Origin of the sequence: Mesorhizobium metallidurans STM 2683, assembly GCF_000350085.1 — a bacterium.
Lineage (GTDB): Bacteria > Pseudomonadota > Alphaproteobacteria > Rhizobiales > Rhizobiaceae > Mesorhizobium > Mesorhizobium metallidurans.
In genome coordinates, this window is the sequence record NZ_CAUM01000130.1 from 1 (window position 1) to 56,768 (window position 56,768).

The following is a 56,768-nucleotide window of genomic DNA, read 5'->3' on the forward strand; positions in this document are numbered from 1 at the left end:
AAGGTAGGCGATAGCCGAGAACGGCGGATCGAAGCCGTCCATATTGTAGCGCTGCTCGATCGACGAGAACCACAGATGCGGCCACCAGCCCGGATGCTGCGCCCAGTGCGAGATGGCGAAATAGGCGACGAGCGAGGCGGCAAAGCCAGCCAGCGCGCCCCACGCCTTCTGCCGGAAGACCAATAGCAACACGGCAAAAATAGCAAGGAAAACAATATTGTCGGGCCGCGCCATGAAAGCGAGGAAGAGCAGGATCGCGGTGGCCAGTTCACGGCCGCGCGTGTAGGCAAAGAGCCCGCCGAGGAACAGCGCCGAGCACAGGAGATCAGGCGTCGATGCCCGCGCAGCGTCGCCGAAATCGGCCATGATCAGCACCGCGCCGAGAACCGGCGCCAGCGCCAACGCGCCTTCGGAGCGCAACCAGAGCAGTGCGATCGCACCGAACAGCAGAACCGAGAACACCTGTAACAACCGCATCGCCTCGACCGGTGACATCACCGAGTTCATCGTCGACAGGATCTCGGCATAGAGGAACTTGATCCGGTACATGCCGAGCAGGGAATGGAAATCGGCGGCGTTCCCGGCCATATGGCTGCGGAAGCCGCCGCTATCGTCGGTCAGTGTCTTGTAGTCGCCCGCCGACAATTCGGCCTTGACGGTGCCATAGGCATAATCATGCAGTGCCTGCGCATCGGGATAGGTGCTCTCCTCGGCGATCGCGAGATAAGGCAGCATGTCCCAATTGGCGTCGGGCATGAACCACGCCGTCACCGCCGTCAAAAGGATGTAGAAAGCGAAGGCCGCCGCACCGATCGGCGCGGCCAAGCGCGCATAGGCCCCCTCACCCCACGCCAGACCGGCCCCGGTGGGCCGGTCGAGCAGGTTTGTCGGAGCGGGAGACCTGGTCAGCATGGGTTTCGCTCGGCGGACATTCGTTCAGCGAACCTGGCTTTTGACGAAGTCCTTCACGATCGACACGATGCCCCGCGACAACAGTCTGTCGAGCGCCTCGATGAAGCGGTCGACATGTTCGCGCTGGCAGATCAGCGGCGGTTCGAGGCGGATGACGTTGCGGTTGTATTCGGTAAAGGCGACGAGCACGTCATAGTCGCGCAGCAGCAGCGCACCGACGAAGCCGGACAGCGAGCCCTTCAGCTTATCGTCGAGCACGCTGACGACGGGGCGCAGCACCATCGGCAAGGTCTGCGAAAAGTCGTGGAACTCCAGCCCGACCATCAGACCCTTGCCGCGCACGTCCTTGATCATCTTCGGGTATTTTTCCCTGAGCGCCTGCAGGCGCTGCAGCAGGTAATCGCCGGTGACGGCGGCATTGTCGATCAGCCCCTCGTCATAGAGCACGTTGAGCGCCTCGATCGATGTGACGCAGGCCTCGCCCATGCCGCCGAAGGTGGCCATGGCATGGATCATCGCCGTCTTCGGCGTGCCGTAGGCCTTCATGTAGATCTCGCGCCGGGCGATCATGGCGCCGACAGCCGCCTTGCCGCCACCGAGCGACTTGGCCAGCGCCGTCACATCGGGAATGACGCCGTAATGCTCGAAAGCATAGAAGCGGCCGGAGCGGCCATAGCCGCACTGTACTTCGTCGGCCACCCACAGCACGCCATACTGGTCGCACAGCGCACGCAGCTTCTGCCAGTACTCGGCCGGCGCCTGGATGATGCCGCCACCGCCCTGGATGGTTTCGAGCACGATGACGCCGATCTCGGGGTCAGTGCGGAAGGCGCGCTCGACCGCCTCGATATCGGCGAACGGAATGCGCACCACATTTTCGGCAACCTTGAAGTCGGCGCGGTAGAGCTGACCGTCGGTGATCGCCAGCACGCCCTTGGTCTTGCCGTGGAAGGAATTCTCGGCATAGACGACCTTCGGCCGCTTCGGGCCGGCGGCGCGCTCGGCGAGCTTCACCGCGGCTTCCATGGCCTCCGAGCCGGACGAGCCGAGGAACACCATATCGAGTTCGCCGGGCGAGCATTTGGCGATGTTGTGGGCCAGGGCCGCCGCATATTGCGACATGAAAGCGATGGCGATCTCCTGCCGCTTCTCCTCCTGGAATTTGCGGCGTGCCTCGAGAATGCGAGGATGGTTGTGACCGAAGGCCAGCGAGCCGAAGCCGCCGAAGAAATCCAGGATCTTGCGGCCGTTCTGGTCGATGTAGAACATGCCTTCGGCGCGCTCGATCTTGATCTTGTGGAAGCCGAGCAGCTTCATGAAATGCAACTGACCCGGGTTGAGATGCGCCTTGAACAGGTCGGTCATCCGCGCCACGTCCATGGCCTTCGCCTGTTCGACGCTGATCAGGTCTGGCTTCTGGGTAGTATCCGGCGACAGCGCCGGTGCGCTGACCACGGTGCGCGCTTTTGTGTGTTCCGGCTTGGCCATCACGGTCATCTCAAGAAATCCTTTGTTCGGCAGGCGCCATTATTCGGCGGGCACATGTTTGGTGGCGACGGCGTGGCCGTCCTTCTTGGCGCGGTATTCGCTGTAGGCTGCGATCAGCATATCCTCGTCGCGATATTGCGGCACCCAGCCGAGCTGGCGCTCGGCCTTGGATACGTCCAGCACGCATTCCTCGTCGGCGATCAGATATTGTTCCGGATCCATGATCGGCATGTTCATGAGGTCGAGCAGGTCGAGCGTGCGCTTGACCGCCCAGCCCGGTGTCGGAATCAGGATCGACTTCGAGCCGGCATGCTTGATCAGGTCGCCGAGCAATTTCTTCACCGGCGGCGGGTTGAGGGAGCCCAGATTGTAGGCCTCATCAGGCACACCGGCCTTCCAGGCGGCACGCGCCGCCTCGGCGCAGTCGAACACCGAGATGAACTGATAGGGATTCCTGCCCGAGCCGATCATCGGTACCGGAAAATTCCAGTCGATCAGCTTGAACAGTTTTTCCAGAATGCCGAGGCGGCCGGGACCGATGATGAGGCGCGGCCGAAACAGCGAGATCGACATGCCGCGCTTGCGCCATTCGGCGGCCAGTTCCTCGGTCTTCTGCTTCGACCAGCCATATTCGCCAAGGGGCGCGACCGGGTGCTCCTCGGTCATCGGGAATGTGACCGTGTGGCCGTAGATCATGTCGGTCGTGTAGTGGACGAGCCTCGGAGCGCTGGCCTTGTCCATCGCCTGCATAATGTGCTCGGTGCCATGGAAATTCACCGGGAAGAAGAATTCGTGCCGCTTGGCCCGCACCTGGATCGGCGACAGCATCTTGGCCGACAGATTATAGACCATGTCGTCGGCCTTCAGCACGACCGAAGCGACCGAGGCCGGATCGGTGACATCGCATCTGACATAGCGGACCGAGCGGTAGTGCGGCAGATCGCTTTTGGCGATGTCGGCGACGACCACATCCTCGCCATCGGCGAGAAGCTTTGGGGCCAGATGGCGGCCGACGAAACCGTCGCCGCCGAAAATCACATGTCTCATCGAACGATCTCGTTTGCGTGAATCTTGTCAGGGGCGATGGAGGCGGTCTGGTCCTCATGCCCTCGCCCACCCAAATCTCGCCCACTTTGCGCGATCAGCACCGTGCCGACGCAAATGAAGGCGATGCCGGCGATGCGCCAGGCATTGAGATCTTCGCGGAAGATGAAATAGGCGAAGATCGCGACCGCGACATAGGCAAGGCTGAGGAACGGATAGGCGAAACTGAGCTCTACCTTGGACAGCACATAGAGGTGCGAGGCCATCGAGATGACGAAGGTGCAAAGGCCTAGGAACACCCACGGGCTGAACACGATCTGCAACAGCTTGAGCAGCGGATTGACGCCCTCGAAGGAAACCGGACCGAGCGACATCATGCCTTGCTTCAGCATGAGCTGCGCGGCGGCATTGGTCATGACCGTGAACAGAATGAAGGCGATATATTTCATGTTCTTCCCACCAACCCCTTCAGCCGTCCTATTACAAATCCACAAATATTTCGTGAAGTAATAAGAGCGTTTCCGGTAAATCTTTGAGTTATCGATTCGTTAACCATGAATTATTCGAATTTTATCTACTCCGCGGCTTGGGTGGCGTCTCCTTGCTCTTCGAGCTGTTTCGCCGTTCGGGCCCAGAAACTCGACATGAAGGCAGGGTCGCGGATTGCTTCGAGGCGGTGCCATTTCGGAAACGAGGCGGCGAAGATGTCGGCGCCCATACGGGCGTCCTTGTAGGGATTGACCGCGCCGCCGGCTTCGACAGTGATGCGGTCCAGTTCCTTGAGCAGCGCCAGCGTCGCCTGGCCACGGTTGGGAAAATCCAGCGTCAGCGTGAAACCCGGCCGCGGGAACGACAGCAGCGCCGGTGAGCGGACCGTGCCGAAGCGCTTCAGGACCGTGAGGAACGAGCCCTGCCCGGTCCGCTTGGCGGCCGCCAGCAGCGCCGGCACGACCTGTCGCGCAACATTTTCCGGCACCACGCTCTGATGCTGGAAAAGCCCGTTCGGTCCGTAGAGGCGGTTCCAATTGCCAACGCCGTCGAGCGGAAAGAAGAAACCCTGATAGCCGACATGCCGCGGCGCCGTGGACCGACCTTTCTTCCACCGGTAGACGGCGTTGAAAACGGTCAGGAACGGCCGGTTGAGCACGTTGAACGGCGGCTGGAAGGGCACCGAAAACCGGCCGCCAGCCTGCCAGGCCGCATGCGAGCCATGCTCGGCATGATTGCCGGTGAACAGCAGCCCGCGGCCGCTGCGATGGCCGCCGGCAAGCTGGTCGATCCAGGCGACGGCATATTCGTTGGCCATATCGGCCGCTTCGGCAAGCTCGAAGAATTCGCCGAGGTTGCGGAAAGGCGTCGCCGTCTCGACGATGTCGAGCGATGGCACCCGCATCAGCCGGATCGATGCGGACACGATCAGGCCGGTCAGCCCCATGCCGCCGATCGTCGCTCCAAACAGCCATGCATTGTCGGTGGCCGAGCAATGATAGGTTTGCCCGTCGGATCTGAGCAGGGTCAAGGATTCGACATGGCAGCCGAAGGTGCCGCGCCGGTGATGGTTCTTGCCATGGACGTCATTGGCAATGGCGCCGCCGAGCGTGACGAACTGGGTGCCTGGAACGACTGCCGGAAAGAAGCCATAGGGCGCCGCATGGGCGATGATGTCGGACAGAAGTGCGCCGGACTCGGCTTCGATCACGCCGGTTTCCGCATTGAAGGCGCGGATGCGGGCCAGCGGCCGCATGTCGACAAGCGTGCCCGCCTCATTCTGGCACGAATCGCCATAGGAACGGCCATTGCCATAGGCGAGCAAGGCGCCTTTCTTGGCTTTGCGCTGCTTCAGCAGCGCGATGCCGTCACCCGCCGAAATCACATTGGGTGCCGGCGGCGTCGCGAGGCCAAAGCTCTGAAACGGCTCCCCGGCCATGTCTACAGGCTTCCAGCGACCAGCAGCGCGGCGCCGATGAGCACGACGATCTGGCTACGCCAGTCGCGGATGATGAAGACGACCGGATCGTCATGCATCTCGTCGCGGCGGGCGAGTATCCAGACGCGAATGGTCAGGTAGAGCACGATCGGCGCCAGCGGCCAGACCAGCCAGGGGTTCGGATAGAGTTCGCGCACCGCGGCGCTGTCCATATAGAGCGCCAGCACCAGTGCCGAGGAGAAGGCCGAGGCCATTCCCGCCTGGGCGACGATCTCCTGGTCCTCGGTGCGGTAGCCGCGGCCGGCAATACGCTCACCGGCCGGAATGGCGGTGGTGCGCAGCTCGACGAAGCGCTTCACCAGCGCCAGCGACAGGAAGAAGAAGATCGAGAAGGCGAGCAGCCAGAACGAAACATCGACGCCGGTCGCCGCCGCGCCCGCCAGGACGCGGATCGTGTAGAGGCCGGCCAGCGTCAGCACGTCGACCAGGAGCATGCGCTTGAACGACAGCGAATAGGCCGTGGTGACGACCATGTAGCCGAAAAGCACCCCGAGGAATTCCCACCGCAGAAAGCATGCGGCACCGATGCCGATTGCCAGCAGCAGCGCCATCGAACCGAGGCCGAACGGGATCGACAGCGCGCCGCTGGCGAATGGCCGGTTGCGCTTGGTCGGGTGTTTGCGATCGAGCGCGAGATCGAAGAAATCGTTGAGGATGTAGATGGCCGAGGCCACCGCGCTGAACGAGACGAAGGCCAGCAGGCATTCCCAGATCATGTCGGAGTTGAAGTACTCGTGCGACAGCACCATCGGCACGGCGATCAATGAGTTTTTCAACCACTGATGAACGCGCAGCATCTTGACGATGGTTCTGAATGTCGGCTTCGGCGCCGGCATCATTTCGGCGCTGTGCATGGCCTGCCAGCGCGCGGCCTGGCGGTCGGGGGCGACGACGATCGCCGTGCGCGCGGCGTCGAACACCTGGAGGTCGTGCCGGCTGTTGCCGGCATAGTCGAAGCCGCCATCGCCATAGGCGGCGACAAGCGAGGCGCGCTTTCTGCCTGAAGTCATGTTGTGCGGACCATCGGTCGCCAGCACGCGATCGAAAATCCCCAGATGCGCGGCGATCGCCTCGGCGAATTTTCGCGGCGTGCCGGTCGCCAGCACAACCTGGCGGCCCTCGCCATGTTCGGTGCGAAGGCGCTGCAGCAGCACCTCGCGATAAGGCAGCGATGCGGGATCGATGTCGATGCGTTGGGCGATGGCCTGCTTCAACCGCGCCGGGCCGCCGGCGAGCCAGAACGGCAAGAGAAAAATATAGAGGGGGTTCCTCTTGAGTAGGATGAACAGCCCTTCCCACAACAGGTCCGTCGCGATCAGCGTGCCGTCGAGATCGACCGCAAGCGGAATTGCGTTCCTGTCAGACCGCGCGTCCATTTCTCGTTGCCCTGCCTACCCCGTCGCGCCGCTTTTCAGCGTCTTCGCATCTGGTATAGCGGGGAACGGCGTAGTGAACGTTAAAACGCCCGGTTGCAGCATGCAGGCCGGGCGGTATTTCCAGCGTCATTGTTAAACAATTGCTACCGGAAACAATAAAAGGCCGGGCAATTGCCCGGCCTTTGCAAGAGATACGGCCCAAGTTTACTTGATGCGGGCGACGCCGCCCGAGATTTCGACCGTTTCCGAGCCGGTCAGCGCCTCGAGGTCGCCATTCGGCAAGGTCACGAAACAGCCATTCGGGCAAAATTCCACGGTTTCGCCGGCGGCCAGCGCCAGCTCAGTCTTGCCGCCGCCTTCGGTCACGATCAGCGTGCGGGTCTCGGCGTCCTTGTTGACCGCGCTCGCTGCAAAAGCCGAGCCGCCCACGGCAAGAAAAGCGACGGCGGCAACGACAGACTTCCACATTTTACAATATCGGTGTTTCCACCGCCTCTGTTGCATTTCGCAAGGCATTCTCGCCCTTTGCATGTGAGCTTATATGACATGCAAGCTGAACAGCAACTGAATGCCGCATTCATGCCGCAATTGCTTTCGCTGGCGTGGAGCCTGGCTCAACGCCGTTCGCAGACTCTAACCGGGATCCGGCTTGCGGGCCTTGCGCCCGGCTTTGGCCAGTCGCTGTGCTTCGGCCGCGGCTTCGGCCTTCGCCCGCTCCTGTGCGGCGAATTCGACCTCGATCTTGTCGTCGTCGATCGGCCATGCCTCATGCTTCTTCGGCTCGACGACGGCGCGCGGCTGCGACGGAATCTCGATATGCTCGCGGTCGAATCTATCGAGGACGGTGAAGCGGATGTCGTTCTGTACGGTGGCGCCGTTCAGCACATCGGCGAGAAATACGCGGATCTCGAACTCAAGCGCGGCCAGCCCGAAATTGGTAAACAGCACGAAGGGTTCGGGGTTCTTCAGCACCAATGGATGGCCGCGTGCGATCTCCAGCAGGATGTCATGAACCTGCTTGACGTCGCTGCCATAGGCGACGCCCACCCTGATGTCGACGCGGCCGAGCTTGTTGCGATGCGTCCAGTTGCCGACCGCATTGTTGATCAGGTTCGAATTGGGCAGGATCACCGACTGGCGCTGGAACGTCTCGATCTCGGTGGCGCGCACGCTGATCTTCTTGACCGTGCCGCTGATATCGCCGGCGACGATCCAGTCGCCGACCTTGAACGGCCGCTCTGCCAGCAGGATCAGGCCCGAGACGAAGTTGGAGACGACGTTCTGCAGGCCAAAGCCGATGCCCAGCGAAAGGGCGCCGGCGACGAGCGCGAGATTGGACAGATCGATACCCGCCGCCGAGATGCCAACGAGTGCCGCCAGCGCCACGCCGGCATAGCCGACCGCCAGCCGGATCGAGTTGCGCACGCCGGTGTCGACCTTGCCGCGCGCCATGACCGAGCCGTCGAGCCAGCCCTGGAACCAGCGCGTCAGGAAATAGCCGATGATGAAGACGACGATGCCGGTCAGGATGCCGAGGAACGAGATGGTCACCGAGCCGATGGTGATGCCAGTGGCCAGCTTGTAGGCCCAGGCCTGGATGTCACCGGGCTGGAAGCCCCACATCAAAAGGATCAGCGGCAGGAACACCAGCACGATCATGACATTGATGGCGATGCTGACGACGAGGCCGAGCTGGTCGAGGGCTGCATCCTCATAGCTGGAATTGGCCGACAGCCAGCGCCCGATCGACGTGCCTGCGAAACCGCCTTCCTCGCCGATCTCTCGTGCCGAAAGGAAGCCTATGTAGGCAGTGACCAGGACCGTGCCGGTGACCACGACCTGCAGCGAGACGAAAATGGCAAGGCCGATATAGCCGAACAGCGCCGCTGCGATGGTGAAAAGGCCGAGCGCGATAGCCGTGTAGCGCAGCCACGCCGGCCAGGGGCGCCAGCTTCCATCGGGCGCCTTGAACGGTCTCAGCAACGCCATCAGGATCAGGATGACGCCGACGATGATGGTGGCGACAAAGCTTCTGGCGATGGTCAGCGACAGCGGCGATCCCATCTTGTCGTTGACGACCGACAGGAAATTGTTGAAGCCGATGACCACCGCCATGGCGGTCGTCAATCGCACCAGCCAGCGCGCCGGGCCCGTTTCGACAGGTATCAGACGCCAGTTCGGCAGCCTCGGCTCCAGCGCCGCATTGGTCATCCGGTTGACGCAGAACACCACCGCGATGACGGCAGCCAGGGCATTCAGGAAGACGCCAATGTCGCCACGCAACACATTGTAATAGTTGAAAAAGAAAACCGTCGAAGCCAGGAAGGCGCCAACCGCCAGCGTCGGCAGCAATGTCGACCAGAACGCCACCGACAGCCGGCTGAGATAGGACGGGTCCTCGACGGAGGGATCCGCTTCGAAGACACGTCCAAACAGCCGCCGGCCACCGACAAAAAGCACCGCGGCGAGTGCAAGCGCCATCAAGGTCGCCGCCAGCATCGCCTGGAACTTGAACTTCAGGGCGAAGCCCAGCCAGGACGACACTGCTTTGTAAAGATTGGCGTATTCGTCCTGGGCGTCTGAGAACACCTGAGGGCTCAGCGCGTCGGACAGTTCATATCGTTTGGTCAGCACATTGCGGAAAAGCTCGCTACGCGTAGTGCCGATCTTCTCGATCAGTCCATTGATGCGGATCGACAGATTCTGCGCGCCGGCGATGACGGCGTTGATCTCGGCCTTTTCGGACGCCAGGGCCCCGCGCTCGCTGCTGACGATCTCGGGTTCTGGCGGCTGACCCTCGGCCGGCGGGGCGCCCAGCGCCTCGACACGGTTGTTGATGTCGGAAAGACGCGAGCGAAACGCCAGCGCACTGGTCAGTGCAGCCCGCGACATCTCCTCCAGTTGCAGGCGGATATCGACGAGGCCGGCGTCGTCCGAGGCCTCTTGCGATGTTTTCTTCTCGAGATCATCGGTCTTCGCCGTCAGATCCTGGATCGCCTTCTGCTGCTCTGCAATCAGCGCAGCGGAGCCCTGGCCGATCGCCTGCGCCATCGCGTCGAACGACGGCGCCGCCGACACGACGACCAGCGCAAGGATCAGAACCAGGCGGAGCAATCTGAAGAACATGATCTGTTGGCGACTCGCGAACGGCAATGCAGCCCTGAAAACGCATCCTTGATAAAGACGCTCATATCACGGGGCAAGCCATGACGCCCGCCGCGTTTTCGGAGTCGGCCAGTCGAAAAGCGATGGCGCAATATTGGCTTTGCGCTGGTGGCCTGCTCTATAGTCTGCCGCATCGCCCACGAAGGATGACAAAAAGAATGGCGGAATATTCGGCGTTTTCGCTTCTCAAAAACGCACTGACCGGCAACAAGGACTGGAAGCCGGCCTGGCGCAAGCCGGACCCGAAGGCATCCTATGACGTGATCGTCATCGGCGGCGGCGGCCATGGCCTGTCGACCGCCTATTATCTCGCCAAGGAGCACGGCATCACCAATGTCGCGGTGCTGGAGAAGGGCTGGCTTGGGTCGGGCAATGTCGGCCGCAACACGACGGCTGTGCGCTCCAACTATTTGCTGCCCGCCAATACGCGCTTTTACGAACATTCGATGAAACTGTGGGAGAACCTCTCGCACGATCTCAACTACAACGTCATGTTCTCGCAGCGCGGCTGCCTGAATCTAGCCCATACGCCCGGCCAGTTCGATGATCTTGCCCGGCGCGGCAACGCCATGCGTCATCTCGGCGTCGACGCCGAACTGATGACGACGGCCGAGATCGCGCGCCTTGTCCCGGCGATCGACGTCTCCGGTTCGGCGCGCTTCCCGATTGTCGGCGGCCTGATGCAGCGGCGCGCCGGCACGGCCCGCCACGATGCGGTTGCCTGGGGCTACGCCCGCGGCGCCGACCGTCGCGGCGTCGACATCGTCGAGAATTGCGAGGTCACCGGTTTCCTGCGCGATGGCGACCGCATCACAGGCGTCACGACCACGCGCGGCGAGATCCGCGCCAAGAAGGTGGCGCTTGCGGTTGCTGGCAGCACCGGCCGCGTCATGCAGCTCGCCGGCATCGACCATATGCCGATCGAGAGCCATGTGCTGCAGGCCTTCGTGTCTGAATCGCTGAAGCCGATCATCGACACGATCCTGACCTTCGGCATGGGTCACTTCTACATCTCGCAGTCGGACAAGGGCGGCCTGGTCTATGGCGGCGACCTTGACGGCTACAACAGCTATGCCCAGCGTGGCAGCCTGCCGATCGTCGACGAGGTGATGAGCGAGATGCTGGCGCTGTTCCCCGGCCTCGCTCGCGTCCGCATGCTGCGCTCCTGGGGCGGCGTCTGCGACATGTCGATGGACGGCTCACCGATCATCACCACCGGCCCGCTGCCGGGCATGTATCTCAATTGCGGCTGGTGCTATGGCGGCTTCAAGGCAACGCCGGCATCCGGCTGGTGCTTTGCCTGGACCATCGCCAAGGACGAACCACACGAGTTCAACGCCCCCTTCATGCTCGACCGTTTCTATCGCGGCCTAGTGATCGACGACAAAGGCCAGGGCGCAACGCCTAGGCTGCATTAGACCATGATCCCGAACCGAAGGACCGCGCTAGCGAAAAGTGGAAACCGGTTTTCGGAAAAGATCATGGTCAAACAAGAAGATAGAATGAAATGCTGATCAACTGTCCTTATTGCGGCCCGCGCGACGTCATCGAGTTCACCTATCAGGGCGACGGCAACCGCGAGCGCCCCCAAGCCGCCTCGCAGAATCTCGACGCCTGGAACGCCTATGTCTACGACCGGCTGAACCCGGCCGGTGACCACAACGAGATCTGGCAGCATTCCGGCGGCTGCCGCGCTCATCTGAGGGTGGTGCGCAACACGCTGACGCACGAGATCTCCAGCACTGCCTTTGCGCACGGCGGCCACAAATCCGCTGCGCGGCACAAGGCGGAGGGCAAATCATGAGCCCGCGCCGCACCGATACCGGCGGCCGGATCGACCGGCTGCGCACCATACGCTTCACCTTCGACGGCGCGTCCTACACCGGCCATGCCGGCGACACGCTCGCTTCGGCGCTGCTGGCCAATGGCGTCAGCCTGTTCGGACGGTCGTTCAAATATCACCGTCCGCGTGGCGTGCTGAGCGCTGGCGTCGAAGAGCCGAACGCCCTGGTGACGGTGCTGCGCGGCGAGGTTCGCGAGCCCAACATCGCCGCGACCATGATCGAGATCTATGACGGGCTGACGGCCGTCAGCCAGAACCGCTTCCCGTCGCTTTCCTGGGATATCGGCGCCATCAACCAGCTTGGCGGCAAGCTCCTGTCGGCCGGTTTCTACTACAAGACCTTCATGGGACCGGTGGTCGGCCCGCTGAAGGGCACGCGCTTCTGGATGTTCTGCGAGCATTTCATCCGCCGCGCCGCCGGCCTCGGTCGCGCTGGCACTGCTCCCGACACCGCGCGCTACGAGCGCATGAACGCCTTCTGCGACGTGCTGGTGGTCGGCTCCGGCCCGGCCGGGCTGATGGCCGCCAAGGCCGCGACCGATCAGGGGGCACGCGTCATCCTCGCCGAGCTCGAGCCGCATTTCGGCGGTTCGGCCAACTGGTCGGGCGAGGTGATCGACGACATGCCGGCTGCCGATTGGGCGGCGCGGGCCGCCGGCCAGTTCGAAGGCCATGACAATGTCCGCCTGCTGCCGCGCACCACGGTGTGGGGCTATTACGACGGCAACACGCTGGCCGCACTCGAACGGGTCACCGACCACAAGGAAAATCCCGGCAAGGGTGAGCCGCGCCATCGCTACTGGACGATCCGCGCCAAAACGGTGGTGCTGGCCACCGGCTCCTTCGAGCGGCCCCTGGTGTTTCCGGGCAACGATCGGCCGGGCGTGATGCTGGCGCATGCGGCAGAGCGCTATGCCAATGAATATGGCGTGCTGCCGGGCGACAGGATCGCGCTGTTCACCAACAATGACAGCGCCTATGGCACAGCCCTTGCGCTGAAGAAGGCAGGTGCCGCGATCGTCGCCATTGTCGACGTGCGCCCGGAGCTTTCAAGCGAAATGCGTAAGCTCGCCAGCGAAGCGGAAGCCGAGATCCTTTCCGGCCACGCCGTGGTCGCCACCGAGGGCGGCAAGGCGCTGTCCGGCCTCAAGGTGCAGCGCTTCGACATGGTGAGCGGTGCGCTGAGCGGCGACGCGCGCAGCATCCATGCCGATTGCCTGCTGATGTCGGGCGGCTGGTCGCCGACCATACATCTCGCCAGCCAGGCCGGCGCCAGGGCGGAATGGAACGAAGCCTTGCAAGCTTTCCTGCCACCAAAGCCGACACAGAAATGGATCGGCGCCGGTGCCTTCAACGGCCATTTCAAGACCCTCGAAGCAATACTGGACGGCCGCAACGCAGGCCTTTCGGCGGTCGGCGCAACAGGCACGCCGATGGCGTACCCGAGTGTCGAATCCTTACCTGGAGACTCCCAGCCCGCGCCAGTGTTCGAGATCAAGGCCAAGGGAAAAAGCTTTGTCGATTTCCAGCACGACGTGACGGCGGAGGATGTGCGGCTGGCGCATCGCGAAGGCTTCGTCTCGGTCGAGCACCTGAAGCGCTACACCACGCTCGGCATGGCGACCGACCAAGGCAAGAACTCCAACATACCCGGCCTCGCCATCATGGCCGAGGCACTGGGCAAGCCGATCCCGGAGGTCGGCACGACACGCTTTCGCCCGCCCTATTCTGCGGTGTCGATCGGCTCGCTGGCCGCGGAACGCTTCGGCGATCTCAAGCCCGAGCGGCTGACGCCTATGCATGATTGGCACATCGCCAACGGCGCGACCATGTATGCGGCCGGCCTCTGGTATCGCCCGATGATCTATGGGCTTTCAGGCGAGACGATCGAGCAGGCCTATGTGCGCGAAGCCAAGGCGACGCGCGAGAGCGCCGGCATCGTCGATGTCTCGACGCTGGGCAAGATCGCCGTGCAGGGTCCCGACGCGGCCGAGTTCCTCGACCGTGTCTATACCAACATGTTCTCGACGCTGGCGGTCGGCAAGGCGCGCTATGGGCTGATGCTGCGTGAGGACGGCCTTGCCTTCGACGACGGCACCACCTGGCGGCTCGGCGAACAGGACTTCCTGATGACCACCACCACCGCCAATGCCGGCAAGGTGATGCAGCACCTGGAATATTTCCTCGACGTGATCTGGCCTGAGTTGAAGGTCCATGTCACCTCGGTGACCGACGAATGGGCGGGTGCTGCCGTTGGCGGCCCCAAGGCGCGGGCAATTCTTGCCGCTTGCGTCACCGGCACCGCCGTCGACAACGCCACCTTGCCGTTCATGGGCATCGTGCGTGGCAAGATATCGGGCGTGCCTGTGATGATCTGCCGGCTCTCCTTCTCCGGCGAAATGGCCTTCGAGGTCTATTGCGGCGCCGGTTACGGCACCCATGTCTGGGAAGCGCTGATCGAGGCCGGCAAGCCGTTCGGGCTGGTCACCTACGGGCTTGAGGCACTGGGCACGATGCGCATCGAAAAGGGCCATGTCACCGGCGCCGAGATCGACGGCCGCACCACGGCGCGTGATCTGCATCTCGACTGGATGCTGTCCAAGAAGAAGCCGTTCATCGGCTCGGCGATGATGGATCGCGAGGGCCTGATCGCCCCCGACCGCCTGGAACTCGTCGGCCTGATTGCGCTCGACAACCGGCCGCTCAATGGCGGCGCCCATGTCGTGGAAGTGCTTGACGAAGCCAATCCGCACGATTCCATCGGCCACATCACGGCCTGCTGTTATTCGCCGGCGCTCGGCAAGCACATTGCACTGGCGCTGATCAAGGGCGGCAAGGCAAGGCACGGTTCGCGAGCCTTTGTCTCCGATCCACTGCGCAACCGGTTCGGGCCGATCGAGATCGTCTCCAACCACTTCTACGATCCGGACGGGAGCCGCATGCATGGTTGAGCGCCAATCACCGCTTGAGCCGGTGCTGCATGCCGGTTCGCACGGCAATTTCGAGCATGGCGTGGACATTATCCTGTCCGAAACGCAGCCGGGATCGATCGTGCAACTCGCCGCCTGGCCGGGCGAGGAGAAGAAGCTGATATCGTGCATTCGCACGGTCACCGGCCTTGCCCTGCCGGATGGCGCGGGCGGCGGCAGCACCGACGGCGTGCGGTCGGTATTCGGCTTTGCGTCGGGAAAATTCACTGTCGTCGACGAAGCCGAGGGCCTGGCTTCGGCCTTTGCAGGTGTCGTCACTCCGGCCATCGGCACGGTGACCGACCTGTCGCATGGCCGCACCGCGATCCGCATCGCCGGGCCGAAGGCCGAATGGGTGCTGGCGAAGTTCTTCGCCATCGACTTCGCGCTGCCGGCCTTCCCGGTCGGCGCCGGCCGTTCGACCGTGCACCATGATATCTTCGCGCAGATCCAGCGCACCGGCGCCGACCAGTTCGACATCTATGTGTTCCGCTCCTTCGCCCGTTCATTCTGGAAGGCGCTCTGCCATGCCAGCGAGGAAGTCGGCTACGAGGTGCAATGACAGGCTGGCCGCTTGGCACTATGGACTGACACAACTGCTGCTTGAGCCCCGGACCAGCAGGAGGATAGGTAGGAATCACGGGCGCTTGTCGGGGCAAGCGCTCGTTCAGGCAACCGGTTCGACAATATCCTTCCATGACCGCGGAGACTTCGGCGACAGCCACAACCCGCTTTGCCCCGGTGGGCGAGGCGTCGATGCTTTTGCCGGCGACGGTCGCCTGCGGCGTCTTCATGACCAGCCTCGACCAGAATGTCGTGGTGACCGCGCTGCCCGGCATCGGCGAAAGCCTGGCCCGGCCACCCAGCCAGCTTGGCCTGCTGATCACCGTCTATGTCGCCAGCCTGATCATTTCGATGCCGGTTGGCGGCTGGGCCGCCGACCGCTTCGGCCTGCGCAACGTCTATTGCTTCGCCCTGCTCGTCTTCGCCGTGGCCTCCGCGCTGTGCGGCCTGTCCAGCGACCTCTGGACGCTGGTCGCCTCGCGCGCCTTGCAAGGCTTCGGCGGCGCGCTGATGGAAACGCTCGGCCAGGTTGTCATCCTCTCGAGCTTTCCGCGCGACCGTACGCTTAGGATCAACATGTACATTTCGCTGGCCGGCCAGTCGGGGCCACTGGTCGGACCGCTGGTCGGCGGCGCGCTCACCACCTATGTTTCCTGGCGCTGGATCTTCTTCATCAACGTGCCGTTCGCACTGACGGCCGCGCTGCTTGCGGCCTCGCTGTTCCCAACCACAACCAAGCCGGTTCGCACCTCATTCGACATTCCGGGTTTCCTGCTCGTCGGTATTGGCATGGCGCTGCTCGTCTTCGGCATGGATTCGCTTGCCGCCAGGGATGCCTCCGGCGGCATCATCGCCGGCGAACTCGGGCTCGCCATCGCCATCCTTGCGGTGGCCGCCTTCTATTGCCTGCGCGCCCGCAATCCGCTGCTCGACCTCAATCTGCTGCGCATCCGCATGTTCCGCATCAGCTTCCTGACCGATGGCGGTCTCGACACGATCGGCCTCAGCTCGGTCGTCTTCCTGCTGCCGCTGATGTTCCAGCTCGGTTTCGGCATGAGCGCCGTGCAGGCGGGGTTGCTGACCTTTGTTGCCGCGATCGACGGAGCTCACGTCAGCGGCCATGGCTCGCTGACGACCTCCGACTAATTCAGGCGAGCTCGTCGACTACGGATGACTTGAAAAGACCCTTTTGAAACTGGATCAATCCAACTCTTGCCGCGGCACTTCAATCCATTCATGCTCGAATGAATGCGAGTGGGGATTGAACATGAACATTCTAGACCGGGTGACTTGGAATGAAGTGATCGAGCACTACAGTGATCGGCTCGAAATTCACCACAACTTGGAACGCCTTTTTGTGTCGGGTTCAGTCGATCGATTTGTACGATTGGCACTCGGGATTTCTGACAAGAATGGAAACTACAGTGCGCATGAACATGGATTAGGCCCAAGAGTTCTTTCGTCAAACCCAAAGGCTATTGAGCGCGTTTTCCGGATCATCGGGCAATTCCGTGCATTGTCAGATGGAAAAATGGTGCCTGACTTGGTTCAGGGGGCGCAATTATCCTATTTTAAGATCGGAGTTGGCTCTGAAGCTTCCTGCATGATCAATCCGCGTCACTGCTGGGTTACCAATACGCGATCACTTTGGACATTCCTTTTGGACAAACATGACGGTAATTTTTCCAAAGCAAATGAAGAATTAAAACTATATAGAGACAACGACGATCGATCTGAAATGCATTACAAAATTTGGAAGACTTTGCATCTTCCACTGAAGAATTTCCTCTCTAATCTGTGCGACCGCAGCGAGGATGCAGCAAAGCAAAATGGAGTGTCACGAGGCGAGATAAGATATCTGTGGGCGGACTGCGTGGCCAATTGGCTGTATGCCGCACATCACGAGTAGGTGCTACTTCGCGAACGTCACCCACTCCTCGAGCGGCGCGCGGTCGGTGCGGAACTCGTTTTCGGGCTTGGACGTGTCCTCATGACCGAGCGCCATGCCGCAGACGACTATCTCCTCGTCGGGAATGTTGAGCACCGGCCTGATCTGCCGGTGATAGGGCGCGAAAGCTGCCTGCGGGCAGGTGTGCAGACCCCTGCCCCGCGCCGCCACCATGATGTTCTGCAGGAACATGCCGTAGTCGATCCACGACCCCTTGTTCAGCCGCCGGTCGACGGTGAAGATCATGCCCACCGGCGCGTCGAAGAAGACGAAGTTGCGGTCGTGCTGAGCGCGCATCCTGTCGACCTCGCGCCGGCCGATGCCAAGCACGCCGTAGAGGCCGAAACCGTTCGCCCGCCGCCGTGTGAGATAGGGTTCGAAGAACTGGTCGGGATAGTAGCGGTACTCGTCCCAGTCAGCCTTCTCGGCGCGGATGCCGGAATTGAGAATGGCGTCTGTGATCCGCTGCTTGACCTCGCCCTTGGTCACATAGACCCGCCAGGGCTGCATATTGGTGCCCGAAGGCGCACGCGCCGCAACGGCCAGAATGGCGCGGATCGTGTCGTCGTCGACCATGTCGGGCAGGAATGCCCGTACCGAACGGCGCGAGGTGATCGCCTCGTCGACGATCGCCGTCGCAATCCGCGTGTTGTCTTCCAGCATGGGCCGTCCCTTAACCCCTAGGTACCGACGGACGCCCCCACTCGCCGTTCGCGGCCGAGCCTTTGCATGAACCGTCAAAATGGCGCAAGCAATTCTTGTGCTCCCATGAAAATCCTCTTGATTTTTTCACGGACTTGACCTCTCATGAAATTTGCCACGCATTTTTCACCAAGAGCAGTTTTCACCGAGAACCTGGCTTTGCCCTCAACCGCTATCCGACCGGAACAGGAAACCGCCGAACGGCTGCTGGCCGGCGACATCCGTGCGCTGCGCAAAGCGCGTGGATTGACGCTGGCCGAGATCGGCCTGAGACTCGGCCGCTCCGTCGGTTGGGTCAGCCAGGTCGAGCGCGGCCTGTCGATGCCGTCGCTCAGCGATCTCAGGGCCTTCGCCGAATTGTTCGGCGTGCCGGTCAGCCTGTTCTTCAGCCATGATGTGCCTGTCGAGAGCGAGCGCGGCGTGGTCGTGCGTGCCGGCAGCCGACGCTCGCTTGGCACAAGCGAATCCGGCCTGGTGGAGGAGCTTCTGTCGCCCGATCTCGGCGGTAGCTTCGAGATGCTGCGCTCGGTCTTTGCGCCGGGCGCGGAACTGAAGACCGAGGCGCGCCGGCCGACGGAGGAAGCCGGTTATGTGGCGTCGGGCACCTTCGAGATCGAGATTGCTGGCGTCTGGCACAGACTTGGCGAGGGAGACTCCTTTCGCTTCGACGGCAAGCCGTTTCGCTGGCGCAATCCGGGTGTTCAGCCGGCAGTGGTCATCTGGGTGATTTCGCCACCCGTCTATTGAATGCATGTCGCCCAAAAGTATGCAGCGGCATCAAAACAAAAATCAAAGCGCAACGCGCTTAGGCTTTGGAGAAGAAACATGGCCGGTTTGCCGACCGCGGCACGCGTGGTGATCATCGGAGGCGGTGTCGTCGGCGCCTCCTCGCTCTATCACCTCGCCAAGGCGGGCTGGACCGATTGCGTGCTTCTGGAAAAGAACGAGCTGACATCGGGCTCGACCTGGCATGCCGCGGGGAACGTGCCGACCTTCTCCTCGTCCTGGTCGCTGATGAACATGCAGCGCTATTCGACCGAGCTCTATCGCGGGCTGGCCGACGCGGTCGACTATCCCATGAACTACCACGTCACCGGTTCGCTCAGATTGGCCCACACCAACGAACGGATGCAGGAATTCCAGCGCGCCAAGGGCATGGGCCGCTATCAGGGCATGGACATCGACGTGGTCGGCCTCGACGAGATCAAGCGCCGCTACCCCTTCATCGAAACCCATGAGCTGAAGGGCGCGCTCTACGATCCGAGTGACGGCGACATCGACCCGGCGCAATTGACCCAGGCGCTGGCCAAGGGCGCGCGCGACATGGGCGCCAGGATCATCCGCTTCTGCCCGGTCACCGGCGTTCGCCGGGAGAACGATGAATGGGTGGTCGAGACGGCCCAGGGCGAAATCCGCTGCGAGATCGTCGTCAACGCCGCCGGCTACCGCGCCGCCGAGATCGGCCGGATTTTCGGCCGCGAGGTGCCGATGATGGTGATGAGCCATCAGTACATACTGTTCGAGGAAATCCCCGAACTGGCTGCCTGGTCGAAGGAGCAAGGCAAAAAACTGCCGCTGCTGCGCGACGTCGACACCTCCTACTATCTGCGCCAGGAAAAGAACGGCATGAATCTCGGCCCCTATGAGCGCAATTGCCGCGCCCATTGGGCGACACACAACGATCCGATGCCGGAGGATTTTTCCTTCCAGCTGTTCCCCGACGATCTCGACCGCCTCGAGCACTATCTGGCCGATGCCGTCGCCCGGGTGCCGATCCTCGGCACGGCCGGCCTGTCCAAGGTCATCAACGGTCCGATCCCTTACGCACCGGACGGCAACCCGCTGATCGGGCCGATGCCCGGTGTGCCGAACGCCTTCGAGGCCTGCGTCTTCACCTTCGGCATCGCGCAAGGCGGTGGCGCCGGCAAGGTGCTGGCCGAATGGGTGACAGAGGGCCAGACCGAATGGGACATGTGGTCCTGCGACCCGCGCCGCTTTACCAGCTTTGCTTCCGCACCCGATTATTGTGTCGCCAAGGGCATGGAGATCTACGGCAACGAATACGCCATCCAGTTTCCGCGCCATGCCTGGCCGGCGGGGCGCGACCGCAAACTGTCGCCGATCCATGACCGCATCAAGGCGCGCGGCGCCCGCTTCGACGCCTATAATGGTTGGGAACGCGCCACCTGGTACGCTCAGCCGGGCGACGACATTTCGGAAGAAGCCACTTTGACCTTCCGCCGTGATGGTCCTTGGCAGCAGCGCGTGCGCGAAGAGTGCCTCGCCGTGCGCGACGCCGCCGGCATTCTCGACCTGCCCGGCTTTTCGCGGTTCAACCTCGAAGGTCCCGGCGCCGCCGAATGGCTGAGCCTCCAGGTCACCGGCCTGGTGCCGAAGCCCGGCCGCATCGGCCTCGTTTACTTTTCCGACGACAAGGGCCGCATCGTCACCGAAATGTCCGTGGTGCGCCATGGCGAGGACCAGATGACGCTGATCACCGCGGCCGTTGCGCAGTGGCACGATTTCGAATGGCTGAAGTCACGCATGCCCAGGGATGCGCCGTTCAAGCTCATCGACCGGACCGAGGAATATTCGACACAGATCCTCGCCGGCCCCAATTCGCGAAAGATCCTGGCGGAGGTCTGCGCCGCCGATCTTGCCCTGCCCTGGCTTACCCATCAGGAAACCAGCATCGCCGGCCGTTGGGCGAAGCTGGTCCGGGTGTCCTTCGCCGGCGAGCTTGGCTGGGAAATCCACACCAAGGTCGGCGACACCCCTACTGTCTTCGACGCCGTCTGGGCCGCCGGCCAGAAGCAAGGCCTGAAACCATTCGGCATGTATGCGCTGGATTCACTGCGGCTCGAAAAGGGCTATCGCGCCTGGAAAGGCGATCTGTCGACCGACTATTCGATCCTGCAGGGCGGGCTGGAGCGTTTCGTCAAATGGGACAAGCCCGACTTCCGCGGCAAGGCGGCGCTGCTCAACGAAAAACAGCAAGGCGTGAAGAAGCGCTTCGTCACGCTGGTCGTCGAAAATCCCGGCGATTGCGACGCCCCCTATATGTCGACGCTCTGGCATGACGGCAAGATCGTCGGCGAGACGACATCCGGCGGCTGGGGCCATCGCATCGACAAGTCGATCGCGCTCGGCATGTTGCGCGCCGACCTGACCGAACCCGGCACCGCGGTCGAGGTCGAGATCTTCGGCGACCGCTTCAAGGCGGTGGTGCAGAAGGATGAACCGCTGTGGGATCCGAAGAACGAAAGATTGCGCGCATGAAGTCCGTCATCCTCACCGACGGCGGCATGGGCCAGGAACTGGTCCGCCGCAGCAAATCCGAGCCGACGCCGTTGTGGTCGGCCAGGGTGTTGATCGACGAGCCGGATCTGGTGCGCGACCTGCATGCGGAATTCATCCGGGCGGGCGCCCGCGTCATCACCATCAACACCTATTCCGCGACGCCGGAGCGGCTCGCGCGGGAAGGAGCAGAAGACCTCTTCGGGTCGCTGCAAAAGCGCGGCATCGAGCTCGCAAGGCAGGCTCGCGACGACGCCGGCGACGCGGCCATCGCCGGCTGCCTGTCGCCGCTATTCGGCAGCTATGCGCCGGCGCTGACCATTTCCTTCCAGGAGACGCTCGACACCTACCGCCGTATCGTCGCGGAGCAGGCTGAAGGCGTCGATCTGTTCCTGTGCGAGACCATGGCCTCGGCCGAGGAAGCACGCGCCGCCGTCACCGCAGCCTCGGAAAGCGGCAAGCCGGTGTGGGTGTCGTGGACGCTCGCCGATCACGGCACCCCGCGCCTGCGCAGCGGCGAGGCTATAGCGGCTGCGGCGAGCGCGCTCGGCGACCTGCCGGTCGCAGCCAGGCTGATCAATTGCTGCCGGCCCGAAGCGATCAGCGCAGCACTGCCCGAACTGATCACTCTCGGCGGCCCGGTTGGCGCCTATGCCAATGGCTTCACCTCGATCGAGGCGCTCAAGCATGGCACCACCGTGGACGTGCTGCACGCTCGCCACGATCTTGGCCCCGATGCCTATGCCGACGAGGCCATTGGCTGGGTCGAAGCCGGCGCCGGCATCGTCGGCGGTTGCTGCGAAGTCGGCCCGGCCCACATCGCCGCGTTGCGCGACCGGCTAGAACAGGCCGGCTACCAAATCTCGGGAGTTGCATAATGCCCAGACCATCATCGCGTATTTCCGGCATCGTGCCTTCGGGCAAGGATGGCTGGGAAGTTCATTCCGCCGCCTGGGTACGCAAGGAGGCCGGCGAGGACATCATCATGCTGTCGATCGGCGACCATGATTTCGATGCGCCGGGCCAGACGATCGAAGCCTGCGTGACGGCGGTTCGCGGCAGCAATCACCACTACACGCCGCTTCCCGGCCTGCCGCGCCTGCGCAAGGCCATGGCGGCGGCTTCGACCGCCTGCACCGGCGTCGCGACCAGCCCCGACCAGGTCATCGCCACGCAGGGCGGACAGGCAGCGCTCTACGCTGCCGTGCAGGCCGTCCTCGACCAGGGCGACCACGCCATCGTGGTCGCGCCCTACTACGCGACGTATCCAAATACGTTCAGTGCCGCGGGTGTGGAATTCACCGTGGTCGAGACGCCCGCAGAGGATGGCTTCCAACCCCACGCGGACATGATCCGCGCGGCATTGCGGCCGAACACGCGCGCCATCCTCATCAACACGCCCAACAATCCGACAGGTGCGGTCTATTCGCGACAGCATCTCGAAGAGCTGGCGCAGATCTGCCGGGAACATGACCTCTGGCTGCTGTCGGACGAGGTCTACTGGACGCTGGGTGGCGGCGAGCATATTTCGCCCCGCAGCTTGCCCGGCATGGCCGAGCGCACGCTGGTCATCAATTCGATGTCCAAGAGCCACGGCATGACCGGCTGGCGCATGGGTTGGCTGACCGGTCCCGAAGCGATGATTTCGCTGCTGATCAATCTCAATCTGGTGACGACCTACGGCCTGCCGGCCTTCATCAGCCTCGCCTGCGCCGAGGCTTTGGAAAACGGTTACGGCGTCAAGGATATCGCCGAGCGCTATGCCGCGCGGCGCACATTGTTCCTCGACGCCGTGCACGGCATGAACAACGTCACCGTGCGCGGTTCGGAAGGCGGCATGTTTGTCATGCTCGACATATCGGCGCTCGAACCGGACGACGAGAAATTCGCCTGGGCCCTTCTCGACAAGGAGAAGGTCGGCGTCATGCCCGGTTCCAGCTTCGGCGAGGCCGCCGCCGGCCACATCCGCGTCAGTCTTTGCCAACCAGAGCCCGTGCTCAGGGAAGCTGCGCTTCGCCTGCGCCGTTTTGCTTCCAACTATCGCCGCGTGGCCGCATGACCGCCAAGACGATCCCCAGCAAAGCAAGGGCCGTCATCATCGGCGGCGGTGTTTCCGGCTGCTCGGTCGCCTATCATCTGGCCAAGCTCGGCTGGACCGACATCGTTCTCCTCGAACGCAAGCAACTCACTTGCGGCACGACTTGGCACGCCGCTGGCCTGATCGGCCAGTTACGCGGCTCGCAGAACATGACGCGGCTGGCGAAATATTCGGCCGATCTCTACGTCAAGCTGGAAGCCGAGACCGAGGTCGGCACCGGCATGCGCCAGGTCGGCTCGATCACCGTGGCGCTGACCGAGGAACGCAAGCACGAGATCTACCGGCAGGCCTCGTTGGCCCGCGCCTTCGACGTCGATGTGCGCGAGATTTCACCCAATGAAGTCAAAGAGATGTACCCGCATCTCAACGTTTCCGATGTCGTCGGCGCGGTGCATTTGCCGCGCGACGGCCAGTGTGACCCGGCCAACATCGCCATGGCGCTGGCCAAGGGTGCACGCCAGCGCGGCGCCACTATCGTCGAGAACGTGAAAGTAACCAAGGTCCACACCAAGGCCGGCCGCGTCACCGGCGTTTCCTGGGCGCAAGGCGATGAGCAAGGCACGATCGAGGCCGACATCGTCGTCAACTGCGCCGGCATGTGGGCGCGTGAGCTTGGAACCCAGAACGGCGTCACCATCCCGCTGCACGCCTGCGAGCATTTTTACCTCGTCACCGAGCCGATTCCTGGCCTGACCCGCCTGCCGGTGCTGCGCGTGCCGGACGAATGCGCCTACTACAAGGAAGACGCCGGCAAGATGATGCTTGGCGCCTTCGAACCCGTGGCAAAGCCCTGGGGCATGGAGGGCATTCGCGAGGATTTCTGTTTCGATCAGTTGCCTGAGGACATGGATCATTTCGAGCCGATCCTCGAAATGGGCGTCAACCGCATGCCGATGCTAGCGACCGCCGGCATCCATACCTTCTTCAACGGTCCCGAAAGCTTCACGCCTGACGATCGCTACTATCTCGGCGAGGCGCCGGAACTGTCGGGCTATTGGATGGCGACCGGCTACAATTCGATCGGCATCGTCTCTTCGGGCGGCGCCGGCATGGCGCTGGCGCAATGGATCAACGATGGCGAAGCGCCATTCGACCTCTGGGAGGTCGACATCCGCCGCGCCCAGCCGTTCCAGAAGAACCGCCGCTATCTGAAGGAGCGTGTTTCCGAAACGCTTGGCCTGCTCTACGCCGACCATTTCCCCTATCGCCAGATGGCGACCTCGCGCAATGTCAGGCGCTCGCCGCTGCACGAGCATCTGAAGGCGCGCGGCGCCGTGTTCGGCGAAGTCGCCGGCTGGGAGCGCGCCAATTGGTTTGCCCGCGAAGGCCAGGAGCGCGAATACCGCTATTCCTGGAAGCGGCAGAACTGGTTCGACAACCAGCGCGAGGAACATCTCGCGGTCCGCAACGGCGTCGGCCTGTTCGACATGACCTCGTTCGGCAAGATCCGCGTCGAAGGCCGCGACGCCTGTGCCTTCCTGCAAAGGCTGTGCGCCAACGACATGGACGTGGCGCCGGGCAAGATCGTCTACACCCAGATGCTCAACCGGCGCGGCGGCATCGAGAGCGACCTCACCGTCTCGCGGCTGTCGGAAACTGCCTATTTCCTCGTCGTGCCGGGCGCCACGCTGCAGCGCGATCTCGCCTGGCTGCGCAAGCATCTTGCCGACGAATTCGTGGTCATCACCGATGCGACGGCGGCCGAAGCCGTGCTCTGCCTTATGGGTCCGAAGGCAAGGACGCTGATTCAGAAGGTGAGCCCAAACGATTTCTCCAACGAAACCAATCCGTTCGGAACGTTTCAGGAGATAGAAATCGGCATGGGGCTGGCCCGCGCCCACCGCGTCACCTATGTCGGCGAACTCGGCTGGGAGCTTTATGTCTCGACCGACCAGGCAGCCCATGTCTTCGAGGCGATCGCTGAGGCCGGCGCGGATGTCGGCCTGAAACTTTGCGGCCTGCACACGCTGGATTCCTGCCGCATCGAAAAGGCCTTCCGTCATTTCGGCCACGACATCACCGACGAGGACAATGTGCTGGAAGCAGGGCTCGGCTTTGCAGTGAAAACGGCCAAGGGCGACTTCATCGGCCGCGATGCGGTACTGCGGAAGAAGGAAACCGGATTGAATCGCCGAATGGTCCAGTTCCGCCTGAAGGACCCGCAACCCCTTCTCTTCCACAATGAGGCGATCCTGCGCGACGGCAAGATCGTCGGCCCGATCACCTCGGGCAATTACGGCCATCATCTCGGCGGCGCGGTTGGGCTCGGCTATGTCGAGTGCGAGGGCGAGAGCGAGGCGGACGTGCTGGCCTCGTCCTACGAGATCGAGATCGCCGGTGAGCGCTTCGCCGCCGAGGCGTCGCTGAAGCCTATGTATGATCCGAAGTCGGAACGGGTGCGGATGTAGCATCCGGCCTATGCCGATAAGTGATCGACTGCCCGCGCCCGCATAAGCCACCGCTGCCGGTCGACCGGTTCTTACAGTGATCTTTGCCGAGGACACTGCTACGCTGCGGCATTGGCCCAGCCAGAGCATAACGCTGGGCGGCCGACCGCGTTTAGCACGCGGCAACACCTGAGGTGTAACATGAACACGATCAACAAGCCGCGCGTGCTCGTCCTGGGGGCGGGCTTTGGCGGTCTCGAACTCAGCACTTTGCTGTCTGAGACCTTTGGCGCGGATGTCGACGTGACCTTGATCGACAGGGGCGACAGCTTCGTCTTCGGCTTTTCCAAGCTCGACGTCATGTTCGGCCATGCCACGCTGGATGCTGTGCGCATGCCGTACCGAAACTTCGTGAAGTCAGGCGTGCGCCTTCTCAGGCAGACGGTTACCGCCATCGATTCCGAGGCGCGGCGCGTCACCACCGATGGGGGCGTCCACGAGGCCGATTTCCTGATCGTGGCGCTCGGTGCCGAGTATGATCTTGATGCCACGCCCGGACTTGCCGGGGCCAACGAATTCTACAGTGTCGCCGGGGCCGAGCGCCTGCGCGATATACTGCCTACCTTCGCCGGGGGACAGGCGCTGGTCGGGGTCTGCGGCGCGCCGTACAAGTGCCCGCCGGCGCCCAGCGAATGCGCCTTGATGTTGCATGACTATCTGGTCAATCGCGGCGTGCGCGAAGCCTGCGAGATCAGCTTCGTACTGCCGCTGCCGAGCCCGGTGCCGCCCTCGCCCGAAACCTCGCGCGCGCTGGAGGCGGCCTTTACCGAGCGCGGCATCAAATTCATCCCGGGTCGACGCGTTGCCTCGATCGACAACGACCGCAAGGTGGCAATGCTCGATGACGGGGCCGAGATGCCCTTCGATCTGTTCCTCGGCGTCCCCAGGCACCGCGTACCCGATGTGGTGATCGACAGCGGCATGGCTGAAAATGGCTGGATCCCGGTCAATCCACGGACATTGGAAACCAGACATCCCAATGTGTACGCAGTGGGCGACGGCGCCAACACCGGAACCCCGAAAGCCGGCGTGTTCGCCGAAGGTGCTGCACGCGCCGTTGCCAGCGACCTGATTGCCAAGCTGCGCAACGACGGCAGCGGGAAGCAGTATGACGGTTTCGGCACTTGCTATATCGAATTCGGCGGCGGCCGCATCGGCAAGGTCGAGATGGATTTCTTCTCGGGTCCAAAGCCGACCGGAACCTATCACGAGCCGTCGGTCGCCCTGCGCGCCGACAAGGAGATTTTCGGAACCAGCCGCCGCGCCCGCTGGTTCGGGACATGAGGCGCGAAAAGACGCTATCCCGCTGTGTGGATCGACCTCCCGTTACGGGGAGGCAAGAGGCTCAGAACGCATCCATCCCGGCCGCGACCTTCGCCATGAACGACTTGCGCGTCCCGTCGGTCGAAAGATTCATCGAATAATGCGCGAGATAGGAGACCGGCGCTCCTGGCTTGATGGTGGCGCGCAGCATGCGGTTTACCAGTTTGCGCGGCGGGTCGCCCATCAACATGGCGCGGAACCGGCTGCCGCCATAGGTGGTGACCGCAGCCAGCTTGCTGATGTTGTGCAGCGTCGGCTGCACCTTGCCGTCAACCAGCCTGAACGACACGCCGGGCAGGAAGACGCGGTCGAAAAAGCCTTTCAGGATCGCCGGATAGCCGTAATTCCAGACCGGGAATGACAGCACCAGCGCTTCGGCCCTTTGCAAGCGCTCGACATAGTCGGCCACCGCATCGCCCGGCCCGCGCTGGTCGTGGTAGCCCAGCCGTTCGGCCCGCGTCAGCCTGGGATCGAAATTCTCGCCATAGAGATCGCAGTCGTCGACGGCATGCCCGGCCGCCGTCAGCCGCTCGACGATCACCTTGTGCAGGCCGGCATTGAAGCTGGTTTCGACCGGGTGAGCGTAGAGGACGAGGATGTTCATGCGTGCTCTCAGCCCGCCTTCCGCAAGCCCTTGAACAGGAACGACTTGCCCGAACGGTAGTCGTAGTCCGGGTTCTCCCAGGCGATCATCTTGCCGGGGTTGAGCAGCCCTTGCGGGTCGGTCTCGCGTTTGAAGGCAAGCTGCACCGCGTCGGTCTGCTTCATGCCGCCCTCTTCAAGCGTGTAGCGATGCGGATTGAAAATCCAGCAGCCATTGTCCTCGTGGATGCGGATGATCTCATCGAGCCGCTCCGCCGTGGTGAAGCGGACAAGCGGCAGACCGGCAACGCCAATCGCGCCGTCGAAGCGGATGAATTCGAGATGCGACGGCACTTCGTCGCCGAAGCGGTCGACCATCGCCTTGACGTGTGCGAGATGATCCGGCGAGGGATAGCGGGCCTGCAGATAGGTGATCGTGGGATCGACCCTGATGGCGCGCAATGTCGTGTGGTTCCAGGTCAGTTCATAGGCCGGCGGCAGGCCCTTCAAGTCGGCCTCCTTGTCGGCGCGGAAGACGATCTCGCCCTTGCTGCGCGCCGTGAAGGCGAGGAAGGCGTCCATCGCATGCGGCGCGATCATCAGGACGACGATGCTCTGATCGCGCCGGAAGAATTTCTGATGGCGCTTGAAATAATCGTACGGGATCGGTGCTGCGATCGGCGTGATCAGTTTCGCCAAAATGCCATCCTGGACGGCGAGATCGTCGCCGAAGCCGGCCGCATCCATGAAATCGTCGAAGCCGACGATGACATCAATCCAGTCGTAGGCGGCGGTCAGCGGCATCTCGACCTCGGTGATGATGCCATTGGTGCCATAGGCATGCATGACCTTCAGCACATCCTCGCCGGTAAGCTCCATGACGCGCGGCTCGGCCTCCATTGTCACGGTTCGCAGCCGGATGACATTGCCGAGGTCGCGCAACCCGCCCCAGCGGATCGAGCCGACACCGCCGGAGCCGCCGGCAACGAACCCGCCGATCGAGGCCGTGTTGTAGGTCGACGGCGACATCCTGAGCTCCTGGCCCGAATGCGCCCGCGTCGCTCTGTCGATCTCGGCCAGAACGGCGCCCGGCCCGGTGACGACGCGGCCGGGCGCTATCGCCTTTACCGCGTTCATCTCGGCGAGATTGAGCACCACGCCGCCGGACAAAGGCATCGCTTGCCCATAATTGCCGGTGCCGCTGCCGCGCGGTGTCACCGGAACACCGTGCCGATGGCAGGCCGCCAGCACGCGGATCACCTCCTCCTCGGTTTTCGGCGTCACGATCAGGTCGCCGGTGACATGGTCGAGCTGCTGCTTCAGCACCGGACTATACCAGTAGAAGTCGCGGCTCTTCTGCTGGACGATCGCCGGATGGTCGTCGATCTTCAGCCCGTCGAGGTCGTGCTTGAGCGCCGCGATGTCCATTACTTCACCATCAGTTCGTCGAGTTCGGCATAGTCGGGCAATTGGCGCTCGATGGCGCGGCCCACGCGCACCACGATGCGATCAGATTCCGGTCGCGACAGCAATTCCGTCCAGCTTCGCCCCTTGAAGACGACAAAATCGGCGACACCGCCGGCGGCGAGCGTACCAAAACCGTCGAGTCGCATCACTTTGGCCGGCGTCTCTGTTACGGCCTTTGGCCAGTCGCCGACAGGATGATCGAAATGCAGGATGCGTGTCGCCATCCGGTAGACCTCCAGCATGTCGAGATCGCCATAGGCATAGAACGGGTCACGCGTGTTGTCGGAAGCAATCGCAACGGGAATGCCGCGCGCCTTCATCTCATGCAGCAGCGTCACGCCGCGCCAGCGCGGCGTGGTTTGGTCAGCGCGTCGATCCTGCAGATAGAGATTGCACATCGGCAGCGACACCACGGCGAGCCCCGCCTTCGCCACCTTGTCCAGCGTGTCGAGCACGTCGAGGTCCGGCTGACGCGCCAGCGAGCAGCAATGGCCGACGAGGATGTTGCCTTCAAAACCGTTCCACAGCGCCGCTTCGGCGATCTTCTTCAACGAGATCGCGGAGACGGCGTCGGTCTCGTCGGCATGGAAATCAAGGTCGAGCCCGTGTTTGATCGCCTGTGCGAACACATGGTCGAGAAGTTCCTCGAGGTCCGGCACCATATAGGTCACGACGCCGAGCACACCCTTGGCCGCGGCCACGCGTTTGGCCAGTCCTTCGAACCATTTCCTGTCGCGCACGCCTTCGATGCCGAGCAGGCAGGCCGCCTGCAATTCGATACGGCCGTGCCAAATCTCCCGCATCGTCTCGAATACCGGCCAGGAAATCTCCTCCTGCGGCGCCACGCTGTCGAGATGGGTGCGCAAAGCCTTGGTGCCATGCGCGTAGGCCGAGCGCAGGGAAAAATCCATGCGCCGGGCGACGTCCTCGGCGCTCCAGCGCGCGGCACGGTCGGCGCCGGTGGCATTCAGCGCGCCCATGAAGGTACCGTCGGGATTGGGTTTGCGGGGCCAGATATGGCCCTTGTCGATGTGGGTGTGGCAGTCGACGAAACACGGCATGACGATGCGTCCCCCGAGGTCGATCGCGCCCACCGGTGCCTTGGGTCTGCCATGCGCGGCGATGCTGGAGATCTTGCCGTCGGCGACGGACATGTCGGCGAGCGCGAAGCCGTCAGAGTCGAAAGCAGCGGCAAGACCAGGTGTCAGCGACCGGTGAAGGCGGACGTTGCTGAGACGGTAAGAACCAGAGGCTGGTATCAAGACTTACCCCCCTCTGGCCTATGCAACACCGTTCCCTCAAGGGGTCGTTTGGATCGGAGACACCGCAAACAGGCGGACGGAGACATCGCGAACAGTTTTGCACCGCCGTATTCTTCGGTGACCGTAACGGCATGGATCCTCGGGTCTGCGCGTCCGCTTCGCTCCCGCTCCGCCCGTGGATGACGAAAGACGGGGAGGCATGTGCAAATCGCCAATGCTGGGGATTGGTGGGAACTCCGGTATCTCCAACGTTTGCGATTGGTGGCGGCATCCTTTCCCTTCGTCATCCTAGGGCGGAGCGGGAGCGAAGCGGACGCGCAGACCCTAGGATCCATGCCATTCCCTTTGAGCTTAGCGGCGGCGCAAAACTGTTCACGATGTCTCCGCACGGCGGTTCGCCGTATCTCTGGCCCAAGCAGCCCCTCACCGTTCTCAATCGCGTCACCCATCCTATCGCTCCTGCTTCAGGGCGCTTTCGTGCCAACGCCGCAGGAGGAGATGGGAAATCAGCGACAGCACCAGGAAGATCAATATGCCGGTCAGCGAGATGAGGATCAGCGCCGCGAAGAGCCGCGGCGCATTGAGCCGATAGCCGGCCTCGATGATGCGCGAGGCAAGACCCGATGACTGCCCGGTGGCGCCGGCGACGAATTCCGCCACCACGGCTCCGATCAGCGACAGGCCGCCGGCGATCTTCAGACCGCCTAGGAAATAGGGCATGGCCGCCGGCAGCCTGAGATAGCGCAATTGCTGCCAGCGCGTCGCGCCGTTGAGCTTGAACAGATCGCGCAGATTGCGGTCGACGGAATTGAGACCGAGCGTGGTGTTGGAGAGGATCGGAAAGAAGGCAACGATCCAGGCGCAAAGCAGGAGCTTTGCCGTCTGGTTGTCGACATAGATGTTGATCAGCGGGAAGATCGCGACGATCGGCGTCACCTGCAGAACGATGGCGAACGGGAAGAACGACATCTCCACCCATTTCGATTGCGCGAACAGCACCGCCAGCCCGACCCCGCCGGCGACGGCGAGAAGCAGGCTGAGAAAGGTGATCCTGAGCGTCACCAACAGCGAGGAGAACAACAGCCCGGCATCGTCATGGAGCGTTTGCAGCACCACGCCGGGGCGCGGCAATATGTATTTCGGAATGTCGTTCCAGACGCAGACGCGGTCCCACAGCCAGATCGCCAGGATCATGATCGCCAGCGGCAGCAGCCATCTGCCGATCCGTTCAAGCCGCTCCTGGCGCAGGCGGCGCGCCTCCTCGGGATCGAGCGTCAGCGTATGTTCTTCAATGGCCGTCATGATGCGATCCGGCGGTTGAGTTGATGGCGCCGATCAGCACGTCGGACGCCTGGCGGCAGAGCGCGGCATAGTCTGGCGAGGTGCGGAACGCCTCGTCGCGTGGATAGGGAGCATCGACCGCGAATTCCCTGAACACGCGCCCCGGCCGCGCCGCCATGACGACGACGCGGTTGGACAGGAACACGCTTTCGAAGACGCTGTGGGTGACGAAGACGACTGTAAAACGTTCGCCTTGCCACAACTCCAGAAGATCGTTGTTGAGCTTGAAGCGGGTGATCTCGTCCAGTGCTCCAAACGGCTCGTCCATCAAAAGCACGCGCGGCCTGGTGACCATGGCGCGGGCGATCGAGACGCGCATCTTCATGCCGCCGGAAAGCTCGCGCGGCACGGCGTTCTCGAAGCCGGTCAGATGCACCCGCGCCAGCATCTCCATGACAAAAGGCGCGGCCTTGGCCCGCGACACGCCCTTGAGCCTGAGCGGCAGCCAGACATTGTCGAAGACATCTGCCCAGGGCAGCAGCGTCGGCTCCTGGAAGACGAAGCCGATGTCAGAACGGTCGAAGGAGCCACTGCCGCGCCAGTCGAGCAGGCCGGAGGTTGGCGTCGACAGGCCGGCAATCAGCCTGAGCGCCGTCGACTTGCCGCAGCCTGACGGTCCGAGCAGGCTGAGGAAATCGCCTTCCCGGATCGTCAGATTGACGTTGCTGAGCGCTGTCACGCCGTTGGAAAAAACCTTGCCGACATCGCGCAGCGCCAGGAGCATCGGGCCATCACCCGATGCCGCCAGAGGCGCTTGCGCCACTTTCTGCAGCTTCACGATTATTTCTTCAGGTCCAGCCCGACGCCCTTGTTGATGAAGGCGAGCGTGTAGGCCTTCTTGATGTCGATACCGGGCTGCGCCACCTTGGCCTTGACCATCTTGTCGTAGAAGCTCTGGATGCGCGCTTCCGTCATCGCGCCGATGCCGAGCTTTTCCGTATCGCCGGAATCGGTGATGCCGAATTTTTTCAGCTGTTCGATCGAGAACGCGATCTGTTCGTCGTTCATGTCGGGGTTGTCTTTCTTGATCAGCTCGTTGGCAGCCTTGTTGTCGCCGTAGAGATAGTTGTACCAGCCCTTGGCGGAGCCATCGACGAAGCACTGCACGACTTCCGGCCGCTTGTCGATCGTGTCCTGCATGACCTCGATCGTGGTTGCATAAGTGTCCCAGCCATAGTCGGCGAGCAGGAACTGGTTCGGCATGAAACCGCCCTCCTTCTGGACCGCGAATGGCTCCGAGGTGACATAGCCTTGCTGTATCGACTTCTTGTTGGCGATGAAGGGCGCCGGGTTGAATGTATAGGGCACGCGCTTGGCGGCATCGAAACCAAGGTCGATGACCATCCACTGGAAGAAAGTCTGCGCGCCCTCGTCGCTCAGTATGTACTGGTCCGCCGTCTTCAGATCCTCCCATTTGTCCAGTCCTTGGCCGGGCTGAGACATGATGACCTGCGGGTCCTTCTGGAAGTCGGCCGCCACCACGCGCATGGGAATGCCTTGCTGCACTGCATCGAATGCCGAAAGCAGATTGCCGCCCATGTAGAAGTCGATCTTGCCGGCGAGCAGCAGCGGTCGGCCGCTGACTTGCGGACCACCCTGCATGATCGTCACGTCGAGCCCACATGCCGCATAGGTGCCGTCAGCGACTGCCTGATAATAGCCGCCATGCTCGGCTTGAGCGAGCCAATTGGTGCCGAAGGTGGCTTTTTCGTTCGCCGTCGCACCAAACGTGCTTGCCGCAAGCAGCGCGATCGCGCCTGCCGAGACAATCCATTTTCCACCCATGAACACCACCCTTCATTTGGCCCAGCGCGCCACGCGCCAGGCTCGACACCATCGATTCAAGAAGCAAGACACATGCCACCACCAGGGCCGCCCGCATGCGCAACAGCCGCGTGCGAAGACTGGACGGGCGTGCTGTATGGGATGCATCGTGCCTATTTTTTGGACGTCTGTCCACAATCGCCCCGATCACATGCACCGCATCTTGAAGGCCTTGCCGGTCCGGCTTTAGAGCGACGTGCGTCCGTTTGGACGCACAAAGTACGCTCTAGGACTTTTGAATCTTCGCATCGTGCTTTCCGAAAATCGAACCCGATTTTCGGGCCGATGCGATAGGCTGGCCGCAAACAGGAGATTGCCATGTTCAGATTCCTCACGCCGAAGTCGATCAAGCCGCCTTTCGCCCGCTACAGCCACGGCGTCGAGGTGCCCGCGGGGAAGCGGCTGGTGCTGTGCTCGGGCCAGGTCGCCATCACGGTGGAAGATCAAATCCCGGAGGATGCCGGCGCCCAGGCCGAACTCTGTTTCCAGAACATAGCGGCGATCCTCGGAGAGGCCGGGCTTGGGCTTCAAGACATCGTGCGCATCAATGCCTATGTCACCGACCGCGCCTTCCTCAGGCCCTATATGGACGTTCGCGACCGGCTGTTTTCGAGCCCCGCGCCGGCCTCGACGCTGATGATCGTGTCCGGTTTCGCCCGGCCTGAATTCAAAGTCGAAATCGAGGTCGTCGCGGCAGGGTGAATCGACAGCCGATGCCCGCCGCGCTAGGTCTGACCTGTTCATTGAAAGAGGCATGACATGACCGCTGCAATCAGACGCGTATGGTGGGGCGACTACCGGACCACCGAATACGCCACGATCGATCCGGAGGCGACGATCGCCATTCTGCCGGTGGCGGCGATCGAACAGCACGGCCCGCATCTGCCGGTTTCGACCGACACCGCGATCATGAACGGCATGCTGGAAACCGTCATTGCGCGCCTGCCCGGCGATCTCGACATCCGCATCCTGCCCGTCCAGGCGGTGGGCAAGTCGAACGAACATCTGCATGCGCCGGGCACGCTCACCCTGCCGGCAACGACGCTGGTCGATGCCTGGACCGAGCTTGGCCTGTCGGTCTCCCGCGCCGGCGTCAGGAAGCTGATCGTCGTCAACTCGCATGGCGGCAATGAGGAGATCATGGGCATCATCACGCGCGAATTGCGCGTGCGCGCCAAAATGCTGACGGTGAAGACGAGCTGGCAGCGCTTTGGCCGGCCGGCCGGCATGTTTACCGAGCTTGAGGACCGTCACGGCATCCATGGCGGCGACGTCGAGACCTCGCTGATGCTGTATTTCCGGCCGGATCTCGTCGATATGGGCAAGGCTGACAATTTCGCCAGCAATGTCGGCCGTGCCGAAAAGGAATTCTCGCTGCTGCGCCACACCGGAACGCATGCCTTTGCCTGGATTGCCACCGACCTCAACCCGAACGGCGTGGTCGGCGATGCCAGTATTGCGACAGCCGAAAAAGGCCGGCTGACCGCCGAACATCAGGCCGACGGCTTCATCAGCCTCCTGAAAGACGTGCGCAAGGCGAAGCTCGCCGACTGGCTGGCATAGCGATCTCGCGAGCCGAATTCAGCGGTCAATGTTCAGCGCGAACGGCGTGCCTTCGAAAGCATCCGCGCCGCGCCCGATCGCCTGGATGGCTTCGATCATCCGGCCGCTGCGGTCAAGCAGCGTGTCAGCCACCGAAATCAATCGCGGATTGGGTGTTGCCGAGGGCGACAGCGCGCGCAAAGTCTCAGCCAATTCGACCTCGTCGCGCTTCGGCGCCAGTGCTGCCGCAATGATGTAGGCCGAGGCGGTCGAGCGGCTGATGCCGGCATAGCAATGCACCACCAGCGGCCTTGCCCGATCCCACCGGCGCGCGAAATCGAGCAGGCTGCGGACGTGCTCCTCGCCCGGCATGGTCATGCCGTCCTGCGGCACGGCAATGTCATGCATGACGAGGTGCAGATGGTTCTCCCCGGCGATCGAGGCCGGCCGCGTCACCTCGGTGCCGGCTGCCAGCAGCGAGAGCAGCCGCTCGGCGCCGGTCTTCGCCACTGTTTCCTCGACCTTCGACAGCGAACAGACATGGATCATCGCTTGATCTCCCTGTCGGCATCGTTGCGCCGCGAAGCCCAGTCTGCAAGAGCGGATTCGAGCCGCCGCCATTCCTCGTCCCCGCCCGGCAGTCCGGCGCGCAGCACAAGCGGCCGATCGGAGAAATGCCGAAGCAGGACGCCGCGTTCGCCGAGCGCCGAAAACAGGCCGGCAGCGTCCGGCAGTCTGACACAGCGGAAGAGCGTGGTGCCGCCGGCGACGGGAACGCCGAAGCGATCAAACAGCGCGTCAAGCCGCGCGGCGTCTCCGGCCAGTTCGCGCCGCATCTCGATCTGCCAATCAGTGTCGGCCAGCGCGCGGATGCCATATTCGAGCGCCGGGCCGGCGACCGCCCATGGCCCGAATTGTGCTTCCAGCCGTTCGACGGTCAGCGCATCGGTCAAGGCAAAGCCGAGCCGCAGGCCGGCCAGGCCAAAGAACTTGCCGAAGGAGCGCAGCACGACGATACCGCCCTGCCCGACATCGGCCGCAAGGCTTTCCCTATGCGGGCCGACATCCATGAAGGCTTCGTCGACGACCAGCAACCCGCCCCTGGCGCGCAATTTCTCGGCAAGCCGAAGCAGGTCTTCGCGCTTGACGACGCGCCCGTCCGGATTGTTGGGATTGACGATAGTGGCGAGGTCGGCCGCGGCAAGCGCCTCGAAACCATCGACCTCCGCCACCGCATGGCCGGCGATCGCTGCCGCTCGGCTGTGCTCGGCATAGGTCGGGCCGAGCACCAGCGCCTTGCCGGGTTTTACCAGCGAAGCGACGCGCGGCAACAGTATCTGCGTGCCGGGCACCGCCGCCACATTCGCCGCCGATGGCGCGCCATAGGCGCGCGCCGCGACATCGGCCAGTTCGCGGGCGCGTGCACCTTCCGGCAACCGTGACAGGGCGGTGGCGGGCAGCTCGAAAAGCGGATAGGAGTGCGGATTGATACCGGTCGAGAGGTCGACAAAGGGCTGCGGCGCGTGGGGAAAGAGCGCCTTCGCCCGGCCAAGGCTTCCGCCGTGATCCACTGCTGCCACCGCTCCATCAAGAAGCTTCATGTCGTTCCTGATCGCCTTCCTGTCACTGATTATTGAATTCGCTCTAGGTTATCCGGATTGGCTGTTCCGTCGTATCGGCCATCCCGTTACCTGGTTCGGCAGGCTGATATCCTTTCTCGATCGCAGGCTCAACCACGATACTGATTCCGACGCGCTGCGTCGCCGGCGCGGTGTTCACGCGCTGCTGGTCATCGTGCTGGTGCCGGCGGTTATCGCCCTGGTGCTGGAAATCCTGCTGTGGCAGGTCCTCCCTTCCGGTCTGCTCGTCGTGGCAATTCTCGCAACGTCGCTTTTGTCGCAGAAGAGCCTGGCCGAGCATGTCGAGGCCGTGGCCGACGCACTCGACAATGGCGGGCTTGCCGTCGGCCGTGTTGCGGTCTCGCACATCGTCGGCCGAGACCCCGAAACGCTCGACAGAGCCGGTGTCTGCCGCGCTGCGATCGAGAGCCTGGCCGAGAACTTTTCCGACGGCATAGTCGCGCCCGCCTTCTGGATCGGCGTCGGCGGGCTCCCCGGCGGCGCAGCCTACAAGGCCGCCAACACCGCCGATTCGATGATCGGCCACCGCACCCCGCGCCATGAGGCGTTCGGCCGGGCAGCGGCGCGTTTCGACGATCTGATCAACCTTCCGGCGTCGCGGCTGACCGCGCTGCTCATTGTGCTGGCGGCTCTGTTCGTCAAAGGCGCCGATGCGAAAAATGCCTGGCGCACCGTGCGGCGCGACGCGAAAAAACACCGTTCGCCCAATGCCGGCTGGCCGGAAGTCGCGATGGCCGGGGCGCTGGGCCTCGCCCTTGCCGGGCCACGCAGCTATGGCGGCGTGGTGGTCGAGGATGCGTTCATGGGCGATGGCGGCCGGCGTGAGGCCGAGAGCGCCGACATAAGGCAGGCGCTGAAACTCTACCGGACGGCCGACTTTCTGCTGATCGCGCTGTTTGGGCTGATCGCGGTGATCGTCCTTATAGCGTGACTTACCCTCTCCGGGAGGGGGGGTAAACCTTCTTAGAACTCTATCCCTTGCTGCGCCTTCACGCCGGCCGAGAAATGGTGCTTGGTCACGCCCATCTCGGTCACCAGATCGGCCGCCTCGACCAGAGCCGGCTTGGCGTTGCGACCGGTGATCACGACATGCAGGCCTTCGCGCCGGCCTTTCAGCGCCGCGACAACCCTGTCCAGATCGAGATAATCGTAGCGCAGCGCGATGTTCAACTCGTCGAGCACGACAAGGCTGATCGAAGGATCGGCCATCAGCTCGAGCGCCTTGGCCCAGGCGGCTTCGGCCGCCGCGATGTCGCGCTTCAGATCCTGTGTTTCCCAGGTAAAACCCTCGCCCATCGCATGCCAGACGACGCGGTCGCCGAAGGCGGCGAAGGCGTCCTTCTCGCCAGTGTGCCATTTGCCCTTGATGAACTGGACGACGCCGACGCGCTTGCCATAGCCGAGCATCCGCAGCGCCAGCCCGAAGGCGGCGGTGGTCTTGCCCTTGCCCGGCCCGGTGTTGACGATCAGCAGGCCCTTCTCGATCGTCTTTGCCGCCACTTCGGCGTCCTGCACCGCCTTGCGCTTGGCCATCTTGGCGCGATGGCGTTCCTCGTCCCCCTGTTCAATGGTCTTGGCATCAATATCGGTCATCTCGCTTCACCTTGAGCGGCAGCCCCGCCACCATCAAAAGCACCGTGTCGGCGACTGCGGCGACCTGCTGGTTGAGCCGGCCGGCAGCGTCGCGAAAGCGGCGGGCGAGCGCATTGTCGGGCACGATGCCTTGGCCGACTTCGTTGGAGACCACGAACCATGGCCCGCGCGGTCGCGACACCACATCGGCCAGCTGCCGGCATTCGGCCTCGAAATCATGCTCGGCCAGCATATGGTTGGTCAGCCAGAGCGTCAGGCAGTCGATCAGGACCGGTCGGCCGTCAGGCAATGCAGCGAGCGCGCCGGCAAGGTCGAGCGGCGCATCCACCGTCGCCCAGCCCTCGCCACGCCTCGACTGGTGCAGCGAGATGCGTTCGCGCATCTCATCGTCATGGGCTTGCGCCGTCGCGATATAGGTCCACGGCCCCCGACAGGCGGTCACCAATGTTTCGGCGTGCGCGCTCTTGCCGGAGCGCGCGCCGCCGATGATGAAGGTCAATCCCTTGCGATCAGGCAAAGCTGTCGCGCAGGCTGGTCGCCGCGCCGGTGAAGCGTCCGCGCACCACGCCGACGACGGCGCCGAGCACCAGCCAGAACGCCAGGTTGGTCAGCGTCACCGCCACCACGAACTGGTGGTGCAGTCCTTCCGGGATCGCGGTCTCGAAACTGTCGGGCTGCGGCGCGCCGACGATATGCGGCGCCACGATCAAGGCCACAGCCAGCAACGCCAATGGCAGCGATTTGCGGAAGGCGAGCAGGCCGAGACCGGCCGCGGTCGCCACCACGGTTGCCGTCCACCAGATCTGGCGCTGGGTGAGATCGGCCGCCGGCATCGCCGGCAGTTCAGGCGGCAGGCCCAGGCCCGGCGCCAGCGTGAACGCGGCAAAGCCCGCCAGGCCCCAGAACACGCCCTGGCGCCAATTGCCGATGCCGCCGGCGAATTCCGAGACAGCGACAAGGACCAATGCGAAGCCGATGCCGGTGACGATATTGGCTGCCACGCTGAAGGCGTAGCGCTCGAAGCCGTCGGCCGGCGCCCAGCCTTCGTCTTCTTCCGCGGGAGCAGCCGCTTCGGCCGGCGCCGGCGCAGCCGTGCTCATCGCAGTTTCCGCCGTTGCCGAGGGGCTCGTTGCATTGGTATTGGCTGCCGGAGCCGCCGCGGCGGCTTGATCGTGCCCCTGGCCGCCGCCGGTCTTTTCAAAAACTTCAGCCTGGGAAATCAGAGGATAGGTTGCAAAGGCTTGCATGCACGCGAGAACGACGCCGGCCACAAGCCCTGCGATCGCCGCGATGAATACGACGTTGCGAAACAGTGTCATGATGTCAATTCCTGGTCAGTGGCAGGGAAATGCAATGGAATGGCGATAGTCGTGGGCGGCATTGTGGACGGCCTCGATTTGCGAGAAGCCGACAAAGCCCATGACGAAAATGCCGAGCAGCGCGGCAAACGCGAGCTGCATGAAGCGCGACTGCGCTGAAACGGAAGCGCCGAGAGAGACGGAAGCGGTATTCATATCTTGTCCTTTCGCCCTCCCCCGAGGGCATAGAAGTCATTTCCCTGTCGCCGGCAGGTCTCCTGGCTCGCGGATCAGCGCCCTTCCCCACCTTCCCGAAGAAAAATCTTCAGTGGCATATGGAGAGGACTACCGCACACAGTTGCGGGGGCAGCCACGGCATTGGGCAGGAATTCACCCTCACCGCATTCCCTCTTGGTCCCTAACGGAACCGACGACAGCCGTGACTATAGGCAGAATCGTCGCGCCCGGCAAACCAAATTCCGCCCGTTACCAGCGTGAATGCGCCACGCGGTTTCAAGGCTTCGAGGCAGCGATCCGCTCGGCAACCAGCCGCTGCAGCCGCCACAGATGGCGATCGTGAATGCCGCGCTCTTCCAAATTTTTCACCGTGTTGTAGAGGTAGTCGGCGCCTGATCCCCAGTGCCCGCAGGATGTGGCGAGCTTTTCGACCACCTCTTCTTCCCCAAGCGGTCCGCCATAGGTCGTTCCCTTGCGATTGATGACGAAGGCCAGCGCCTTGAACGGCCCGCTGTCGCTTGCCAGCGAGAGCAGGCGCGGATGGTAGCTCGTCGGCTTCAGCGTCACCTCACGCCTGAAAAGCTTGTCGATCTGCGCGCGGCGATCGCCATCGCTCAGCCGAAAGGCAACACCCTTGCATTGTCCGCCGCGGTCCAGCGCCATCATCAGCCCCGGGCTCTGCTTGGTGCCGCGCCAGCGCGTCATGTTCATGCAGAAGGATCGGTGCCAGCCGCGCGCCACCGCGACCTGTTCCTCGACATGGTCGATTTCGGGCTTCCAGATCAGCGAGCCATAACCGAATAGCCAGAGCGGTTCGCTTGCAGGCAGTTCCGCCTCGAACGCATCCAGCATCGCATTGTAGTCGCTGTCGTCGAGATGCATTGCGTCCGGGTCGGGTCCGCTATCCTCGACGGTGCGAAAACAGCGCGCCACCAGTTCGGGCGTGAGTGACATCTGTCGTGCGGTCATGTCCCAATCCCGTTGCTTCCGGCATGATTAGGCATCACGACCGAAGCCGGCAATGCCGTAGCCCCAATTGACAAACGATTTGCCGGGGTGTCGGCTGGTGCATCACAGGAAGCCTGTCATGCAACCCGGTCCGAGCGAGCGTGATCCCTATAATGGCCTGACCCGGGCCGAGCCGACGCTGCCCTCATCAGCCTATTGGGACGCGGAAGCCTATCAGCGCGATCTCGACGCCATCTGGTACAAAAGCTGGCTGCTTGTCTGCCGCGAGGCCGACCTTGCCCAGCCGCTGGCTTTCAGGACATTCCGGATCGGCACGCAGGAGATCGTCGTGCTGCGCGACGAGACAGGCGCGTTGCGCGCCTTCCACAACACCTGCCGGCATCGCGGCTCGCAGCTTTGCCAGGAGAGCGAGGGCCGGCTGAAGGCACGGCTCATCACCTGTCCCTATCACGCCTGGTCCTATTCGCTGCGCGGCGATCTCGTGCGCGTGCCGTCGAAGTCACTACCTGAAGGTTTCGACAAGGCCGAGCATCCGCTCTACCGCGTCGCGCTGTCGGTGTGGAGCGGCTTTGTCTTCGTCAATCTCGCCGAGGATGCCGGCGGTTCGGCTGAGACATCCTTCGATCCCGCATCCGGCGACCTCTCCAACTGGCCGCTGGAAACGCTGGTGTCGGGCCATGTGCTGCGCAAGGTGATGAACTGCAACTGGAAGATCTTCTGGGAGAACTTCAACGAATGCCTGCACTGCCCGGGCGTCCACAAGGACCTGTCAAGGCTGGTGCCGATCTACGGCCGCGGCCTGATGGGCCGGCATGACGATCCCCAATGGGCGCGTCACGCCGACAATGACGCGCCGGAGTTTTCCGGTGGCCTCAGGGCCGGCGCCGAGACCTGGTCGAGCGACGGACAGGCGCATGGGCCGGTCTTTGCCGATCTTACCCCGGCAGAGCGCGCCGCCGGCCAGACCTACGCCACCAGCCTGCCGTCGATGTTCATCGTCGGTCATGTTGACTATGTCAGGACCGTGCGACTCGTGCCGCTTGGCCCGGAGCAGACCGAACTCACCGCCGAATGGCTTTTTTCGTCCGAAGCGCTCGAAGCGCCCTCGGCCGACATCGACAACATCGTCGCCTTCGGCAGGCAGGTGCTGGAGGAGGACGCTGGTATTTGCGAGGTCAATCAGAAGGGCTTGCGCTCGATGCGCCACAAGGCTGGAGTGCTGATGCCCGAGGAATACGACCTGCACCGCTTCCACAATTGGGTGCGCGAGCGCAGTGCAGCACATTCGCCCAAGCCCTGAATATCAAAGGGATTTTGGCAGATAGCGCCAGGTAACGAAGCCGCAAACCGCCGCTAGCAGGCCGAGCGTGGCGAACACCGAGCCCAACCCGAAAAACGCCAGCACCACCGAATAGACCAGCGGCGGTGTCAGCTCGGAAAAGTCGAGATAGGTGCGATAGACCGCCGCCATCTGCGCCCTCTCGTAGAACCGCACCGAGCGCATGAAGGCGGTCGAGCCCAGCGCGTCGAGAGCGATGGCGAAGAATGCGCCGCACAGCAGCAAGGCACCGGTAAGAAACGGCACGGATTCACCGACGGCGCCCGCCGCCAGCAGCATGGCCGACATGGCGAAATAGGCTGATGTCATGGTGCGCCGGCCACCAAAACGCTGTCCCACTCTGCCCCAGAAGATGGCCGTGAACAACAGCGCATTGCCCGCCGAGACCAGCAGGCCGCCGGCGAGTTCGCCCTCGCCGGTGATCACCATGAATAGCGGCCCGTAGACAAAGAACGTCGTCCAGAAGCAGGAACGGCCGAAGGCGATCAGCCAGGCGAGCCGCAGCCTGGGCTGCGCGACGAAACGGCCGATATTAGCAAGCGGATTGGCCGGCCGCGTCTTGCCCGGGCGGATCGACGGGTTGTCGCCGAGCCTGTAGGTCCAGAACAGCGCCAGCAGGGCCATGGCGAAGATGGCGACCGCGCCATGCGCGGCATAGATGCCGAAACGCGTGTAGAGGAAGATGCCGAGTGTCGGCCCGCTGGTCCAGGCGAGCATCGACCACGCCATGCGCAGCGATTCGGCCTGCATGAAATCGGTCTTGCGGATATGGTCCATGATGTAGAGGCTGAGCGTGATCGAGAGCGCGCTGGCGCCCATCACGCGGCAAAGCATGCCCACCAATTGCCCGGTGAGCGTGTGCGTAACGAAGAACAGCGAGCCGACGGCAAGCAGGCAGGCGCCTGCGGTGTAGACCCAGCGCCGGGCAAAGCGCCGGATCAGCATCGGCATGAACAGCGTCACCGACAGGCCGAGCAGCGCCACGACGGTGTAGAGGATCGAGACGATCTGTTCGTTGCGGAGGATTTCGTAGGCCTGGATCGGGATGACGCTCGACACGGTGGCGCGCGCGAAGGATTCGACCGCATAGAGCGAGGCGAAGGTGCGTGCATCCGCCGGTCGCAAGGCCGGAAGCCCGATCGGATGGCGCACATGGGTAGCCATTGCCCTCCCCGAAGCAGAATCGCCCAAAGCAGAACGCGGGCCCAAATCTGCCGTGGTAATTCCTGACCCGGTAACAGGAAACCGACACGTTCACGGCAAAAAGCGAAGCTGGTCAAAGGCTTTCCGGCGCTGGCCTAAAGCGAGCTTTGATGCGGAGATCAGCGTCGAGGCCATCGATGGTCAGCTTCTGTTGTCAGGTGCAACCGTGATAGATGTCTTGCGGGGCTGAATCAGAATTGCGAGACCATGAGCATCCATACGCCGACCGCACCCGTTCAGGATCGACAAAAGCGCATCATCGCCATCGACATCGCGCGCGGCATCGCCCTGCTTGCCATGGCAAGCTATCATTTCACCTGGGACCTCGAATTCTTCGGCTACACCGACCCCGGCCTGACCGCCTTCGGCTGGTGGAAGTTCTACGCGCGCTGCATCGCCTCGACCTTCCTGTTCCTGGTCGGCGTCAGCCTCTATCTCGCCAACGGCAAACAGATCCGCTGGCCAGGCTTCTGGAAACGCTTCGCCATGGTCGCCGTAGCGGCAATTGCCATATCGGTCGTCACCAGGGTCGCCACGCCGGACGGCTTCGTTTTCTTCGGCATCCTGCACCAGATCGCGCTGGCCAGCCTGCTCGGCCTGGCGTTCCTGCGGCTGCCGGCGTTGCTGACGCTTGTCGTCGCGGCCCTCGTCATCGCCGCACCCTTCTATCTCAGGTCCGAGATCTTCGACCATCCGGCCCTATGGTGGGTCGGCCTGTCGGCATCCAATCCGCGCTCCAACGACTATGTGCCACTGTTTCCATGGTTCGGCGCCGTGCTGCTGGGCATCGCGGCGGCGAAACTCGGCTCCGCCTCCGGAGTGCTGGCGCGGCTGGCGAACCTCGTGCCTGGCCGCTGGTCAAATCCACTGGTGTTCATCGGCCGGCACGGCCTCGCCTTCTACCTGATCCACCAGCCGGTGCTGATCGGCTCGGTCTGGCTGTTTTCGCAAATCATGCCGGCACAGGTCGAGACCAAGGGAGTGACTTTCCTGAAATCCTGTCAGCTATCGTGCGAGCAGACACGCGACACGGAGTTCTGCTCCAACTATTGTGTGTGCATGCTCGACACGCTCGAGGGCGAGGCCACGCTTGATCGGCTCTACAGCAACGATCAGACTCCGGAATGGAAGGCGCATATTGGCGAACTCGCCGGCGCTTGCACCGCCAAGACCGAGAGCACATTGATGGAGGGAGGCCAACAATGACCGCCAATCAGCCGAAAACAGGACTGCCGAAGCCCGGGCACATACCATGGCCACCGCTGATCTATCTCGCGGCGATCGCCATCAGCGTCGCGCTCGGCCTGTTCTACCCGCTGCCGTGGATCGGCGACCTTCTCGGCGACATCCTGTTCGCTGCCGGTCTTGTGGCGCTATTCGGCGTCGTCGCACTCTGGTTCACGGCGATCCGAACCATGATCCGGGCGAAGACGACCCTCAACCCGAATGGCGTGCCGGAGCATCTGATCACGTCAGGCCCCTTCGCCATCAGCCGCAACCCGATCTATCTGGCCAACACGCTGTTCATGATCGGCATCGCCTTCGTATCGGGCATCGCCTGGTTCCTGCCGATGGCATTCATCGCCGCCTTCGCAACGCAGAAGGCCGCGGTCGAAGGCGAGGAGAAAATACTGGCGGCGAAATTCGGCAAGAAGTACCGGGACTACGCGAAAAGGGTCAGGCGCTGGATTTGAGCCGAGGCAAGGCCGTTAAGTGCCGAGGCAAGGCCGTTAAGTATTGACGCCGAGTTCGACCAGCCGTTCGACGCAGGATTCCTCGGCCTGGTCGAGCTCGGCCAGTGTCTCCTCGAGGTCGCGGCGCTTCTGCCTGAGATCCTCGCGCTTTTCCTCGATGCGCTTGATCATCAACTTGAGCTGGCCGACCTCGCCGGGCGGCTCCTTGTACATCTGGATGATTTCGCGGATTTCATTGATCGAGAAGCCGAGCCTTTTGCCGCGCATGATCTGGCGGATGAGATGCCGGTCGGACGGGCGGAACAGCCGGGTGCGGCCGCGCCGCACCGGCTGTACCAGCCCCTCATCCTCATAGAAGCGCAATGTCCGCGTCGACACGTCGAATTCGCGGGTCAGTTCGGTGATCGAATAATATTCCCGCATCGTCACTCCAAATGCCTGGACTGGCGGATTGCCGATCATTCGGCGTCGCCCTTCTGTCCAAAAGGGCTCATCCCGTGCCGGAATCGACCGGCAGCTCCCCGTCGAAGCCTCGCACGCAACTTACGTAAAAGTCAATTGAAGCGCCTTATCCGACTCCCGCGCCCAGACGCAGCCACCAAGTGGCAAGGCTAAGGAAGGCGAGGAAACCGATGACGTCGGTGATCATCGTCGTGAAGATCGATGACGAAATCGCCGGATCGGCGCCGAGCTTGTCGAGGAACAGCGGAATCAGGATGCCGCCCAGCGCCGCGGCCAGCATGTTGACGATCATCGCCGCGGCAATGACGAGGCCGAGATCGGCATTGTGGAACCAGAGGCCGGCGACCAGCCCGAGGATCGTCGCAATGATCGTGCCATTCAGCATGCCGACCATAACCTCGCGCCGGATGACGCGGCCGGCATTGTAGATATCGAGGTCGCGTGTGGCGAGCGCGCGCACGGTCACTGTCATCGTCTGCGTGCCGGCATTGCCGCCCAACGAAGCGACGATCGGCATCAGCGCGGCAAGTGCCACCATTTCCTCGATCGTCGCACCGAACATGCTGATCACGGAGGCCGAAATGAAGGCTGTGCCGAGATTGACCAGCAGCCACGGCACCCGCGAGCGCGATGTCGCAGCAACTGTATCGGACAGTTCTTCGTCGCCGACGCCGCCCATGCGCAACAGGTCCTCCTCGGCTTCCTGCTGGATGACGTCGACCACATCGTCGATGGTCAGCACGCCGACCAGGCGCTCGTTCTCGTCGACGACCGCAGCCGACAAAAGGTCATATTGCTCGAATTCCCGCGCCGCCTCTTCCTGGTCCATGGTCGCCGGAATGGCGTGCCGCGTCTCATGCATGACCTCTTCGACCTTGACCGAGCGCTTGGCGCGCAGGATCTGGTCGAGGTCGATGGCGCCAAGCAGCTTGAAGCTCGGATCGATGACGAAAATCTGACTGAAGCGGTCGGGAAGGTCCTGATCCTCGCGCATGTAGTCGATGGTCTGGCCGACCGTCCAGAACGGCGGCACCGCGACGAACTCCGTCTGCATCCGGCGGCCGGCGGTCTCTTCGGGATAGTCGAGCGAACGGCGCAGCCTGATCCGCTCGGTGAACGGCAGTTGCGACAGGATCTCGTCCTGATCTTCCTTTTCGAGATCTTCGAGGATGTAGACGGCGTCGTCGGAATCGAGTTCCTGCACCGCTTGCGCGATCTGCTCGTTGGGCAGATTGTCGACGATCTCCATGCGGATCGCCTCGTCGACCTCGGTCAGCGCCGAGAAGTCGAAGTCGGCGCCCAATAATTCGACCAGAGCACGGCGCTGCTCGGGGTGCAGCGCCTCGAGCAGGTCGCCCAGTTCCGACTGGTGCAGGTCGTTGACTTCGCGCTTCAGCGTCAGCGTGTCGCGATCGGCGATCGCCGCACCGATCTGGGCCAGGAACGACGACAGGACGGCGCCGTCCTCGCCGTAGATATCGGCGTGGCCGTCCTCAGCGGCTCTGGTGTCTTGTTCGTCCTGGCCTTCCACCAGCGCCTCCCGCCATCAGCATTCCGGAAAAGGTGCCTGTCAGGTCTAGACCATGATCCAGAAAAGGGGAAACCGGTTTTGGCAAAATTCGATGCTCAAACACAAAGATAGAGCGGTGGTGAGATTCGGCACGAGAACCGGCCCGCGCAACGCACGGAATATCAAACGAAATGCGCCCTGCCCTGCGTTGCGCGAAGATCGATGCGATTTGGATTGCCGGGCGGAGGGACGTTACCTCGGCACCAAGATGAAACCACGATTGCGCAACAAAACTTAACATCACTTAACGCATGCCGCCGCTTTCGTCTGAAATGGTGAGAGCATTGGGGGGCTTATCGCCTCGCTATACTGGAGCGCGCATGTTCGCCAAAATGGACTCTGGAATATTTGCCGGCCGGGCATCCCTTGCAGCGATGGCCATCCTGTTTTCAACGTATCCGGAAATAGCATTTGCCGCCGACGCCATTGCGGTGAATTCGGACGATTTCGCTCTGCCGCCGCCCGAACCTTCCCGTTTCGCGCGCTTCCAGCAAAAACTGTCCGACTGGCATGTTGTCGTGGGCGGCGGCGCGATCATCGTCCCGGAATATGAGGGCAGCGACAAGTTCAAGATCATGCCGGTGCCCTTTGTCACGGCGACATTCCTCGACGTGGTGACGATCGATCCGACAGGCGCCAACATCGCCGTCTATAAACAGGATCGGTTCGAATTCAGCGCGCGGCTTGGCTATGAAATGGGCCGCGATGAAGACGATGGCGACCGTCTGCGCGGGCTGGGCGACATCGGCATGGGCGCGACCGTCGGCGCGAAGGCCGCCATGAATTTCGGCCCGGCCCAAATCTTCGCGCAATTGGACAAGACCATCGGCGGCAGCGACGGCATGGTCGGCAGGGTTGGGGTCGAGGTCAACCAGCCTTTATCGCAATCATTGATGATCGGCGCCAGCGCCTCCGCCGTGTTCGCCGACGAAAATCATATGCAGGCCTATTTCGGCGTCACGGCGGAACAATCGGCTCGCTCTGGGCTGGCGCGCTACGATGCCGGCGCCGGGTTGAAGCGCGCCGATTTTTCGATTTCCGCCACATATATGCTCAACCAGAACTGGATGGTGCGCGGCGAAGCGGGGGTCGGCTTTCTCGTGGGTGACGCCGCGGACAGCCCGATCGTCGTCGAAAAAGTGCAGCCTACAGGAATGCTACTCGTCGGATATCGATTCTGACGCCCACACAGGTCACCGGTCAGGCAATGGCAAATGTCGCACGGCAAAGGCACCAAAGCGAGTTGGCCGCCGAATCCAAATCGGCAAGGCAAGGTTCGCGTATCCTCATCGTCGAGGACGACGCCGAGATCGCGCGCATGCTGGGCGAGACACTCACCGAAAACGGCATGATCGTGGAAATAGCCGAGAATGGCGTCCGGATGAATGCCGCGCTTCGCAGCCAGAAATTCGATCTCATCGTGCTCGATGTCATGCTGCCTGGTGAAAGCGGCCTCAACATCTGCCGCCGTCTTCGCGCCGAAACGAATGTTCCGATCCTGATGCTGACCGCGCTTGGCGAGGAAATCGACCGTGTCTTCGGACTGGAGATCGGCGCGGACGATTACGTGACGAAACCGTTCAGCGCGCGCGAACTGACGGCCAGGATACGGGCGCTGCTGCGCCGCACCGCCTACGCTCCCGACGAGCGGGATTGGTCGAGGGTGCTTCTCTTCAACGGCTGGCGCCTCGACCCCATACGCCGGCAATTGCATGATCCGAGCCATGCCCGGGTTTCGACCACGACGCATGAATTTGACCTGTTGCTCGCGTTCTGTCGCAACGCAGGCCGGGTTCTTTCGCGCGAGGAGCTTCTCGGCGTAACTCATGCCGGGCTTGCCGGACCGATCGAGCGAAGCGTCGACGTTCATGTCAGCCGCATCCGCCAGAAGATCGAAAAGGACGCGCGCGATCCGGTGCTTCTCAAAACTGTTCGGTTGGGTGGCTACATCTTCACCGCAACGGTGGAGGAAGCATGAGGAACTTCATCCGCCGCAGCCTGCCGCAGTCGGTGCGTGGGCAGCTCACGGCGATCATCCTCGTCGCGGTTTTTGTGATCATGTCCGCCGGATCGGTCATCGAAAGTTTTACGAGGAATATCGACCTGCCGGTCATCGACGACAGTGTCATACGAGCCAGCGTGGTTGCCGGCCTGTTGCGCGACGCACCAGCGGAGGCTCGCGACGCGATCCTGGCAGCGACGGCTCGTGCGGGCCTGGATTTCAAGATACTTTCGAAGGAAAAGATCGAGAATATTCCATATTCTTATGTGCAGTGGCGAAACATCGAATGGCTTCTCGGGTTCGAAGACAGGCCGATTGACTGGCGATGGCTGACTGTCGATGGCCAATCCGCATTGGTCATTGGCCTGGACCAGCAGACCATGCTGGCTCACTTCGGAGTACCCGACACCTTACTGACGTCAGACCTCGTCCGCTCCTTGTTCTACAAGTTCATGGCTTTCATCGCCTTGCCCACGCTGATCTGGCTTTTTGCGGTATGGACCGTGACAGACCCGTTGAAACGCATCTCGACGGCTGTCGGTTCGGCCGAGATCGAGAATGGCGACGAGTTTTTCGTCGAACACGGCTCCATCGAGATGATTGGCCTGGCGCGGGCGCTGAACCGGATGAGAACACGTATCCGGACGATGATCGAAAACCGCACCCGCATGCTGCGCAGCGTCAGCCACGATCTGCGCACGCCTTTGACGCGGCTGCGGCTTCGCACCGAGCGCATGGAGGACAACACCACCCGCACCGCGATGCTGTCCGATATTCAGCATATCGAGGATCTGATCAACGAGACATTGACCTATCTGCGCAACGATGTCTCGACGGAGAAGTTGCAGCGCGCCGACATTGCCAGCGTGCTGCAAACCGTCTGCGCCGAATTCTCCGACGTCGGGTTTTCGGTCTCGTATTCCGGACCTGACCGGCTGCTCGGCTGGTGCAAACCCAATGCGCTGGCGCGTGCGATCACCAATCTCTGCGACAATGGGGTCAAATTCGCCAGCCATGTCACCGTCGCATTGACGCAGACCGACACGGTGGCGCGCATCGCAGTCGGCGACGACGGTCCGGGGATTCCAGTGGCGGCGCGCACCGATGTCTTCGAGCCCTTCTTCAAGGAGGACACTTCACGCGGCATTGCATCGAAGCACGGCTTCGGTCTGGGCCTCTCGATCGTTGCCGACATCATCCAGGGCCACGGCGGCAAGATCGAATTGCAGGACAACCTGCCAACCGGCCTCGTCGTTACCGTCGATCTGCCGAATGGACCGGGTGTCGAGCCGTCATAAGACGGCGCACAGCACCCGCGCCTGACGAGCGCCATCGCGCGAGAATGGCCGAAACGCTGGCGCGGACAAAGAAGGCCGCGTGAACACAACGGTCCTCCTACGCCAAGGCTTCGGAGGACACTCCTTCGTCTAACGACCTTCAGGTGGCCTGCCACCCGAAGCTCGAAGAGCGAAGGGTGGTGCGGTCGAGAAGACTCGAACTTCCACGGGTTGCCCCACAGCGACCTCAACGCTGCGCGTCTACCAATTCCGCCACGACCGCACGTGGTAGGAGCCGGAACGAACCGGCTCGCGGCGTGTAGCAAATCGTTTCCAGCGAAACAAGGGCGCGTCGCGCAATAATCGCCCGGGAACTGGCACATGGGTCGAGAAGGCCGAAACGCGCTCCTAACTGGACGTTTCGACCGATTGCCGCCATATGAAGGGCTATTGCATGTCGCCCAAAAGTGCGCAGCGGTTTTGGGATAACGACATGCATCAACAAAAATCTAAAGCGCGCCAAATGGTTCCCTTTAAACGAGACGCGCTTTAGACGAGATACACCATGACAGAACGCAGCCAGATCGCCACGTCATTCCTCCCTTTGCCCGGCTCTGCGCCGGTCGAATGGCGGATCGAACCCGGTCTCACCGCTTATCCCGCCGCGCTCGCCTTCATGGAGGCGCGCGCCGAAGCGATCCGAACTGGTGCTGCCGGCGAGATGGTCTGGCTGGTCGAGCACCCGCCGCTCTACACGGCCGGCACCAGCGCCCATTTCGAGGACCTGATCGAGCCGGATCGTTTCCCTGTATTCGCGGCCGGGCGTGGCGGCGAATACACCTATCACGGGCCGGGCCAGCGGGTCGCCTATGTGATGCTCGACCTCAAACGCCGGCGCGAGGATGTCCGCGCTTTCATCGCGGCGCTCGAACAGTGGATCATCGCCACGCTTGCCGCCTTCAACGTTCGGGGCGAGCGCCGCGAAGACCGCGTCGGCGTCTGGGTGGTGCGGCCGGATCGCCCTACGCTGCCCAATGGATCGCCCGCCGAGGACAAGATCGCCGCCATCGGCATCAGGCTGCGGCGCTGGGTGAGCTTTCACGGCATCGCCATCAATGTCGAGCCGGATCTCGGCCATTTCAGCGGCATCGTGCCGTGCGGCGTTGCGGATCATGGCGTCACCAGCCTTGTCGATCTCGGCCTTCCCGTAGCAATGGCCGATCTCGACCTGGCGCTGAAGTCGGCCTTCGAAGATGTCTTCGGCCCGGCAGCGCCTTTGCAGGTCGAGGTGGCCCGCAAAGTCGGCTGACAGGACCTCACTGAAGACCGAATTCCTACGCTGCGCCATCCCCCCGCGAAGAACGGGGCGTCAGCGTTCGAGCCATGTCTTTCAGCGCCTCCTCACATCGCTCCGATCCAGATCGCCATGGAAATGAGAAACGTGCTCATGCACACCAGCGAAACGACATCCTGAACAAGATCGGCCATAACTCTCTCCTGTTGTTGGTATGTTCGTATTTTGTTCTAATTTTGTTCGAATGTCAACGACCGTAATCCCGGCATTCTTCCGGAATCGCGGCGATCAATTCGGCAGGGTTAAGGAAAGGTTGACGGGCAAATGGGCTGGCTGTGCTCGCACAGACCTGTAACAATCGGCACCGGCCAAGGCACGTCGAGACTCAGGTCAGGCCGAGCCGAGAGCGGTGGGTTCCGAGAACCGGAACGGAGCGGACATTTGGTCCGTGAGTACCGGAAGCGCAGGAAACCGCCGTTCGCAGGCCGACCTTACCTGAGTATCGACGTGCCTAAAGTGGGACCACCTTGCCGTCGGCAAGCGTCACGCGGCGGTCCATGCGCGAGGCGAGTTCGTGATTGTGGGTGGCGATCAGCGCCGCCAGGCCCGATTGCTTGACCAGCGCCTGCAGCGCTTCGAACACGTAGGAAGCGGTAACCGGGTCAAGATTGCCGGTCGGCTCGTCGGCAAGCAGCACCAGGGGTGCATTGGCAACGGCGCGCGCAATGGCGACGCGCTGCTGCTCGCCGCCGGAGAGTTCCGACGGGCGATGCTGCGCCCGCTTGCCGATCTGCATGTAGTCGAGCAGTTGGGTTGCCCGCTCGGCAGCCTCCTTCGGCGCCAGCCCTTTGATGAGCTGCGGCATCATGATGTTTTCCAGCGCCGAGAATTCCGGCAGCAGATGATGGAATTGATAGACGAAGCCGACATCGTTGCGGCGGATCGCCGTGCGCTCGTCATCGGAGAGCCGCCCACAGGCGCGTCCGGCCAGGATCACGTCGCCGGCGTCCGGCCGCTCCAGCAGTCCGGCGGTGTGCAGCAGCGTCGATTTGCCGGTGCCCGAAGGCGCCACCAGGGCCACGATCTCGCCGCGCCTCAGAGAAAAATCGGCGCCGTTGAGAATGGTCAGCTTGCGCGGCCCCTGAACATAGTGCCGCTCGACGCCCTTCAGCTCGATAATGGCCTCGGCCATCATTCGTACCTCAGCGCTTCGACCGGATCGAGCCTGGCGGCACGCCATGCCGGAAACAGCGTCGCCAGGAACGACAGCACCAGCGCCATCAGCACCACCGAGATCGTCTCGCTGGCATCCATGCGGGCCGGCAGCTGGCTGAGGAAATAGAGCTCGGGGTTGAACAGCCGCTCATTGGCCAGCCAGGAGAAGAACTGGCGGATACGCTCGACGTTGAGGCAAATGACGACGCCAAGGAGCACGCCGGCGATGGTGCCGACCACGCCGATCGCCGCACCCGTCATCAGGAAGATGCGCAGGATGGCGCCGCGCGTGGCCCCCATGGTGCGCAGGATGGCGATATCGTGGCCCTTGTCCTTCACCAGCATGATCAGGCCCGAGATGATGTTAAGCGCGGCCACAAGCACGATCAGCGTCAGGATCATGAACATGACGTTGCGTTCCACCTGCAGCGCGTCGAAGAAGGTCTTGTTGCGCTCTCGCCAGTCGACGAGACCGACCGGACGCTGGGCGGCCTCCTCGACCTTCGGCTTCAGCGCGTCGACATTGTCGGGATTGTCGACATAGACCTCGATCGTCTGGGCGCGGCCGTCCATGTTGAAATAGAGCTGCGCTTCCGAAAACGGCATATAGACGATGGAGCTGTCATACTCCGACATGCCGACCTCGAAGATCGCCGTGATCGGATAGCCCTTCATGCGCGGCGTGGTGCCGAGCGGCGTGACGTCGCCGTCGGGCGAGATCAGCGTGATGGTGTCGCCGAGCACGAGGCCGAGATTCTCGGCCATGCGGCTGCCGATGGCGACGCCCTCGCTTGTGTCGAAGCCGGCGATCGAGCCCTGCTTGATGTTGTTGGCGACGATCGAGATCTTGCCCAGATCCTCGCCGCGTATGCCGCGCACCAGCGCGCCGGTGCCGCCGCCGATATTGCCTTGCGCCAGCACCTGCCCGTCGATCAGCGGAATGGCGTATTTGACGCCCGACACGCCGTTGATGCGGCTGGCGACCTGCGCATAGTCCTCCAGCGGCATGTCCAGTGGCTGTACGATCAGATGGCCGTTGACGCCGAGGATGCGAGTCAGGAGCTCGGCGCGGAACCCGTTCATGACGGCCATGACGACGATCAGCGTGGCGACGCCCAGCATGATGCCCAGAAAGGAGATCGAGGCGATGACCGAGATCACCGTTTCCTTGCGGCGCGAGCGCAGATAGCGCCACGCCACCATGCGCTCGAAGACGGAAAACGGCCCGGCGGCCAGAGGTTTTCCTGCTGCCGCCTCGCTCATGCGGCGATACCGAAACGCTTCTTCACATCCGCGATCGGCAGCGTCTCGCGCTCACCGTTCCTACGGTTCTTGACCTCGACCTCGCCGGCGGCAACGCCGCGCGGCCCGACGATCACCTGCCAGGGCAGGCCGATCAGGTCGGCGGTGGCGAACTTGCCGCCCGGCCGCTGGTCGGTATCGTCGTAGAGCACGTCCTTGCCGGCTGCGGTGAAAGCTGAATTAAGCTCATCGCAGACCCGGTCGCAATCGGCGTCGCCGGCCTTCATGTTGATCAGGCCGATGTCGAACGGCGCCACCGCTTCCGGCCAGATGATGCCGTTGTCGTCATGGCTGGCCTCGATGATGGCCGCGACCAGACGTGACGGGCCGATGCCGTAGGAGCCCCCGGAGACGAAATGGTCCTTGCCGTCAGGCCCGGTCACCTTGGCGCCCATCGGCTTGGAATATTTGTCGCCGAAATGGAAGATATGGCCGACCTCGATGCCGCGTGCCGAGACGCGGGCGCCCTCGGCGAGCTTGTCCCAGGCCGCCTCGTCATGCATTTCGTCGGTGGCCGCGTAGGGCGTCGTCCACGTCTTGACGATCTCGGCTATCTCGGCGTTGTTCGAAAAGTCGGTATTCGCCCCCGGCACATCCAACGAAAGATAGTCGCGGTGACAGAAAACCTGGCTCTCGCCGGTGTCGGCCAGGATGATGAATTCGTGGCTGAGGTCGCCGCCGATCGGTCCGGTGTCGGCGCGCATAGGAATGGCCTGCAGGCCCATGCGCGTGAAGGTCCTGAGATAGGACACGAACATCCTGTTATAGGCGGCCTTGGCGCCCTCATAATCGAGGTCGAAGGAGTAGGCGTCCTTCATCAGGAACTCGCGTGAGCGCATGACGCCGAAGCGCGGCCGCACCTCGTCGCGGAATTTCCACTGGATGTGATAGAGGTTGATCGGCAGATCCTTGTAGGACCTGACATAGGAACGGAATATCTCGGTGACCATTTCCTCATTGGTCGGACCGTAGAGCATGTCGCGGTCCTGCCGGTCCTTGATGCGCAGCATCTCCTTGCCGTAGTCCTCATAGCGGCCGCTTTCGCGCCACAGCTCAGCCGACTGAATGGTCGGCATCAGGATTTCGAGTGCGCCGGCGCGGTCCTGCTCCTCGCGAATGATCCGGCAGACCTTGTCCAGCACCCGCTTGCCGAGTGGCAGCCAGGAAAAGCTGCCCTGTCCCTGCTGGTGGATCATGCCGGCGCGTAGCATCAGCCGGTGCGAGACGATTTCGGCCTCGCGCGGATTTTCTTTGGAAATGGGCAGGAAATAGCGCGACAAACGCATGGACTGATCCGTGAGAGAGGATTGCCGCATCGGAATCGGCGCGGCGCTGGCTTGCTTGCCCCGGCTTCATAGCTATTTCATGACGGAATGGAAACCCGGCCCATGGCGTCGAAATGGCGCCGCGAAGGGTGCGGCGGTGTCGCACAAGCTTGCTGGTCGTTTCGCAAGCAACGCCTGCCACACTATTGTGCAGTGCAGCACGAGATTGCCTGTTTCGAGGCAAAATTCTGCGTGACAATTTCACCTGCCTTAGGCTAGTGTGCCCTGATAACCGAGAGGGCGGAGAATAATCTGCTCTCCTACGCGGTCAAAGTCTTGGGAGGATGCGATCTAGGCGCGGTTACTCGCTGCCGCCGGATACCGGAAACAGATCGGACGCGTTTAAATTGCAAGGCCTCGTGCCTTGCATTTTTTTTGTGCAATCATCTGCTTAACACAGCGTACTGCCAAACTGCTTTATCCCACGCATGTCGCTCAAAGCATGCCCACGGGCCTGCCCCGGACCTACCTCCAGGTTACCCGGCTAACGCGCAGAAAACAAGAAATTGACGCGCGTAAGATGAATCCTTGAGGCGCGACGCGCCCTCGCGGCAGCACTACAAATCCGGAAGCCGGCTTTGTTTTTTGGCACCGAAAGCGCGTCCCGTCGAAACGGAATCAGTTGACGTGCTTTCGGTCTTTGTTTGTGCATATCGCGGTCCCAAAACCGCTGCGCACTTTTGGGCGACATGCATTAGCGGCGCTCGCCTTCCGGACAGCGGAAAGAGCCTTGCCGGCTACGCTAATGCTTGGGGGTCTGGTTGAAATCCGGCACGATGTGCGGGATGTCGTCGATGCCGAGTCCCAGCCCTCTGGTGATGCCGTAGAAGATGCCGATCAGGATCAGCGTGGCGATGGTCGTCCTGAACGCGGCGCGCAGCATATGCGGTCCGCGCGGCGCGCTCGGAACCGTGCCCAGCGTCACGTCCTGGTCTTCGTCCTGCGTCCGCATGCTGAACGGCAGGACGGCGAACAGCACCACCCACCAGGTGGCGAAGAACAGGGCGATGAACGAAACCCAGCTCATGCTTGCTCCAGTTCGACCAGCGTGCCGAAGAAATCCTTGGGATGCAGAAACAGCACCGGCTTGCCATGCGCGCCGGTCCTGGGATTGCCGTCGCCCAGCACGCGCGCTCCGCTGGCTTTAAGCTGGTCCCGTGCGGCCAG

General features: G+C 62.8%; 52 protein-coding genes, 1 tRNA gene and 1 riboswitch (1 of these 54 running past the window's edge). Of the genes, 22 read left to right on the forward strand and 31 right to left on the reverse strand.

From position 1 onward, the window contains the following. The 8 genes from MESS2_RS20990 to MESS2_RS21025 form a co-directional block, all read right to left on the reverse strand. Positions 1-912 (reverse strand): hypothetical protein (locus tag MESS2_RS20990; protein ID WP_040593632.1); only part of this gene is annotated, 912 nt, incomplete at its 3' end. A 24-nt stretch (positions 913-936) separates the two neighbouring features. After that, positions 937-2,409: an aspartate aminotransferase family protein gene (locus MESS2_RS20995; RefSeq protein ID WP_008876457.1), complete on the reverse strand. Its 1,473-nt coding sequence runs from the start codon at positions 2,407-2,409 to the stop codon at positions 937-939. Between the two features lie 30 nt (positions 2,410-2,439). Then, a complete protein-coding gene (locus MESS2_RS21000; protein ID WP_008876458.1) occupies positions 2,440-3,447 on the reverse strand; it encodes an NAD-dependent epimerase/dehydratase family protein in 1,008 nt (335 codons plus the stop codon). Next, positions 3,444-3,893: an EamA family transporter gene (locus MESS2_RS21005; protein ID WP_008876459.1), complete on the reverse strand. Its 450-nt coding sequence runs from the start codon at positions 3,891-3,893 to the stop codon at positions 3,444-3,446. The genes MESS2_RS21000 and MESS2_RS21005 overlap by 4 nt, the downstream gene beginning before the upstream one ends. A 125-nt stretch (positions 3,894-4,018) precedes the next feature. Further along, complete coding sequence (locus tag MESS2_RS21010) at positions 4,019-5,371, reverse strand: FAD-binding oxidoreductase (protein WP_008876460.1); 1,353 nt, start codon at positions 5,369-5,371, stop codon at positions 4,019-4,021. 2 nt (positions 5,372-5,373) lie between these two features. Further along, entirely contained in the window at positions 5,374-6,807 is a 1,434-nt protein-coding gene (locus tag MESS2_RS21015) for a UbiA family prenyltransferase (protein WP_008876461.1), read from the reverse strand. Between the two features lie 204 nt (positions 6,808-7,011). Beyond that, a complete protein-coding gene (locus tag MESS2_RS21020; protein WP_008876462.1) occupies positions 7,012-7,275 on the reverse strand; it encodes a hypothetical protein in 264 nt (87 codons plus the stop codon). A 165-nt stretch (positions 7,276-7,440) separates the two neighbouring features. Continuing rightward, positions 7,441-9,933 (reverse strand): mechanosensitive ion channel family protein, encoded by a 2,493-nt coding sequence (locus MESS2_RS21025; RefSeq protein WP_008876463.1) that lies wholly within the window; start codon positions 9,931-9,933, stop codon positions 7,441-7,443. A 197-nt stretch (positions 9,934-10,130) separates the two neighbouring features. Between MESS2_RS21025 and MESS2_RS21030 the strand changes: the two genes are divergently transcribed. The 6 genes from MESS2_RS21030 (at position 10,131) to MESS2_RS32410 (ending at position 17,257) form a co-directional block, all read left to right on the forward strand. Further along, entirely contained in the window at positions 10,131-11,390 is a 1,260-nt protein-coding gene (locus tag MESS2_RS21030; RefSeq protein ID WP_008876464.1) for a sarcosine oxidase subunit beta, read from the forward strand. An 89-nt stretch (positions 11,391-11,479) separates the two neighbouring features. Next, positions 11,480-11,776 carry a sarcosine oxidase subunit delta gene (locus MESS2_RS21035; protein WP_008876465.1) on the forward strand — a complete coding sequence of 99 codons (297 nt, stop codon included), beginning with the start codon at positions 11,480-11,482 and terminating at the stop codon, positions 11,774-11,776. After that, a complete protein-coding gene (locus MESS2_RS21040) occupies positions 11,773-14,766 on the forward strand; it encodes a sarcosine oxidase subunit alpha (protein ID WP_008876466.1) in 2,994 nt (997 codons plus the stop codon). The genes MESS2_RS21035 and MESS2_RS21040 overlap by 4 nt, the downstream gene beginning before the upstream one ends. Continuing rightward, positions 14,759-15,346, forward strand: coding sequence for a sarcosine oxidase subunit gamma (locus MESS2_RS21045; RefSeq protein ID WP_008876467.1), 588 nt, complete (start codon positions 14,759-14,761; stop codon positions 15,344-15,346). The genes MESS2_RS21040 and MESS2_RS21045 overlap by 8 nt, the downstream gene beginning before the upstream one ends. A gap of 134 nt (positions 15,347-15,480) precedes the next feature. After that, a complete protein-coding gene (locus MESS2_RS21050; protein WP_008876468.1) occupies positions 15,481-16,494 on the forward strand; it encodes an MFS transporter in 1,014 nt (337 codons plus the stop codon). A 121-nt stretch (positions 16,495-16,615) separates the two neighbouring features. Further along, positions 16,616-17,257, forward strand: coding sequence for a hypothetical protein (locus tag MESS2_RS32410; RefSeq protein ID WP_157357785.1), 642 nt, complete (start codon positions 16,616-16,618; stop codon positions 17,255-17,257). Between the two features lie 3 nt (positions 17,258-17,260). Here MESS2_RS32410 and MESS2_RS21055 read toward each other — a convergent pair whose 3' ends face one another. Then, positions 17,261-17,959, reverse strand: coding sequence for a nitroreductase (locus MESS2_RS21055; RefSeq protein WP_008876470.1), 699 nt, complete (start codon positions 17,957-17,959; stop codon positions 17,261-17,263). 144 nt (positions 17,960-18,103) lie between these two features. Here MESS2_RS21055 and MESS2_RS21060 point away from each other — a divergent pair, with 144 nt between their 5' ends. The 6 genes from MESS2_RS21060 (at position 18,104) to MESS2_RS21085 (ending at position 27,124) form a co-directional block, all read left to right on the forward strand. Next, positions 18,104-18,745 (forward strand): helix-turn-helix domain-containing protein, encoded by a 642-nt coding sequence (locus MESS2_RS21060; protein WP_008876471.1) that lies wholly within the window; start codon positions 18,104-18,106, stop codon positions 18,743-18,745. A 78-nt stretch (positions 18,746-18,823) separates the two neighbouring features. Continuing rightward, positions 18,824-21,277 (forward strand): GcvT family protein, encoded by a 2,454-nt coding sequence (locus tag MESS2_RS21065; protein WP_008876472.1) that lies wholly within the window; start codon positions 18,824-18,826, stop codon positions 21,275-21,277. Then, entirely contained in the window at positions 21,274-22,173 is a 900-nt protein-coding gene (locus MESS2_RS21070) for a homocysteine S-methyltransferase family protein (protein WP_008876473.1), read from the forward strand. Before MESS2_RS21065 ends, MESS2_RS21070 begins: the two co-directional genes overlap by 4 nt. After that, positions 22,173-23,354, forward strand: coding sequence for a pyridoxal phosphate-dependent aminotransferase (locus MESS2_RS21075; protein WP_008876474.1), 1,182 nt, complete (start codon positions 22,173-22,175; stop codon positions 23,352-23,354). The genes MESS2_RS21070 and MESS2_RS21075 overlap by 1 nt, the downstream gene beginning before the upstream one ends. Further along, a complete protein-coding gene (locus MESS2_RS21080) occupies positions 23,351-25,801 on the forward strand; it encodes a GcvT family protein (RefSeq protein WP_008876475.1) in 2,451 nt (816 codons plus the stop codon). Before MESS2_RS21075 ends, MESS2_RS21080 begins: the two co-directional genes overlap by 4 nt. Positions 25,802-25,981: 180 nt before the next feature. Continuing rightward, a complete protein-coding gene (locus tag MESS2_RS21085; protein ID WP_008876476.1) occupies positions 25,982-27,124 on the forward strand; it encodes an NAD(P)/FAD-dependent oxidoreductase in 1,143 nt (380 codons plus the stop codon). 61 nt (positions 27,125-27,185) lie between these two features. Here MESS2_RS21085 and MESS2_RS21090 read toward each other — a convergent pair whose 3' ends face one another. The 6 genes from MESS2_RS21090 to MESS2_RS21115 form a co-directional block, all read right to left on the reverse strand. Further along, a complete protein-coding gene (locus MESS2_RS21090; RefSeq protein WP_008876477.1) occupies positions 27,186-27,767 on the reverse strand; it encodes an NAD(P)H-dependent oxidoreductase in 582 nt (193 codons plus the stop codon). 8 nt (positions 27,768-27,775) lie between these two features. After that, the gene (locus MESS2_RS21095) at positions 27,776-29,173 is read right to left on the reverse strand and encodes an FAD-binding oxidoreductase (RefSeq protein ID WP_008876478.1); all 1,398 of its coding nucleotides are present in this window, start codon (positions 29,171-29,173) and stop codon (positions 27,776-27,778) included. Further along, entirely contained in the window at positions 29,173-30,474 is a 1,302-nt protein-coding gene (locus MESS2_RS21100; RefSeq protein ID WP_008876479.1) for a cytosine deaminase, read from the reverse strand. The genes MESS2_RS21095 and MESS2_RS21100 overlap by 1 nt, the downstream gene beginning before the upstream one ends. A 450-nt stretch (positions 30,475-30,924) precedes the next feature. Further along, entirely contained in the window at positions 30,925-31,776 is an 852-nt protein-coding gene (locus tag MESS2_RS21105) for an ABC transporter permease (RefSeq protein ID WP_008876480.1), read from the reverse strand. Continuing rightward, positions 31,763-32,593, reverse strand: a complete 831-nt coding sequence (locus tag MESS2_RS21110) for an ABC transporter ATP-binding protein (protein WP_008876481.1) — start codon at positions 32,591-32,593, stop codon at positions 31,763-31,765. The genes MESS2_RS21105 and MESS2_RS21110 overlap by 14 nt, the downstream gene beginning before the upstream one ends. Before the next feature lie 2 nt (positions 32,594-32,595). Continuing rightward, positions 32,596-33,600 (reverse strand): ABC transporter substrate-binding protein, encoded by a 1,005-nt coding sequence (locus MESS2_RS21115; RefSeq protein WP_008876482.1) that lies wholly within the window; start codon positions 33,598-33,600, stop codon positions 32,596-32,598. Between the two features lie 357 nt (positions 33,601-33,957). On the opposite strand from MESS2_RS21115, the gene MESS2_RS21120 reads away from it, so the two are divergent. Next, entirely contained in the window at positions 33,958-34,341 is a 384-nt protein-coding gene (locus MESS2_RS21120; protein ID WP_008876483.1) for a RidA family protein, read from the forward strand. A gap of 57 nt (positions 34,342-34,398) precedes the next feature. Further along, on the forward strand, positions 34,399-35,202 hold the full coding sequence (locus MESS2_RS21125; RefSeq protein WP_008876484.1) for a creatininase family protein: 804 nt from the start codon (positions 34,399-34,401) through the stop codon (positions 35,200-35,202). A gap of 18 nt (positions 35,203-35,220) precedes the next feature. Here MESS2_RS21125 and MESS2_RS21130 read toward each other — a convergent pair whose 3' ends face one another. Beyond that, on the reverse strand, positions 35,221-35,730 hold the full coding sequence (locus MESS2_RS21130) for a tyrosine phosphatase family protein (protein WP_008876485.1): 510 nt from the start codon (positions 35,728-35,730) through the stop codon (positions 35,221-35,223). Continuing rightward, positions 35,727-36,782, reverse strand: coding sequence for a threonine-phosphate decarboxylase CobD (gene cobD / locus MESS2_RS21135; protein WP_083918648.1), 1,056 nt, complete (start codon positions 36,780-36,782; stop codon positions 35,727-35,729). The genes MESS2_RS21130 and cobD overlap by 4 nt, the downstream gene beginning before the upstream one ends. On the opposite strand from cobD, the gene cbiB reads away from it, so the two are divergent. Beyond that, the gene (cbiB, locus tag MESS2_RS21140) at positions 36,781-37,752 is read left to right on the forward strand and encodes an adenosylcobinamide-phosphate synthase CbiB (RefSeq protein WP_008876487.1); all 972 of its coding nucleotides are present in this window, start codon (positions 36,781-36,783) and stop codon (positions 37,750-37,752) included. The genes cobD and cbiB overlap by 2 nt on opposite strands. A gap of 32 nt (positions 37,753-37,784) precedes the next feature. Here cbiB and cobO read toward each other — a convergent pair whose 3' ends face one another. From cobO to MESS2_RS21165, 5 genes are all read right to left on the reverse strand, one after another. Further along, on the reverse strand, positions 37,785-38,414 hold the full coding sequence (gene cobO / locus MESS2_RS21145) for a cob(I)yrinic acid a,c-diamide adenosyltransferase (RefSeq protein WP_008876488.1): 630 nt from the start codon (positions 38,412-38,414) through the stop codon (positions 37,785-37,787). Then, a complete protein-coding gene (cobU, locus tag MESS2_RS21150) occupies positions 38,401-38,931 on the reverse strand; it encodes a bifunctional adenosylcobinamide kinase/adenosylcobinamide-phosphate guanylyltransferase (protein WP_040593635.1) in 531 nt (176 codons plus the stop codon). Before cobU ends, cobO begins: the two co-directional genes overlap by 14 nt. Beyond that, positions 38,924-39,733, reverse strand: a complete 810-nt coding sequence (locus MESS2_RS21155; protein WP_008876490.1) for a CbtA family protein — start codon at positions 39,731-39,733, stop codon at positions 38,924-38,926. The genes cobU and MESS2_RS21155 overlap by 8 nt, the downstream gene beginning before the upstream one ends. A 15-nt stretch (positions 39,734-39,748) precedes the next feature. Further along, on the reverse strand, positions 39,749-39,928 hold the full coding sequence (locus MESS2_RS21160) for a CbtB domain-containing protein (protein ID WP_008876491.1): 180 nt from the start codon (positions 39,926-39,928) through the stop codon (positions 39,749-39,751). A gap of 35 nt (positions 39,929-39,963) precedes the next feature. Next, a riboswitch (cobalamin riboswitch) is annotated at positions 39,964-40,159 on the reverse strand. A 66-nt stretch (positions 40,160-40,225) separates the two neighbouring features. After that, positions 40,226-40,918, reverse strand: coding sequence for a gamma-glutamylcyclotransferase (locus tag MESS2_RS21165; protein ID WP_008876492.1), 693 nt, complete (start codon positions 40,916-40,918; stop codon positions 40,226-40,228). A 118-nt stretch (positions 40,919-41,036) separates the two neighbouring features. Between MESS2_RS21165 and MESS2_RS21170 the strand changes: the two genes are divergently transcribed. Beyond that, positions 41,037-42,218, forward strand: a complete 1,182-nt coding sequence (locus MESS2_RS21170) for an aromatic ring-hydroxylating oxygenase subunit alpha (RefSeq protein WP_008876493.1) — start codon at positions 41,037-41,039, stop codon at positions 42,216-42,218. 3 nt (positions 42,219-42,221) lie between these two features. Here MESS2_RS21170 and MESS2_RS21175 read toward each other — a convergent pair whose 3' ends face one another. Next, complete coding sequence (locus tag MESS2_RS21175; protein WP_008876494.1) at positions 42,222-43,421, reverse strand: MFS transporter; 1,200 nt, start codon at positions 43,419-43,421, stop codon at positions 42,222-42,224. Positions 43,422-43,667: 246 nt separating this feature from the next. Here MESS2_RS21175 and MESS2_RS21180 point away from each other — a divergent pair, with 246 nt between their 5' ends. After that, a complete protein-coding gene (locus MESS2_RS21180) occupies positions 43,668-44,666 on the forward strand; it encodes a heparan-alpha-glucosaminide N-acetyltransferase (protein ID WP_008876496.1) in 999 nt (332 codons plus the stop codon). Continuing rightward, the gene (locus tag MESS2_RS21185) at positions 44,663-45,154 is read left to right on the forward strand and encodes a methyltransferase family protein (protein ID WP_008876497.1); all 492 of its coding nucleotides are present in this window, start codon (positions 44,663-44,665) and stop codon (positions 45,152-45,154) included. The genes MESS2_RS21180 and MESS2_RS21185 overlap by 4 nt, the downstream gene beginning before the upstream one ends. A gap of 36 nt (positions 45,155-45,190) precedes the next feature. Here the strand turns inward: MESS2_RS21185 and MESS2_RS21190 are convergent, their stop codons facing one another. Both MESS2_RS21190 and mgtE read right to left on the reverse strand, forming a co-directional pair. Beyond that, positions 45,191-45,577, reverse strand: coding sequence for a MerR family transcriptional regulator (locus MESS2_RS21190; RefSeq protein ID WP_006203215.1), 387 nt, complete (start codon positions 45,575-45,577; stop codon positions 45,191-45,193). 145 nt (positions 45,578-45,722) lie between these two features. Next, positions 45,723-47,147 (reverse strand): magnesium transporter, encoded by a 1,425-nt coding sequence (mgtE, locus tag MESS2_RS21195; protein ID WP_008876499.1) that lies wholly within the window; start codon positions 47,145-47,147, stop codon positions 45,723-45,725. 359 nt (positions 47,148-47,506) lie between these two features. Between mgtE and MESS2_RS21200 the strand changes: the two genes are divergently transcribed. Genes MESS2_RS21200 through MESS2_RS21210 form a run of 3 tightly spaced genes read left to right on the forward strand, consistent with a single transcriptional unit; the run spans position 47,507 to position 50,486 of the window. Then, positions 47,507-48,367 (forward strand): MipA/OmpV family protein, encoded by an 861-nt coding sequence (locus MESS2_RS21200; protein ID WP_008876500.1) that lies wholly within the window; start codon positions 47,507-47,509, stop codon positions 48,365-48,367. Between the two features lie 26 nt (positions 48,368-48,393). After that, the gene (locus tag MESS2_RS21205) at positions 48,394-49,164 is read left to right on the forward strand and encodes a response regulator (protein ID WP_008876501.1); all 771 of its coding nucleotides are present in this window, start codon (positions 48,394-48,396) and stop codon (positions 49,162-49,164) included. Then, a complete protein-coding gene (locus MESS2_RS21210; protein ID WP_008876502.1) occupies positions 49,161-50,486 on the forward strand; it encodes a sensor histidine kinase in 1,326 nt (441 codons plus the stop codon). The genes MESS2_RS21205 and MESS2_RS21210 overlap by 4 nt, the downstream gene beginning before the upstream one ends. A 177-nt stretch (positions 50,487-50,663) precedes the next feature. Here the strand turns inward: MESS2_RS21210 and MESS2_RS21215 are convergent. Further along, a tRNA-Leu gene (locus MESS2_RS21215) sits at positions 50,664-50,748 on the reverse strand. Positions 50,749-51,030: 282 nt separating this feature from the next. On the opposite strand from MESS2_RS21215, the gene lipB reads away from it, so the two are divergent. Next, positions 51,031-51,774, forward strand: a complete 744-nt coding sequence (lipB, locus tag MESS2_RS21220) for a lipoyl(octanoyl) transferase LipB (protein ID WP_008876504.1) — start codon at positions 51,031-51,033, stop codon at positions 51,772-51,774. A gap of 496 nt (positions 51,775-52,270) precedes the next feature. On the opposite strand, the gene MESS2_RS21225 is transcribed toward lipB, so the two are convergent. The 5 genes from MESS2_RS21225 to mce form a co-directional block, all read right to left on the reverse strand. Continuing rightward, complete coding sequence (locus MESS2_RS21225) at positions 52,271-52,954, reverse strand: ABC transporter ATP-binding protein (RefSeq protein ID WP_008876507.1); 684 nt, start codon at positions 52,952-52,954, stop codon at positions 52,271-52,273. Continuing rightward, entirely contained in the window at positions 52,951-54,237 is a 1,287-nt protein-coding gene (locus tag MESS2_RS21230; protein WP_008876508.1) for a lipoprotein-releasing ABC transporter permease subunit, read from the reverse strand. The genes MESS2_RS21225 and MESS2_RS21230 overlap by 4 nt, the downstream gene beginning before the upstream one ends. Beyond that, positions 54,234-55,562: a proline--tRNA ligase gene (proS, locus tag MESS2_RS21235; RefSeq protein ID WP_008876509.1), complete on the reverse strand. Its 1,329-nt coding sequence runs from the start codon at positions 55,560-55,562 to the stop codon at positions 54,234-54,236. Before proS ends, MESS2_RS21230 begins: the two co-directional genes overlap by 4 nt. A gap of 781 nt (positions 55,563-56,343) precedes the next feature. Next, complete coding sequence (locus tag MESS2_RS21240) at positions 56,344-56,628, reverse strand: DUF1467 family protein (RefSeq protein WP_008876512.1); 285 nt, start codon at positions 56,626-56,628, stop codon at positions 56,344-56,346. Beyond that, positions 56,625-56,768, reverse strand: the 3' end of a protein-coding gene (gene mce, locus MESS2_RS21245) for a methylmalonyl-CoA epimerase (protein ID WP_008876513.1). 261 nt of this gene lie beyond the right edge of the window; the window shows 144 of its 405 coding nt (coding positions 262-405); the start codon falls outside the window, past its right edge; the stop codon is at positions 56,625-56,627. The genes MESS2_RS21240 and mce overlap by 4 nt, the downstream gene beginning before the upstream one ends.

Excerpts from the sequence above, each read along its gene's own strand:
- MESS2_RS21165 (WP_008876492.1), bottom strand. The coding sequence starts at position 40,918 with ATGACCGCACGACAGATGTCACTCACGCCCGAACTGGTGGCGCGCTGT.
- MESS2_RS21210 (WP_008876502.1), top strand. The coding sequence starts at position 49,161 with ATGAGGAACTTCATCCGCCGCAGCCTGCCGCAGTCGGTGCGTGGGCAG.
- MESS2_RS21030 (WP_008876464.1), top strand. The coding sequence starts at position 10,131 with ATGGCGGAATATTCGGCGTTTTCGCTTCTCAAAAACGCACTGACCGGC.
- MESS2_RS21105 (WP_008876480.1), bottom strand. The coding sequence starts at position 31,776 with ATGACGGCCATTGAAGAACATACGCTGACGCTCGATCCCGAGGAGGCG.
- MESS2_RS21155 (WP_008876490.1), bottom strand. The coding sequence starts at position 39,733 with ATGACACTGTTTCGCAACGTCGTATTCATCGCGGCGATCGCAGGGCTT.
- MESS2_RS21025 (WP_008876463.1), bottom strand. The coding sequence starts at position 9,933 with ATGTTCTTCAGATTGCTCCGCCTGGTTCTGATCCTTGCGCTGGTCGTC.
- MESS2_RS21130 (WP_008876485.1), bottom strand. The coding sequence starts at position 35,730 with ATGATCCATGTCTGTTCGCTGTCGAAGGTCGAGGAAACAGTGGCGAAG.
- MESS2_RS21240 (WP_008876512.1), bottom strand. The coding sequence starts at position 56,628 with ATGAGCTGGGTTTCGTTCATCGCCCTGTTCTTCGCCACCTGGTGGGTG.
- MESS2_RS21180 (WP_008876496.1), top strand. The coding sequence starts at position 43,668 with ATGAGCATCCATACGCCGACCGCACCCGTTCAGGATCGACAAAAGCGC.
- MESS2_RS21175 (WP_008876494.1), bottom strand. The coding sequence starts at position 43,421 with ATGGCTACCCATGTGCGCCATCCGATCGGGCTTCCGGCCTTGCGACCG.
- MESS2_RS21095 (WP_008876478.1), bottom strand. The coding sequence starts at position 29,173 with ATGGACATCGCGGCGCTCAAGCACGACCTCGACGGGCTGAAGATCGAC.
- proS (WP_008876509.1), bottom strand. The coding sequence starts at position 55,562 with ATGCGTTTGTCGCGCTATTTCCTGCCCATTTCCAAAGAAAATCCGCGC.
- MESS2_RS21040 (WP_008876466.1), top strand. The coding sequence starts at position 11,773 with ATGAGCCCGCGCCGCACCGATACCGGCGGCCGGATCGACCGGCTGCGC.
- MESS2_RS21055 (WP_008876470.1), bottom strand. The coding sequence starts at position 17,959 with ATGCTGGAAGACAACACGCGGATTGCGACGGCGATCGTCGACGAGGCG.
- MESS2_RS21170 (WP_008876493.1), top strand. The coding sequence starts at position 41,037 with ATGCAACCCGGTCCGAGCGAGCGTGATCCCTATAATGGCCTGACCCGG.
- MESS2_RS21225 (WP_008876507.1), bottom strand. The coding sequence starts at position 52,954 with ATGATGGCCGAGGCCATTATCGAGCTGAAGGGCGTCGAGCGGCACTAT.
- MESS2_RS20995 (WP_008876457.1), bottom strand. The coding sequence starts at position 2,409 with ATGACCGTGATGGCCAAGCCGGAACACACAAAAGCGCGCACCGTGGTC.
- lipB (WP_008876504.1), top strand. The coding sequence starts at position 51,031 with ATGACAGAACGCAGCCAGATCGCCACGTCATTCCTCCCTTTGCCCGGC.
- MESS2_RS21125 (WP_008876484.1), top strand. The coding sequence starts at position 34,399 with ATGACCGCTGCAATCAGACGCGTATGGTGGGGCGACTACCGGACCACC.
- MESS2_RS21190 (WP_006203215.1), bottom strand. The coding sequence starts at position 45,577 with ATGCGGGAATATTATTCGATCACCGAACTGACCCGCGAATTCGACGTG.
- cobD (WP_083918648.1), bottom strand. The coding sequence starts at position 36,782 with ATGAAGCTTCTTGATGGAGCGGTGGCAGCAGTGGATCACGGCGGAAGC.
- MESS2_RS21075 (WP_008876474.1), top strand. The coding sequence starts at position 22,173 with ATGCCCAGACCATCATCGCGTATTTCCGGCATCGTGCCTTCGGGCAAG.
- cobO (WP_008876488.1), bottom strand. The coding sequence starts at position 38,414 with ATGACCGATATTGATGCCAAGACCATTGAACAGGGGGACGAGGAACGC.
- MESS2_RS21060 (WP_008876471.1), top strand. The coding sequence starts at position 18,104 with ATGAAATTTGCCACGCATTTTTCACCAAGAGCAGTTTTCACCGAGAAC.
- MESS2_RS21015 (WP_008876461.1), bottom strand. The coding sequence starts at position 6,807 with ATGGACGCGCGGTCTGACAGGAACGCAATTCCGCTTGCGGTCGATCTC.
- MESS2_RS21080 (WP_008876475.1), top strand. The coding sequence starts at position 23,351 with ATGACCGCCAAGACGATCCCCAGCAAAGCAAGGGCCGTCATCATCGGC.
- MESS2_RS21000 (WP_008876458.1), bottom strand. The coding sequence starts at position 3,447 with ATGAGACATGTGATTTTCGGCGGCGACGGTTTCGTCGGCCGCCATCTG.
- MESS2_RS21005 (WP_008876459.1), bottom strand. The coding sequence starts at position 3,893 with ATGAAATATATCGCCTTCATTCTGTTCACGGTCATGACCAATGCCGCC.
- MESS2_RS21230 (WP_008876508.1), bottom strand. The coding sequence starts at position 54,237 with ATGAGCGAGGCGGCAGCAGGAAAACCTCTGGCCGCCGGGCCGTTTTCC.
- MESS2_RS21070 (WP_008876473.1), top strand. The coding sequence starts at position 21,274 with ATGAAGTCCGTCATCCTCACCGACGGCGGCATGGGCCAGGAACTGGTC.
- MESS2_RS21185 (WP_008876497.1), top strand. The coding sequence starts at position 44,663 with ATGACCGCCAATCAGCCGAAAACAGGACTGCCGAAGCCCGGGCACATA.
- MESS2_RS21200 (WP_008876500.1), top strand. The coding sequence starts at position 47,507 with ATGTTCGCCAAAATGGACTCTGGAATATTTGCCGGCCGGGCATCCCTT.
- MESS2_RS21160 (WP_008876491.1), bottom strand. The coding sequence starts at position 39,928 with ATGAATACCGCTTCCGTCTCTCTCGGCGCTTCCGTTTCAGCGCAGTCG.
- MESS2_RS21045 (WP_008876467.1), top strand. The coding sequence starts at position 14,759 with ATGGTTGAGCGCCAATCACCGCTTGAGCCGGTGCTGCATGCCGGTTCG.
- MESS2_RS32410 (WP_157357785.1), top strand. The coding sequence starts at position 16,616 with ATGAACATTCTAGACCGGGTGACTTGGAATGAAGTGATCGAGCACTAC.
- MESS2_RS21090 (WP_008876477.1), bottom strand. The coding sequence starts at position 27,767 with ATGAACATCCTCGTCCTCTACGCTCACCCGGTCGAAACCAGCTTCAAT.
- MESS2_RS21065 (WP_008876472.1), top strand. The coding sequence starts at position 18,824 with ATGGCCGGTTTGCCGACCGCGGCACGCGTGGTGATCATCGGAGGCGGT.
- cbiB (WP_008876487.1), top strand. The coding sequence starts at position 36,781 with ATGTCGTTCCTGATCGCCTTCCTGTCACTGATTATTGAATTCGCTCTA.
- MESS2_RS21205 (WP_008876501.1), top strand. The coding sequence starts at position 48,394 with ATGGCAAATGTCGCACGGCAAAGGCACCAAAGCGAGTTGGCCGCCGAA.
- MESS2_RS21035 (WP_008876465.1), top strand. The coding sequence starts at position 11,480 with ATGCTGATCAACTGTCCTTATTGCGGCCCGCGCGACGTCATCGAGTTC.
- MESS2_RS21020 (WP_008876462.1), bottom strand. The coding sequence starts at position 7,275 with ATGTGGAAGTCTGTCGTTGCCGCCGTCGCTTTTCTTGCCGTGGGCGGC.
- MESS2_RS21085 (WP_008876476.1), top strand. The coding sequence starts at position 25,982 with ATGAACACGATCAACAAGCCGCGCGTGCTCGTCCTGGGGGCGGGCTTT.
- MESS2_RS21050 (WP_008876468.1), top strand. The coding sequence starts at position 15,481 with ATGACCGCGGAGACTTCGGCGACAGCCACAACCCGCTTTGCCCCGGTG.
- MESS2_RS21120 (WP_008876483.1), top strand. The coding sequence starts at position 33,958 with ATGTTCAGATTCCTCACGCCGAAGTCGATCAAGCCGCCTTTCGCCCGC.
- MESS2_RS21115 (WP_008876482.1), bottom strand. The coding sequence starts at position 33,600 with ATGGGTGGAAAATGGATTGTCTCGGCAGGCGCGATCGCGCTGCTTGCG.
- MESS2_RS21010 (WP_008876460.1), bottom strand. The coding sequence starts at position 5,371 with ATGGCCGGGGAGCCGTTTCAGAGCTTTGGCCTCGCGACGCCGCCGGCA.